This window comes from Amycolatopsis sp. NPDC058278 (genome assembly GCF_042881395.1).
Classification (GTDB): domain Bacteria; phylum Actinomycetota; class Actinomycetes; order Mycobacteriales; family Pseudonocardiaceae; genus Amycolatopsis.
Window position 1 is genome coordinate 57,154 of the sequence record NZ_JBHVXZ010000007.1, and the last position, 55,705, is coordinate 112,858.

The window sequence follows — 55,705 nt, forward strand, 5'->3', positions numbered from 1 at the left end:
CGTCGACGAGCTCTACCGGGCGCTGGATCACGCCCGGATGAGCTCGGACGTCGGCTGCGTCCTGCTCACCGGGAACGGCCCGTCGCCCAAGGACGGCGGGTGGGCGTTCTGCTCCGGTGGTGACCAGCGTATTCGCGGACGCTCCGGGTATCAGTACGCGAGCGGGGAGACCTCCGACACGGTGGACCCCGCACGGGCCGGCCGGCTGCACATCCTCGAGTGCCAGCGGCTGATCCGGTTCATGCCGAAACCGGTGATCGCGGTCGTGCCGGGCTGGGCCGCGGGCGGCGGGCACTCCCTGCACGTGGTGTGCGATCTCACGCTCGCCTCGGCCGAGCACGCGAAGTTCAAGCAGACCGACGCCGACGTCGGCTCGTTCGACGGCGGCTACGGCTCGGCCTACCTGGCGAAGATGGTGGGGCAGAAGTTCGCCAGGGAGATCTTCTTCCTCGGCCGCGAGTACTCCGCCGAGCAGATGCACCACATGGGGGCGGTGAACGCCGTGGTCCCGCACGCCGACCTGGAAAAAGAGGCCTTGACCTGGGCGTGGGAGATCACGCGCAAGTCGCCGACGGCGCAGCGGATGCTGAAGTACGCGTTCAACCTCGCCGACGACGGCCTGGTCGGCCAGCAGCTGTTCGCCGGGGAAACCACCCGGTTGGCCTACATGCAGGACGAGGCCGTCGAAGGCCGTGACGCCTTCCTCCAGAAGCGCGACCCCGACTTCAAGGACGTCCCCTATTACTACTGAGCTGCTCCCGGTCCACCTCGACGGCTCGCCCGAGGCACTCGGCACTCTGAACGGAGCCGTCGCGGACGCGCTGGGCGGCGGCCCGGCGGTCCTGCCGTTCACCGACCCGACTCTGCGCGACGCGATGGCGCCGGCCGAGCCCGCCGAGCCGGGCACCGCCGTGGTCATCGCCACGTCGGGCTCGACGGGCGCCCCCAAGGGCGTGCTGCTCTCGGCCCGCGCGCTGACCGCGTCCGCCGAGGCGACGCACACGCGCCTCGGCGGGCCGGGGCACTGGCTGCTGGCCACCCCGGCGCACTACATCGGCGGCCTCCAGGTGCTGGTCCGGTCGCTGCTGGCCGGGACGACCCCGGTGCTGCTGACCGGCACCGGCTTCCGGCCGGACGACTTCGCGGCCGCGGCGGCCCGGCTGAAGGGCGGCCCGCGGTACACGGCGCTGGTCCCGACCCAGCTGGTCCGGCTGCTCGACGACGGCGGCGCGGGGCTGGCCGCGGCGAAGACGTTCGACGCGATCGTGGTCGGTGCGGCGGCGACCTCGCCGGCCCTGCGGGAACGGGCCGCGGACGCAGGGGTGCGGATCGTGCCCGCGTACGGCATGAGCGAGACGGCCAGCGGCTGCGTCTACGACGGCTTCCCCCTCGACGGCGTCCGCGTCGACCTCTCCGGTGACCGGATCCGGATCGCCGGGGACGTCCTCGCGCACGGCTACCGGCTCCGGCCGGACCTGACGGCCGAGTCGTTCGCGGACGGCTGGTTCACCACGTCCGACCGCGGGGTCCGGCACGCCGACGGCCGCATCGAGGTCCTCGGCCGGGCCGACGACATGATCAACACCGGTGGCGTGAAGGTGTCGGCGAACGCGATCGAGCGGTGTCTCTGCGCCCAGCCCGGGGTGCGGGACGCCTGCGTGGTCGGGGTACCGGACCCGGAGTGGGGCGAGGCCGTGGTGGCCCTGGTCGTCTCGCAGGGTGAGCACGGCGACCTGCGCGCGGCGGTCCGCGCGGAACTGGGCGCGGCGGCGACGCCGAAGCGCATCGAATTCGGCTCCGAGCTGCCGCTGCGCGGGCCGGGGAAGGTCGACCGGGCGGCGGTGCGGACCCGGCTCCGGCCGTAGTCGAGCGGCTGAATGGCGGTACTTCGTTGACACGCACAGGGTGCGCCCGCTTGGCTACTCACCATGACGCGCTGGATTCGCACTGCTCTCGTCGGTACCGCCGTCGCGCTGGGGATCCTCATTCCCGCGGGTACGGCGCTGGCGGACGGTCCCACGGTGGACCCCAACAGCGGGTCGATCGTTTGGCAGCTGCCGACCACAAACTGACTGTGACATCCGGGGCTTCGCCCCGGGCCGGGGGCTCCGCCACCCGGAACCCCCGAAAGACTTCGCGGGTTCCCGCTCGCGGGTGATCACCATGGCGTTGAATGGCGCCATGGCGAGCTTGAGCGAGTGGATCGAAGGGGCCCGGCCGCGGACGCTGCCCAACGCGGTGGCGCCGGTGGTGGCGGGCGTCGGCGCGGCGATCGCGCTGGACGCGTTCTCGTGGTGGCGTTCGGCGCTGGCGCTGCTGGTCTCCCTCTCGCTGATCGTCGGCGTCAACTACGCCAACGACTACTCCGACGGCATCCGCGGCACGGACGAAAACCGCGTCGGCCCGCTCCGGCTGGTCGGCTCCGGCGTCGCCGCCCCGAAGGCCGTGCTCACCGCCGCGCTGATCTCCCTGGGCCTCGCCGGCGTGCTGGGGCTGGTCCTCGTGGCCGTCAGCGGGCACTGGTGGCTGCTGGGGATGGGCGCGCTGTGCATCCTCGGCGCGTGGTTCTACACCGGCGGGAAGAAGCCCTACGGCTACTACGGCTTCGGCGAGATCGCGGTCTTCGTGTTCTTCGGCTTGGCCGGCGTCCTCGGCACGGTGTACGTCCAGGCGGGCCGGGTGAGCTGGCCGGCGCTGGCGTGCGCGGTCGCGGTCGGCTGCTTCTCGACGGCGGTCCTGACGGCCAACAACCTGCGTGACATCCCGACCGACATCGAGGCGGGCAAGCGCACCCTGGCCACCCGCCTGGGCGACAAGGGCACCCGGCGGCTCTACCTGGCGCTGATCACCGTGCCGTACGTGCTCACCCTTGTCCTGGCTGTCGCCGGGTACGGGCTGGTGGCGCTGGCCACGCTGACCATCCCCGCGTTGCTCCCCGCGGTGGGCGCGGTCCACGGCGGCAAGACCGGGCGCGAGCTGATCCCCGCGCTGCGGGACACCGGCTTCACCATGCTGATGTGGGCCGTGGCCACCGCGGTCGGCCTGAACCTCTAGCTCTCCGGGACGAACTTCCCGGTCGTCAGGAACTCCTCGAACAACGCCGTGTGCGGGGCCAGGTCCAAGCCCTGCTGGGCCAGCCACTCGTCGTTGTAGTAGGTGTGCGCGTATCGCTCGCCGCCGTCGCACAGCAGCGTCACGACGCTGCCCGCTTGGCCGTCCTCGACCATCCGGGAAATGAGCCGGAACGCGCCGTAGAGGTTGGTGCCGGTCGAGCCGCCCGCCCAGTGGCCGGTCCGCTCGCGCAGCAGCCGGATCGCCGCCAGCGAGCCCGCGTCGGGGATCTGGAACATCTCGTCGATGACGCCCGGCACGAAGGACGGCTCGCAGCGCGGCCGACCGATGCCCTCGATCCGCGACGGCATGCCGGTGCCGTAGTCCGGTGCCCCGGTCTCCCAGGCGCCGTAGAACGACGAGTTCTCCGGGTCGACGACGCAGACCTTCGTCGTGTGGCGCTTGTAGCGGACGTACCGGCCGAAGGTCGCGCTCGTGCCGCCCGTGCCCGCGCCGACGACGATCCACGCCGGGATCGGGTGGCGTTCCGAGCGCATCTGCGCGAACACCGACTCGGCGATGTTGTTGTTGCCGCGCCAGTCCGTCGCGCGCTCGGCGTAGGTGAACTGGTCGAGGTAGTGCCCGCCGCACTCGGCCGCGAGCCGCTCCGCCTCGGGGTACATCGCCGGGGCCTCGTCGACGAAGTGGCACTCGCCGCCGTAGAACTCGATGAGCGCGACCTTCTCCTTCGACGTGCGCCGCGGCACGACGGTGATGAACCGCAGGCCCAGCATGCGGGCGAAGTAGGCCTCGGACACCGCGGTCGACCCGCTGGAGGCCTCGACGAGCACGGTGTCCGGCCCGATCTGGCCGTTGACCAGCCCGTAGAGGAACAGCGACCGGGCCAGCCGGTGCTTCAGCGAGCCGGTCGGGTGGACCGACTCGTCCTTGAGGTACAGGTCGATGCCCCACTCCGGGGGCAGCGGGAAGACGTGCAGGTGGGTGTCGGCGCTGCGGTTGGCGTCGGCCTCGATGATCCGGACGGCCTCGCGGACCCAGCTGCGGTTGTGCGGGCGGCTCACTCGGGCTGTCCCTCGCCGCGCAGCTGCGCGCGCAGCTCGGCACGGGCGCGGGCTCGCTTTTCGTTGCGCTTCGCCAGCCCGGCGGTCACGCGGGCGTTGAGCGGGCGGAACAGCAGCAGGCCGAGCGGCAGCCCGACGACCAGGCCGATCACCAGGGCGACCAGCAGCGGCACCCCGGTCAGGGACAGCCCCCACGCGATCACCCCGACCAGCACGAACCGCGCCAGCAGGTACAGCGTCAGGTCACGGGGCAGGTGGTCGGCCTTCACGTCGCTCACATCAACGCAGGCTACGCCCCACCTGACCGGTCCTTCTGCAGGCCCGCGTTGTTCGGGCGGCCCTCGAACCGCGTCGAGAGCACCACGGTTGTGTTCGTCCGCCCGACGCCGGGGATGCGGCGCAGCCGGCCCAGCGTGCGTTCCAGCTCGTCGACGGTCGACACGCGCACCTTGACGACGAACGCCTCGTCGCCGGCCACCGCGTAGCAGCTCTCGACCTCGTCGAGCTCGGCGAGCGCGTCGGCGACGTCGTCCTCCGTGGCCGTGTCGGTCGGGTGGATGCTGACGAGGGCGGTGACGCCGAGGCCGACCGAGCTCGGGTCGACGACCGCGTGGTAGCCGGTGATCACGCCGGCCGCCTCCAGCTTGCCCACGCGCTCGTGCACCGATGACGCGGACAGCCCGACGGCTCGTCCGAGATCGGCGTAGGTGGCCCGTCCGTTGATGCGCAACGCTGCGATGATCTTCCGGTCCAACTGATCCACGGGGATCACTCTATGCGGTTGGACAATCCCCCATTGGCACCACGCCCCGCCGCCGGTGGCCACGTCGGGGACGTCTCCGCACGTCAGGTCACCGGACGGTAGTCGCCACGGTGGACAATCTGTCCGTTTTGACCTTTAAGGGCTCTTTACTCGCGGACAACCGTTCGAGTACCCGACGGGTGAAGTGCAACGATTGCCTTGTTGGCTACCCCGGCGCGACGGGCAGAAGGCCCGGACGCCTCCGGTATAGCAGTGAGTTCGTTAAGGAGGCGGAAGATGACCGCGACGATGGGCGGACGCCTGCTCACCCCTGGCGAGGTGGCAGCGCTGTTCCGAGTGGACCCCAAGACGGTGACGCGGTGGGCGACCGCCGGCCGGATCGGCTCGATCCGGACCCCGGGTGGGCACCGGCGGTTCCGGGAGTCCGAGGTGAACGAGCTCCTCGCCGAGCTGACCACCGACGCCAGCGAACCGACGCGCACCGCCTGAACCATCCGGACGCCAGGGCCGTGTCGGGTACGGGAACCACCCCGTCCCGACACGGCCTTCGTGCTTCGGTGACCCGCTTCAGGCCCACCACACGGTCCGAACGGTTAACCTCGGGGGACAGGCAGCCATACGGAAGGATCCGGCATGCTCGCTCTGCTCGCGGCGGTCGGCGCGCTGGTCGTCGCCCTGCTCCTGTGGCGGTCGTTCGCCGGCCAGCGGATCGGGGTGCCCTCGGCTCCACGCCGCGCCCCGCTCGCCCCGGACGACGACCCCGACTTCCTGCGCCAGCTGGCCGAACAGCAGCGCAAACGCCGGGATGAAGACCTTTAGGCAGGCCTTTACCTTCGCCGAACCCGTAACCCGCGTGATCCGGCCCGTCACCGACGTGATTGAAGCCGGAACTCGCGAGTTCCGGCTTCAATCACGCGAGTTCCGGCTCTGATCACGCGGGTTACGGGTCAGCGGTAGCCCTGGGAGAGCGGGGTCGCGAAGCCGTCGGCGACGGTCGCGGCCAGCTCCAGCAGGGCCAGGCGGGTGTCGCCGGAGAGGCGGTCCAGCTCGATTTCGGCGCCCTCTTCCAGGTGCGGGTCGAACGGCACCTTGCAGACCGCCCGGACCTTGGCGCCGAAGTGCGCCGACAGCTTGTCGAGGTCGACCGAGCCGCCCTTGGGCCGGACCGAGTTGATCACCGCCACCGAGCGCTTGACCAGCTCGCCGTAGCCGTGCGCTTCGAGCCAGTCCAGCGTCGCCGAGGCGCTGCGGGCGCCGTCGACCGAGCCGGACGAGACCACGACCAGTGCGTCCGCCACGTCCAGGACGCCCTTCATCGCCGAGTGCATCAGGCCGGTCCCGCAGTCGGTGAGCACGATGTTGTAGAAGTGCTCCAGCAGGTTGACCGTGCGCCGGTAGTCCTCCTCGGAGAACGCCTCGGAGACGGCCGGGTCCTGCTCGCTCGCGAGGATTTCCAGCCGGCTGGCGCCCTGGGACGTGTAGGACCGGACGTCGCTGTAGCGCGTGATGCGAGCCGCGTCGCGCAGGAGGTGGCGGACCGTCGCCGTCGTCTCGAGCGGGAGCTTCTGCGACAGCGTGCCGCGGTCCGGGTTCGCGTCCACGGCCACCACGCGGTCGCCGCGCAGCGAGGCGAACGTCGCCCCGAGCGTCGTCGTCACCGTGGTCTTGCCGACGCCGCCCTTGAGCGACAGCATCGCGATCTTGTAGCAGCCGCGCAGCGGCTGGTTGACGCGGGCGATGAGCTCGCGGCGGCGGGTGTCCGCCGGGCTCTCCCCCGGGTTGACCAGCTTCCCGGTGCCGACGTAGACCGCCTTGCGCCAGCCGGACTGCGGGGGCCGCTTGGTCTGCTTGACCAGGTGCGCGGTCGACAGGTCGTGGCCGTGGCCCGGCTGCGGTTGCGGCGCGGCGTGCCGGCCGCCCTGGGGCTGCGGCAGGCCCGACGGCTGCTGCGGCTGCTGCGGCCCGGGCGGCGGCTGCTGCGGGTACTGGGCGTGGGCCTGGTACGGCTGCGCCGGGTCGCCGTACTGCGGCTGCAGCGGCGGGAGGTTCTGGTCGTAGCCGTAGGGCACCTGGTGCGGCCCCGACACGGCGGGATTGGGCACCTGGTGCGGCCCCGACACCGCCGGGTTGACCGGCGGGGCCACCGCCTGCGTCGGCTGCACGTCGAACGCCCCCGACGTCTCGGGGTGCGGGTGCGAGTCCGTCCGGTCGTCGGCGAACAGGCCCGGCTGTGGCGCGGCAGCGGCCGGTTCAGCCTGTTCGGGGTGGCCTGGAGCCGATTCTTCGCTGGGTCCGGTCACCGGTGAAAACCTCCACGCTCCGCCTGAAACTCCGCCCCCGGTGTCGACGGTAGTCGGCGGACGCGCGGACTGCTCAGCCCACCCCGGCGTAGGAGTGCAGGCCCGCGGTCACGAGGTTCACGAAGAACAGGTTGAAGACGATCGCGGCGAACCCGACGATGTTGATGGCCGCGGCCCGGGCCCCGCGCCAGCCCGCCGTCGCCCGCGAGTGCAGGTAGGCCGCGTAGACCACCCAGGCGATGAAGGCGACGGTCTCCTTGGGGTCCCAGCCCCAGAACCGGCCCCATGCCGACTCGGCCCAGACCGCGCCGCAGAGGACGCCGAAGGTGAACACCGGGAAGGCGAAGATGGTGGTCCGGTAGGCGATCCGGTCGAGGACGTCGGCCGCGGGCAGCTTCGAGGCGAACCGGGCGAACTTGGTTTCATCCTTGTCGAAGGCCGCGCGGAACAGGTACAGCACGCTCGCGACCCCAGGCACCAGGAAGACGCCGGAGCCGATGATGGCCGCCGAGACGTGGATGACCAGCCAGTACGACTGCAGCGCAGGCTGCACCGGCGCGGCGGTCGTGTACAGCAGGGTGCCGTTGATGAACATCAGGATCACGACGGGCAGCAGCAGGAAACCGGTGAGGTGCCGCACCGGGAACTTCCACATCACGATCAGCCAGGTCAGCACCGTGATGAAGGTGACGGCCATGCCGTACTCGTACATGTTGCCCCACGGCGCGCGGTGCACGGCGAGGCCGCGCAGCACGATCGCCGAGAGCTGCAGCAGCGCGCCGAGCACGAGCAGCGACGCGCCCATCCGGCCGATCCGCTCGGGGCGGCCGACCTCACGCTGGGCAGCCGGCACCTCTTCGACCGGTGGCCCGCCGGCGCCGACGAGCTCGCGCGCCCGGAGCTTGGCGCGCTCGGTGGCGAGCCGGCCCTTGGCGCCGAAGCCCTGCTCGATCAGGGTGAACATCAGCGCGACGACGTAGATCGCCGCGGCGGTGGTGTACAGCCAGTCACTGTAGGTCGACAGCGTTTCGTTGATCGGCATGCCTCAGCCCTTCTGCCCACTGATCAGGCGTTCGCTGACCCGGTGGAACTCTTCGCCGTACCCGGCCTGGTCGGTGCGGGCCAGCCCGGCGACCTCGATCACGGTACCCGGGTCGGCGGGAGTTCCCGGCTTCACCCGCACCCACAGCCGACGGCGCTTGACCAGCAGGGACGCGCCCAGGCCGAGGAACATCGCGATGGCGAAGCCGAGCACGAACCCCTGCGTCGGATCGTGCGAAACCTGCAGCGAGACCCACTCGCCGACGCCGTCGAAGCGGACCTTCGTGCCGTCGTCGAGCTTGATCTCCTGGCCGACCTTCAGGTTCTCGCGGGCGACCTTCTTCAGCCTGCCGTCGTCGATGAGCGACTGGTCGACCTCGAACACCGACTGGCCGCGCCCGGCGTCGAGGCCGATGTCGCCGCGCAGGACGTCGACGGCGACGGCCGGGTCGTTCGCCTCGGGAGCCGACGACGTCAGGACGTTGCCGTGCAGGAACGCCGTCGGGGCGAACAGGCCGGTGATGGCCAGCTGCCGGGTCCGCCGCTCTGCCTCGCTGGTCAGGCCGGGCTGGTCGAACTTCGTCGCGCCCTCGGCGAGCATCGTGGTCGGGTCGACCGTGCGCCACTGGGTGTTCTGGGTGCGCTGCGCGCCGTTCGGGAAGGTGACGGTGAACTTCGGCGAGTAGCCGTGGCCGAGCAGGTAGACGCGGTCGCCCGCGGTGCGCAGCGGCGAGTTGACCTCGAGGCCGTACGGGCGCCAGGTGTTCGTGTCGAGGTCCTGGCCGGACTGGTACTCGATGTTCGAGTGGTAGTAGTCGGGCTGGCCGGACTCGGTGTAGCGGGCGGTGAAGTCGTTGACCTTCACGCAGAACGGGTCGAGCCGGGTGCCGTCGACCTTCAGGCCCGCGTTGAAGGAGTCGTAGAGGTTGATGCCGCCGTTGCAGAACGTGCTGCCGTTGGCCTGGACGATGACCTGGCCCTCGTAACCGAAGAGCTTGCCGAGGGCGAAGAAGACGATCAGGCCGAGCATGCTGAAGTGGAAGACGAGGTTGCCGGTCTCGCGCAGGAACCCGCGTTCGGCCGAAATCGTGCGGACGCCGTCGGCTTCCTCGCGCTCGACGCGGCGCCAGCCGGAGAGCTGCTTGTGGACGGCCGCGATCTCGGCGGTGGCATCGGCTTCGCCGCGGCCGAGCCGGTAGTGCGGCATCCGGGCCAGGTTGCGCGGGGTCAGCACCGGCTTGGCGCGCATCGCCCGGACGTACTCGAAGCTCCGCGGCGTCAGGCAGCCGATCAGCGAGATCATCAGCAGCAGGTAGATGGCCGAAAACCAGATGCTGGAGTAGACGTCGTAGAACTCGAGCTTGTCGAGCAGCGTCCCCCACCAGCCGTGGGCGGCGATGTACTCGGCGACCTTGGGCGCGTTGAGCTTCCGCTGCGGCAGGAGCGCGCCCGGCAGGGCGGCCAGGGCGAGCAGGAACAGCAGGACGAGCGCGGTGCGCATGGACGTCAGGCCGCGCCAGGTGTTGCGCAGGAAGGCCAGGACGCGTTTCACCGGCGTGGTGCGCCGGGGGCTCGGCGGGGTCGTCGGCGGGGCCTCGGTCGTCGTCACAGCGGCAGCCTCAGGTCGAGAGCGAGTTCGTTGCGGAGCCAGCCCATCAGGTCGCCCCAGACACCGGTGACCAGCAGGAGGCCGACGATCAGCAGCAGCACGCCGCCGAAGATCTGCACCTGGCGGCCGTGCCGGCGGACCCAGTCGGTGGCGCGCACGGCCCACCGGGCGCCGAGCGCGATGAGCAGGAACGGCAGTCCGAGGCCGAGGCAGTAGACGGCGATCAGCAGGTACCCGCGGGCTTCGGCGCCGCCGGTCGCGCTGGCCAGGGTGGTGACGGCGGACAGCGTCGGGCCGATGCAGGGCGTCCAGCCGAGCCCGAAGATCGCCCCGAGCAGCGGGGCACCCCAGATGCCGCCGCGCGGGACGCGGTGCGAGCGGACCTCGCGCTGCAGGCCGGGGATCCAGCCGAGGAACACCATCGCCATGGCGATGGTCAGCACGCCGCCGAGGCGCTGCAGCAGGTCCTGGTTGAGGGTGAGGGTGGCGGTCAGCCAGACGAGGGTGCCGAACGTGCCGACGAACACGACGGTGAACCCGGCCACGAACAGCAGCGCGGCACCGAGGACGGCCCACCGCCCCTGCTTGCGCTCCTCATCGGCACTGACGGCGGGCGCCTCCGCCCCGACGAGCGCGGCGAGGTAGGCGAGGTACCCCGGCACGAGCGGCACCACGCACGGCGAGGCGAACGAGATCGCCCCGGCCAGCAGCGCGACACCCGCGGCGAGCAGCAGCGGCCCGGAGATCGCCAGCTCGGTCACGGAGTTCACCCCGTTGAGGGTAGGCAGTGAGGTCGCGGTGAGAACGCCGGGGCCGCTTCACAGGACCTCGGTCACAGCAGTTCAGGACCTTGGTCCCGGGGGTTTCGGCGGTTTCGGCCCGCGCGGCCGGTTCCCGGGGCACGGTTCCCTGGGGCACGGTTCAGTCCACAGCACGGCCGGGTTGTGGATGACTCCGCTTTCCGACCGGCGAATTCGGGGTTCTGTCGGCGCCCGCCGATAGACTGGACCAGGGAGGTCCCCCAAGGGAAGGGCGGGCGCCGCGCCCGAGCCGAGCCCCACCGCGGGCGGAAACCCCCGATCAAGCTTCCGCGGTCAGCCGCTGGGCCACCGGGAGCAGGTCCTGGGCCAGCACCTGCCGCAGGAACACCGCCGCCACCCGGTGCTGCTTGTCCAGCACGATCGTCGACGGGATGATGTTGCGCGGGTAGCCGCTCAGCTTGAGCAGCACGCGGCCGTCCGGGTCGTAGATCGACGGGTACGTCAGCTGCCGGTCCCGCACGAAGTCCTGGGCCACCTCGCGCGCCGGGTCGCGGACGTCGATGCCCACCACCTGGACGCCCTGCTTCGCCAGCGACTCCATCTCGGGCGCCTCCGTGCGGCACGGCCCGCACCACTGGCCCCACAGGTTCAGGACGACGACCTTGCCCGCGTAGTCCGCCAGCGACAGCTGCTTGCCCTCGTTCATCAGGTCTTCACCGGCCAGCACCGGGACCGTCTGGCGCTCGGCGGCGTCGTAGGCGATGTCGACCTTGCCGCCTGGGGAGACGAAGCTGAAGCTGCTCCCCTGCACCACCGCGTCCTTGCCCGCGCTGCACCCGGCCAGCGCCAACACCGCGACCACCGCCCAGAAGAGCTTCATGCCCCCGTCACCTTCGGGTCGGTCGCGCCCGCGGGCTCGCTGTAGACGATCTCGCGCAGCTCGTCACCGTCGAAGACCAGGCTGGTCAGCGACGCCAGCGAGCACTGGCGGCGCCGCGGGTCGTGCCACAGGCGCTTGCCCTCGAGGAACCGCCGCAGCGTCCAGATCGGCAGCTGGTGCGACACGCAGAGAGCTTCGTGACCGGCCGCCGCCTCGCGCGCCCGGTGGACCGCACCGAGCATCCGGTGCGCGATCTCGAGGTAGGGCTCGCCCCACGACGGCTTGAACGGGTTGACCAGCTTCGGCCAGTGCTTCGGCTCGCGCAGCGCGCCGTCGCCGACCGCCACGTGCAGGCCCTCGAACTGGTTGCCCGCCTCGATCAGGCCCTCGTCGGTCGCGATGTCGAGCCGGTGCGCGGCGGCGATCGGGGCCGCCGTCTCCTGCGCCCGCTGCAGCGGCGACGCGACGACGTGCACCAGGTCGTGACCGGCGACGGCCTCGGCGACCGTGAGCGCCTGACGCTGCCCGCGCTCGGAGAGCCGGTAGCCCTCGAGACGGCCGTACAGGATCTTCTCGGGGTTGTGCACTTCGCCGTGACGCAGCATGTGGACGACGGTGGTCACTGGACAGCCCCGGCCGCCGCGCGCGCCGCCGCGGGCAAAGCCGCTTCGATCACGGAGAACGCTTCGTCGTCCATGGCCGCGTTGACGAACCACGCCTCGTACGCGCTCGGAGGCGCGTACACGCCTCCGTCGAGCAACGCGTGGAAGAACGGCGGGAAGCGCCACGTCTCGGACGCCTGCGCGCCGGCGTAGTCGCGGACCGGCGTCTCCCCGAAGAACACGCTCACCAGGTTGCCCGCGTACTGGACGTTGTGCGCGACCCCGGCCTCGATGAGGGCGGCGTGGAAGAGGTTGCCGAGGCGCTTCGCGTTGGCGTCGAGAGCCGCGTACACGGCGTGGTCGGCCGCGCGCAGCGTCGCGAGGCCGGCGGCCACCGCGACGGGGTTCCCGGAGAGCGTCCCGGCCTGGTAGACCGGGCCGCCCGGGGCGAGCTTGGCCATCACGTCGGCGCGGCCCCCGAAGGCCGCCGCCGGCAGCCCGCCGGACATCACCTTGCCGAACGTGTAGAGGTCGCCGGCCACGCCTTCGAGGCCGAACCAGCCCGCGTGCGAGACGCGGAACCCGGTCATCACCTCATCCATGATCAGCAGCGCGCCGTGCTCGTGGGCCAGGTCGCGCAGCCCCTCGTTGAAGCCGGGGTCCGGCGCGACCGCGCCCATGTTCCCGGCCGCCGCCTCGGTGATCACCGCGGCGATCTCCCCCGGGTTGTCCACAAAGGATTTCCGGACCGCGTCGAGGTCGTTGTAGGGCAGCACCAGCGTGTCCGCGGCCTGTGCCCCGGTGACACCCGGCGAGGTGGGCAGCCCGAGCGTCGCGACGCCGGAGCCGGCCTGCGCGAGCAGCGCGTCGACGTGACCGTGGTAACAGCCGGCGAACTTCACGATCTTCGACCGGCCGGTGAAGCCCCTGGCCAGCCGGATCGCGCTCATCGTGGCTTCGGTGCCGGAGTTGACCAGGCGGACCTGCTCGACGGGCCCGACGCGGTTGATGATCTCCTCGGCCAGCTCGACCTCGCCGATCGTCGGCGTGCCGAACGAGAGCCCGGACGTCGCCGCCGTGCGCGCCGCCTCGACGACCGCCGGGTGCGCGTGGCCCAGGATCATCGGGCCCCAGGACGACACCAGGTCGACGTAGCGGTTGCCGTCGGCGTCCCACAGGTGCGGGCCCTCGCCGCGGACCATGAACCGCGGGGTGCCGCCGACCGAGTTGAACGCCCGGACGGGCGAATTCACCCCGCCCGGGATGGCCGTCTTCGCGCGTTCGAACCATGCCTTGGACTGCTCGGTTCCAGTGCTCACCCTCCCATCCTCGCAAACCCGCTTAAGATGGCGGGCAGCCGCCCGGGAGGGGAACAGCCGGTGACCGAACGCGCCCCGCACCGCAACCAGTGGCTCATGCTGGCCGGGTTCCTGGGCGTCGTCGCCGTGGTGGCCGTGGTCGGCGGCCTGGCCGCGACGTCGGCGAGGGAGGTCTACGCGCGGCTCGAGCAGCCGGCGTGGGCGCCGCCCGCGACCCTGTTCGGTCCGGTGTGGACGGTGCTGTACATCACCATCGCGGTGGCGGGCTGGCTGTACTGGCGGACGGACGGCGAGACGCGCGGGTTCGCCGCGTACGGCATCGGCCTGCTGTTCAACCTGCTCTGGACCCCGCTGTTCTTCGAGGGCGGCGCGGCCGGGCTCGCCCTGGCCGACATCGTGCTGCTGGACGTCGTCGTGGTGGTGACGATCGTCCTGTTCGGCCGCCGGTCGAAGGCCGCCGCCGCGCTTCTGGTGCCCTACCTCGCGTGGATCCTCTACGCGACGGCGCTCAACACCGCGGTCCTCGTCCTGAACTAGCGCGCGGCCTCCTGGGTGATGGCCTGCGCGGTCACCGTGCCGTCGCTGCCCGCCTGGCCCTGGACGACGACCGTCGCGCCCGGCTTGAGGTCCGACAGCTTGCCCTGCTGGGTCACCCCGACCGTGGTCGAGTCCGATGTGGACACCTTGACGTCGGCGCCCTGCGCGGTCTTGACGTAGACGGTGGTGCCGTCGACGTGGTCGACCGTGCCCGTGGTGCCGCGGCCGCCGCGGAACCCGCCGCCCTGCTGGCCGGTGCCGCCGGGCTGGCCGGTCCCGCCCTGGGCGCGGGCCTGGCTGCCCCCGGCGGTGCCGCCGGGGCGCGTGGGCGTGGCGGAGCCGAACGCCGCGTGCGTCCAGGCGCCGCCGCCGAACGCGATCGCGAACACGACGAGCCCGGCGAGCACCAGCGTCGTGCGGGAAAACGGCTTCGCGGCCCGGCGCATTTCGGCGTTGAGGTCACCGTCGACCGCCGGGCTGGCGACGATCTGCTCCGCGGTCGGCTCGACGGCGGGCAGGATCGCCGTCGGCTCGTCACCCGGGACGGGCGGCGTCTGGGTGGAGGAAGACATGCGGGAACTCCTTATTCGTGACGCAACGCATCGATGGGCCGGAGCTTGGCGGCCCGGTTCGCCGGGAAGCTGCCGAAGAACAGCCCGATCAGGGCGGATACCGCGAAAGCGAGCAGGATCGACGAGGGCACCACGACGGGTTTGATCCCGGAGATGGTGAACCGGCTGCCGATCACCCCGATCGCGACGCCGAGCAGCCCGCCGAACAGGCTGAGCATGGTCGCTTCGGCGAGGAACTGGCCGAGGATGGCCGACCGCGGAGCGCCGATGGCCTTGCGGATGCCGATCTCGCGGATCCGCTCGGTCACCGTGACGAGCATGATGTTGGTGACGCCGATGCCGCCGACGAGCAGCGAGATCGCCGCGACGGCCGCCAGCAGCACGGTGAACGTCTCGGTCGCCGACGTCCGGGTCGCGAGCAGCTGCTCGGAGTTCTGGATCTGGTAATCCGGGGTGCCGCCGAGCCGGATGCCGTGGCGGGCGTTGAGAATCGCGGTGATCTCGGACTGGGCCAGCGAGACGGAGTCGGCGCTGGTGGCCTGGACGGCGATCTGGCTGAGGCTGCCGTAGCCGGCGAGGGAGTTCTGGACCGCCGAAATCGGCGCGATGGCGACGTCGTCGGCGTTCTGCAGGCCGGTGCTGCCCTTGGTCTGCAGGACGCCGATCACGGTGAACTGGATGCTGTTGAGCAGCACGTTCTTGCCGACCGGGTCGGCGGTCCCGAAGATCGACTCCGCGGTCGTCGGGCCGAGCACGACGACCTTCCGCGCGGCCGTGACGTCTTCGGCGGTGAACAGCTGCCCCTGGGCGAGTTCGCGGTTGGTCGTCGTGAAGTACGCCGGTTCGGTGCCGGCGACGCTGGAGATGTCGTAGGACGTCTGCCCGTAGGTCGCCGTCGCCGTCGTGTTGACCACCGGTGACGCGGCCTTGACGTCCGGCGCGCCGACGGGGTCGACGAGCGCGTGGGCGTCCTGCACCGTCAGCGGCCGCGCCGACGCGCCCTGCCCGCCGCCGCGCGCCGGCGAGACGTTGACGACGTTGGTGCCGAGGCCCTGGATGCTGGCGGCGATGGCCGCCGACGCGCCGTTGCCGACCGCGACCAGCAGGATCACCGCGGCGACGCCGATCGTGATGCCGAGGGTCGTCAGCGCCGAGCGCAGCTTGTTCGCGGTGAGCCCGCGCACGGCGAACCGCAGGATTTCGAGGAGGTTCACCGGACCGCTCCGACCGTGCGCGTCACTTCGTCCGACACGATGAGCCCGTCGTCGACGCGGACGACGCGGTGCGCGTGCTCGGCGACCTCGTCCTCGTGGGTGATGACGACGATGGTGCGGCCGAGGGAGTTGAGCCGGTCGAACACGCCGAGGACGTCCTCGGTGCTGCGCCGGTCGAGGTTGCCGGTCGGTTCGTCGGCCAGCAGCATCGCCGGGCCGGTGACCAGCGCCCGCGCCACCGCGACCCGCTGGATCTGCCCGCCGGAGAGCTCGCTCGGGAGGTGCTTGGCCCGGTCGGACAGCCCGACCATGTCGAGCGCCGCGAGCGCCCGGCGGCGGCGCTCGGACCGCTTCAGTCCGCTGTAGACCAACGGAAGCTCCACATTGGACAAAGCCGACGTCCGGGGCACCAGGTTGAAGGACTGGAAGATGAACCCGATCTTCCGGTTGCGCAGCAACGCCAGCTGCCGTTCGTTCAGCTTTCCGACACCGAAGCCGTCCAGGAGGTACCGGCCGGACGTCGGCACGTCCAGGCAGCCCAGCATGTTCAGCAGCGTGGACTTCCCCGAGCCGGACGCGCCCATGATCGCGACGTACTCGCCGGGCCACACCGTGAGGTCGACGCCGCGCAGCGCGTGCACCGCCGTCTCGCCGGCCCCGTAGGTCTTGCGCAGTCCGGAGACCGCGATCACCGGGTTCATCCGCGTCCGCCGAAGCCGCCGCCGGCGCCGGTGCCGCGCTGGCCGCCGCCCGGGAACCCACCGGTCCCGCCGCCGGGGAAGCCGCCGGTGCCCCCGGTGCCGCCCGTCCGGCCGGTTCCGCCGGTCGAACCGGTCGAGGCCGTCCCGGTGAGCACGACGTTCTCGCCCTCGGTGACCCCGGAGGTGATCTGGACCGTCGACTCGCCGCGCAGCCCGACCTGCACCTGGCGGGTGACGTTCTGCCCGTTTTCCTGCACGGTGACGAGGTTGGTGCTGCCGACCGTCTGCACCGCCGCGGCCGGCACGCTCAGCGCGTCGTCCGCCTCGGCGACGGTGATCACGACGCTCGCCGACTGGCCGGGCCGCAGCCCGTCCGGCGGGCTGGTCAGGGCCAGCTGCGCGCCGTAGGAGACGACGCTGCCGCTGGTGGTCGGGGTCAGGTTGACGCTCGACACGGTGGCCTGGACCGGCTTGTCCGGCAGCGCGTTGAGCGTCACGGTGGCCTTCTGCCCCGCCTTGACCTTGCTGACGTCGATCTCCGCGACCGAGGTGTTGACGACCAGGCCGGTCAGGTTCGTGATGGTGATGAACCCCGAGCTGCTGCTACTGCTGCTCGACGCGGCGGAGCTGGAGTTCGACGACGAACCCTGGCCGCCTTGGCCGCTGCCGCTGCTCGACGACTGGCTCGTGGCCGAGGAACCGCTGGTGGACTGCTGCCCGACCGCGCCGTTGACCGCGGTGACCGTGCCGGCGCCGGGCGCGTAGAGCGTCGTGTTGTCGAGCGCCTGCTGCGCGGTCTGGACGTCGAGCTGGGCCTGGTCGAGTTTCGCCTGCGCCGAGGTGACGTTGTTGGCCGCGGTCTGGGCGCTGTTCTGGCTGTTCTGGTTGTTCTGCCCGGTGGCCGGGGTGGTTTCGGCCGTCTCGGCGGTGTCGAGGTTGTTCTGGGCGACGGCGAGGTTCGCCTTCGCGACTTGAAGCTGCTTCGCCGCCTGGGTGCTGTCGACGGTGGCGAGCTTCTGCCCGGCGCTGACGACGTCACCGACCTTGACGTCGATCGAGGTGACCTTGCCGGCCGTCGCGAAGTTCGCCGCGCCGGTGTAGCTGCTGGCGAGGGTCCCGGCGGCGGAGACGGTCTCGGTGACCGTCGCCCGGCGGACCGGGGTGCTGCGCGACTGGGCCTGCGCCGAGCTCGGTTCGGGGCTGAATGCCTGGTATATCCCGAATCCCGCCCCGGCCAGCAGTACTACCAGAGCTCCGTTGATCACCCATGCCTTCGAGGCACGCACGCGCGTCATGCGGCAACCTTGGTGCCGCTGCTTAGCAATGGACTGTTGGTTACCTGTGCGCGAGCTGTGTATCAGGCCTTCGTCTTGGCGCTGCGCGCACGGATGGCGAGCGACAGCTGACGCACCGCGTCGACCAGCAGCAACGCGGCCACGGTCCCGAGCCCGATGGCGGCGGCGAGCAGCCCGCCGAAGTACCGGTGCGACTCGAGCACCGCCCCGTCGTCGGTCCGGGTGACGACGGTGGCGACGCTGCTGTGCCAGCACGAGTAGGCGGCCCAGCCGGCGGCAACAGCGAGCACGACCTCCACGGCGGCGACGAGCGTCCGCCACGGCTTGTGCAGCCGCGCACGCGGGCCGGGTTCTTCCGGCGGCCAGAGCTCGGCCCCGGTGGGCTGCGGAAGGTCGATCACACCGGAGATTTTCTCATGCTTCACGCGGCGTCGCCCGGACGAGCCGGTCCAGCGCGTCCTGAAGGGCCTCGACGTCCTTCGCCCACGCCAGCACCACCGTGCCGTCGGCCAGCTCCACCGGCAGCGAATCGTACTTCCGCGGCACCGACCAGCCGCCGCCCAGCACCCGCGCGCCGACCGGCGTCCCGACGTCGGTGACCGAAACCAGCTGCGCGGCCGGCACCTTCTCCCGGCCCTGCCGCAGCTGCTCGGTCGTCACCTCCAGGGACAGGAACCGGCGGCGCGCGTACACCCACGGCATCGTGATGACGCACAGCGCGAAGCCGACCATCAGCCAGCCCACCACGTGCACCGGGCCGCCGGTGGCGAGCTCCGCCAGCGCGCCGACCAGGGCGAACACCGGGCCCCACCCGATCGCCGCCCAGCTCACGCCGGACTCGGCGTAGAGCCGGTCGCTCACAGCTTCTTGCCGACCTTGGGGAAGTAGCCGCTGACCGAAGGCAGGTACAGCAGCACCAGCGCGATCACGAACAGCAGCACCGCGACCAGCGTCAGGTAGGTGAGCACCGGCGCGAAGGTGAAGATCAGCAGCACCATCACGATCGGCAGCACGGTCAGCACCGTCCGGGCCGAGCGGGTGCCTTCGCGAGCCTTGTACGCGAAGAGCAGGAACAACAGGGTGAACACGGCCGACCCGACGAGGAGGAACCACAGCATCGCCGTGACGCCGTCCGCGATCATCTGCGGGGTGATCTTCGGGTCCTTGGTGCCCTCGACGTACCGGCTGATGACCGCGGACTTGCCCGCCATCAGCTGGACGTACCCGAGGATCAGCACGACACCGCCGGCCAGCCAGAGCCAGAACGACACGGCCACCGGGCGCGGCGGTGCCGCCTTCGGGGCCCGCTCGCCGGGGAGCACCGGGTCGGGCGAGCGGCCGAGTTTGCGCCGTTCGTCGTCGGTCAGACCCGTGAGGTCCTCTTTGTCTTCCACGCGTGGACTCTAACGGGTCAGTGAGGCTTATTCAGCCGTCGGCCGCCACATGCCTTTTTGCCCTCATGACCCGGATGCGGGCGGGGCGTGGCGGCCTGACCAGAATAAGCCTCAGTCCAGCCAGGCAGCGGCCTCCGCGGCCCAGTAGCTCAGGATCAGGTCGGCGCCCGCGCGGCGGATCGACGTCAGCACCTCGAGGACCGTCCGCTCGCGGTCCAGCCAGCCGTTCGCCGCCGCGGCCTCGACCATCGCGTACTCGCCGGAGATGTTGTACGCCGCCACCGGGACCGGGGAGATGTCCGCGGCCGCCTTGATGACGTCCAGGTAGGCCAGCGCGGGCTTGACCATCACCATGTCCGCGCCCTCGGCGAGGTCCAGCTCGATCTCGCGCAGCGCCTCGCGGCCGTTGCCCGGGTCCTGCTGGTAGGTCTTGCGGTCGCCCTTGAGCTGCGAGTCGACGGCCTCCCGGAAGGGGCCGTAGAACGCGCTGGCGTACTTCGCGGAGTACGCGAGGATCGCCGCTTCCTTGTGCCCGACCTCGTCGAGCGCCCGGCGGATGACGCCGATCTGGCCGTCCATCATCCCGGACGGCCCCAGCACGTGCGCCCCGGCTTCGACCTGCGCGATCGCCATCTGGGCGTAGATCCGCAGGGTGGCGTCGTTGTCGACCCCGCCGTCGGCGTCCAGGACGCCGCAGTGACCGTGGTCGGTGAACTCGTCGAGGCAGGTGTCGGCCATCAGCACGGTGGCGTCGCCCAGCTCTTGGCGCAGGTCGCGCAGGGCGACGTTGAGGATGCCCTTTTCGTCGACCGCGCCGGAGCCCTCGGCGTCGCGCGTGGCCGGGATGCCGAACAGCATGAGGCCGCCGACGCCGGCGTTGACCGCGTCGACGGCGGCCTTCCGCAGCGTGTCGCGGGTGTGCTGGACGACGCCGGGCATGCTCGAGATCGGCCGCGGCGCGTCGATCCCTTCGGCGACGAACATCGGGAGGATCAGCTGGCGTGGCCGCAGCGTCGTTTCGCCCACCAGCCTGCGCATGGCCGGGGTGGTGCGAAGCCTGCGGGGACGATGCTCGGGGAACACCCTTACCAAGCTACTCCCGCGGCTTTTGCCGGAGTTCCGCAAGGGTGCGCTTGACGCCGCTCTCGCGGAACCGCTTCGGTGCGGAAGGTGTACGTCGAACGCCTCCCCGTGCCCGCGCTGGCCGGTGTCGTGCGGACGGTCTGGGTCCAGCGGACCGGCGACGCACCGTACGTCCAGCGCCACCTGCCGACCGGCGGCGTCGAGCTCCACTTCCCGGTCGGTGGCCGGCCCCGGCTGCTCGGCCCGCTGACCGCGGCCCGGCTGGAGCTCCTCCCGGCCCGGACCGCCCTCGTCGGCGTGCGGTACCGGCCCGGTGCCGCGCCGCCGCTCCCGGTGCCCCTCGATGACCTGGTCGACCGGCACGTCGACCTGGCGGACCTGTGGGGCAGCCGGGCCGAGCGCCTCGCGGAGGCGTGCGCCGGAAGCCCCGGACGCGCCCTCGCGGTCCTGCAGGCACGGCTGCCGCGCCGGGCGGTGGACCCGCTGGTGACCGAGGCCGTGCGGTTGCTGATGCCTCCAGCGGACGCTGCGGTTCCAGGGCTTCCTGGCGCTGGCCCAGGCGGGCGCCGGCAGCCCGGCCGGGCTCGCCGCCGACGCCGGGTACGCCGACCAGGCCCACCTGAGCCGGGAGTGCCTGCGCCTGACCGGGCTCACCCCGCGGGCGCTGCTCGGCGGAAGCGTCGAGAAGTGCGCCTGCGGCCACGACCACTCGGCGTCCTACCTGCCGTTCCTGCGCGATTCGTTCAAGAACCCGCCGCCGGCCGTCCCTAGCCTGACGCGATGATCCTCGTCACCGGCGGGCTCGGCATGATCGGCGCCCACACCGCCCGCGCGCTCCTCGGCCTCGGCCACGCCCGCCTGGATGCCTCGGCACCGGCGGCCGGCGACCGGACCGGCGGCTGACCGGACGTGACGGCCCACCGGCGCGGCGAAGTCCCCTCGTTCCTGGCCGGCCGGGTCACGGTCGAACAACTCGACGTCACCGACCGCGACGCGTTCCTGGCCCTCGGCGAGCGCCACGCCATCAGCGACATCGTGCACCTGGCGGGCAGCATCCCCGGCGAGAACCCGGTGGACTTCTTCCGCACGGACACGGCGGGTCTGCTCAACGCCCTCGACGCGGCCCGCACCTGGGGTGTCCGCCGGTTCGGGACGATCTGGGGCCCCCTGGTCGACCCGGACTCGCCGATCCCGCGGCTGGTCAACGCGGCATCGCCGCCGCCCGGGTTGCACGCCGGCGACGGCGGGGACGTCTGCTACGCGCCGGACGCGGGCCGGGCGATCGCACTCCTGACCACGGCCTCGAAGCTGAACCACGACACGTACAACGTCTCGAGCGGCCGCCCGTTCACCTACGGCGAGTTCGCGGAGGCCCTGAAGGCGGACCTTCCGCCGGGACGCGCCAACGGCCCGGGCGAGGACCCGTACCTGGACATCTCCCGGCTCACCGGGGACACCGGCTTCAAGCCCCAGTTCGACGTCGCGGCTTCGGTGGCCGACTACCTGAAGTGGCGTACGGACAACGCCCGCTGAAACGAGCGAAGGCCGCCCCGGCGAACCGGGGCGGCCTTCGTCGTGACGAACCTCAGGAGCGGCGGGCCCGCTTCGCCTTCCGCGGCGGCGGCAGCGCACCCTCGGCGCGAAGCCGCGCGGCGTGCTCGGCCAGCGCGTCCACCAGGTGCGGAACGTCCGCCTTCTCCGGCTGGACGTCGACCCGGAGCCCGAACTCCACCGCGGTCTCGGCGGTCTTCGGGCCGATGCACGCGACCAGCGTGCGGGTGTGCGGCTTGCCGGCGATGCCGACCAGGTTCCGCACGGTCGAGGACGAGGTGAAGCAGACCGCGTCGAAACCGCCGGTCTTGATCATCTCGCGGGTCTCGGCGGGCGGCGGGGCGGCCCGGACGGTCCGGTAGGCCGTCACGTCGTCGATCTCCCAGCCGCGCTCGCGCAGGCCCGCCGACAGCGTCTCGGTGGCGATGTCGGCCCGCGGCAGCAGCACCCGGTCGACCGGATCCAGCACGTCGTCGTACGGCGGGAACTCGGCCAGCAGGCCTTCGGACGACTGCTCGCCCGAGGGGATCAGCTCCGGGATGATGCCGAACGAGCGCACCTTCGCCGCGGTCGATTCACCCACACAGGCGATCTTCACGCCGGAGAACGCACGGGCGTCCAGGCCGAACTCCTCGAACTTCTCCCACACCGCGCGCACCGCGTTGGTGGAGGTGAAGACGATCCACTGGTAGCGGCCGTCGACCAGGCCCTTGACCGAACGCTCCATCTGGGCCGGGCTGCGGGGCGGCTCGACCGAGATGGTCGGCACCTCGTGCGACGTCGCGCCGTGGCCGCGCAGGCGCTCGGCCATCTCGCCGGCCTGCTCCTTGGTGCGCGGCACCAGCACCTTCCAGCCGTACAGCGCGCGCGACTCCCACCACGACAGCTTCGAGCGCTGCCCGGCGGCCTGGCCGATCGTGACGATCAGCGGCCCGACGAGCTCGCCGGCGTCGTTGGCGACCTTCTCGAGCGTGGTGTCGAGGGTGCGCTGGGTGTTGATGGTGCCGTTCGCCGTGACCGCGACCGGGGTCGACGCCGGGACGCCGTTGCCGGTCAGCGCCGACGCGGCCTCGGCCAGGTGCGCCGACGTCGCGTGCAGCACCAGCGGGCCGGGCGCGGCGGCCAGGGCCGCCCAGTCGACGTCACCGCGGACGTCGACCTCGGTGTGCGTGCCGCCCAGCGCGACGCCCGCGTACGCCGGGACGGCCGCGGCCGGGGAGACGCCCGGGATGACGTCGAACACGGCGCTCGTGCGCGCGACCGCCTGGACCTCGGCCACCACGGCCGGGGTGGTCAGCGGGTCGCCCGCGACCAGCCGCAGCACCAGCCGGCCGGCCTTGGCCTCGGTGGTCAGGTCCTTGGCGACCTCGGTGGCCTCGCCGACGGCGGGCCGGACCTCGGCGCCCTCGGCGGCCATGGCCAGCACGGACTGCGGCACGTCGGGGTCGGTCACCACGACCTCGGCCTTGGCGAGCAGTTCCTGGGCGCGGACGGTGAGCAGGCCGGCGTCGCCGGGCCCGGAGCCCACGAAGGCTACGCGCCCGGTGGTCTTTCGCGCGGGGGTCATCTGTGCGTTTCTCCTCTTGCGGCGGCCGTGCGGGATCGCCCGGCCACAGGTCTCCTACGTTCGGATGTGTGACGCCCAGGTCACTCGGCGGGACCGGAAAGTGTTCCGGCCCCTAGGTCCAGCAGCTCGGCGGCCAGGTCCTTGCCCAGCTGGGCGGCCTGGTCCTTGTCAGCCAGCGCGGAGGCCCGGACCATGTCCACCGCACCGTTCTCGCCCTCGGCCGCGGCGGTGCCGCGCAGCGAGATCCGTTCCACGACCTTGCCCTTGGCGTCGAGATCTTCGACGATCTCGGCGAGTGCGCCCACCGGCGCACTGCACCCCGCCTCGAGCGCGGCCAGCAGGGCCCGCTCGGCCGTCACCGCGGCCCGCGTGCCCTCATCGTCCAAAGTGGACCGCAGCAGCTGCTCCAGGTCCACGTCGGCGGTCCGGCACTCCACCGCCAGCGCGCCCTGGGCGGGCGCGGGCAGCATCTGGATCGGGTCGAGGGTCTCGGTGATCGCCTCGACCAGTCCGACCCTGGCCAGTCCGGCACGCGCCAGCACCACGGCATCGAGCTCGCCGTCGGTCACCTTGCGCATGCGGGTGTCGATATTGCCGCGGATCGGCACGATTTCCAAACCGAGACCCAGCGCGTGCAGCTGCGCGGTGCGCCGCGCGGCGCCCGTGCCCACCGTCGACCCCGGCGGCAGCTCACCCAGCGTGAGCCCGTCCCGCGCGATCAACGCGTCCCGCGGGTCCTCGCGCGGCGGCACGGCGGCCAGCGTGATGCCGGGTTCCGGCGCGGTCGGCAGGTCCTTGTAGGAGTGGACGATGACGTCGACCTCGTTGCGCAGCAAGGCTTCGCGCAGCGCGGAGGTGAACACGCCGACGCCGATCGTCGCGATCGGCGCCAGCGACTTGTCACCGGGGGTGGTCACCTTGACGATCTCGACCTCGACGCCGGTGGCGCGCAGGGCGTCGGCGACGATCCCGGTCTGGGTGAGCGCGAGCTTCGAACCGCGCGTACCCATTCGAATGACTCTGGTCACTACTACTTCTTCTCTGGTGGGGGCTTCGGGCTCGCCACCGCGGCGGGCGCCTGCGGATCGAGGCAGAACAGTTCGCGCAACGCGTTCGCGTAGTCGGTTTCGGCCGTCTCGGCGGCCAGCTGCTTGACCCGCACCGTCGGCGCGTGCAGGAGCTTGTCGACGACCCGGCGGACCGTGCGGCCGACCTCTTCGCGGACGGCGCCGTCCAGGTCGGGCAGGCGGTTGTCGAGCCGCAGCAGCTCGGCGTCGACGACCTCGGCCGCGCGGCGGCGCAGTGCGGTCACGGTCGGCGTCACCTCGGCGCTGCGCTGCCCGGCGAGGTAGTCGCGCACCTCGTCGAGGACGATCCCGGTGGCCTTGGCGGTCTGACGTTCGGTGGTCGGCGTCCCGGCCTCGCGCATCCGGCGCTGGATGGTGGCCAGGTCGACGACCCGCACGTCCGCCAGCTCACCGACCGCCGGGTCGACGTCGCGGGGCAGGCCCAGGTCGCAGACGACCAGGTGCCGGCCGCCGCGCGGCAGCACCTGCTCCGGGCCGAAGACGGCGTCCTGCGCGCCGGTGCAGCAGATGACGATGTCGGCGTCGCGGACCGCGTCGGTGACCGCGGACAGGGGGATCGCCCGGGCCGGCACGCCCTGCTCGGTGACGTTCGCGGCGAGCCGGCGGGCGCGGGCGTCGGTGCGGTTGGCCACGGTGATCTCGCCGATCCCGGCCTTGCGCAGCTGCGACGCGCTCAGCGCGCCCATCGAGCCGGCGCCGACGATGACGGCGTGCTTGCCGGTGACGTCCCCGGCGGCGGCGAGCGCTTCGGACACGACCGACGCGCCGAGCTGGTCGAGCCCGGTCTCGGTGTGCACGCGCTTGCCGACGCGCAGCGTGGTCTGGATCAGCTCGTGCAGCGTGCGGCCGACGGTGCCGGCCTCGCGCGCGGTGGCGTAGGCGGAGCGGATCTGGCCGAGGATCTGCGTCTCGCCGACGACCATCGAGTCCAGGCCCGAGGTGACGGAGAACAGGTGCTCGACGGCGGCGCCGGCGTAGTGCACGTACAGGCTGTCGTAGAGCTCGGCGGGCGCCATCCCGGCCTGGCGGGCGAGCACTTCGGAGACGTCGTTGAGGCCGCCGTGGAAGGTCTCGACGACCGCGTAGACCTCGATCCGGTTGCAGGTCGAGACGAGCATGACCTCGCTGACGTGCTCAGCCTGCTGCAGCTCGTCGAGGACCTTGCCGATCTCGGGCGCCGGCACCGCGACGCGCTCGAGCGTGCTCAGCTCCGCGCTGCGATGCGAAAGCCCGACCGCCAAAACGCTCATGAGCGCACCACCATTTCCCGTCCGCCGTCCGGACCCGCGCCGTTCCGCCTGCCGTTCCCATTCTCGGACGGCGCAGGCGCACCGGGTAATCCGGAATTGCCCTGACTGCCGGCGGCCGGACCTTCACTGTCCGCACGGCGGGCCACGTGGAACGAGAGTATCTGCAGCTCCACGGCCAAATCCACTTTGCGGACCTCGATGTGAGCAGGAACCTGCAGCACGACGGGAGCGAAGTTGAGGATGCACTGGACACCACCCGCCACCAGCCGGTCACACACCGACTGCGCCGCGGTGGGCGGGGTGGCGATCACGCCGATGGAGACGCCGCGTTCGGCGCAGATCCGGGGGATGTCGTCCATGTGCGAGACCGGGAGACCACCGACCGGCACGCCGATCAGGTCCGGGTCCAGGTCGAACAGCGCTTCGACCGGGAAGCCGCGCCCCGGGAAGCCGCCGTAGTTGGCCAGCGCGTGGCCCAGGTTGCCGATCCCCACCACCGCGACCTTGTGCTGCCGGGTCAGGCCGAGGATGCGCTCGATCTGGCTGACCAGGACGCCGACCTCGTAGCCGACGCCGCGGGTGCCGTAGGAGCCCAGGTAGGAGAGGTCTTTGCGCAGTTTCGCGGAATTGACGCCGGCGGCCTGCGACAGTTCTTCGCTCGAAACGGTCGTCGCGCCCTGCTCGGACATTCCGGACAGCACCCGGAGGTAGACGGCCAGCCGCGCGACGGCGGCCTCGGGGATCGACTTCGCCCGGACGGCCTCGGGGGCATCCCCGTTGCGGCCCGGCTCCCCGGCGGGTACGGCAGGCATTTCGGCGGTGGGAGCGTTGTCGGCGTCGGGGCCGGCCGGACGGCGAGGACGCCGGGGCGCCCGGCCCGGGGAGTCCGCCGCGTCGCGCCTCCCCCGCTGTGTCACCACGCCGTGATCTCCTGCCCGCTGTGCACGTCTGGCGGCCATCGCCATTCGGAACTGTGTCTTGACCCAGGACCCGGAGTTCGGTTCGATACCGGCTCGCTCCGGGCGATGGCCCTACGGTAGACCACTTGTGAACGCACGCACAAAGTCACTGGTCGGAGGCGGTTCCGGCGCGGTTTTCGCGCGGCGGCGATCACGACACGGCGTCAGAATCCTTGTCCGGCAGGCACTTCCGGGTCCGGCGCGGACCGGCGGTGATCGAATGCCGCCCGGCGGCACCGCTCGCCGGGCGCGGCGAACGGCCCACCGGACGCGGTGAGCGGCTCCGCCGGACCGATCGCGGCGGCGGAGCTCCGCCGGCCGTCAGTGCGCGTCGAGGGTGACCGAGTGCCAGCCGGTGGCGCCGTCCGGCACCGGGTCCGCGCGGTTCTCCGTCTGCGTGTAGCCGTCCTGATCGGTGGCCCGGACGGACGCCTGGTGCGTGCCCTTCGGCACGTCGAGCTCGATCCACCACATCCGCCAGGTGTCCTTGCTCACCTCCGCCGCCAGCGTCGCCGGCTGCCACGGGCCCTGGTCCAGCCGGACCTCGACCTTCGCGATGCCGGTGTGCTGCGCCCACGCCGTGCCGGCCAGCCGGACCTTGCCCGCCGTGACACCGGCGAACCCGCTCGGCGCATCGATCCGCGATTCGGTCTTGATCGGCGCCTGCTCGGCCCACCCGCGGCTCAGCCAGTACGCCTGCCGGGCATCCCACCGGGTGAATTCGAGTGACTCGACCCACTTCGTCGCCGACACGTAGCCGTACAGGCCGGGGATGACGATCCGCGCCGGGAAGCCGTGCTCGACCGGCAGGGGCTCGCCGTTCATCCCGATCGCCAGCATCGCGCCGCGGGCCGGGTCGAGCGCGACGTTCGCCGGGGTGCCGCAGGTCCAGCCGTCGACGCTGGTGGCGAACATCTGCTGCGCGGCCGCCTGCACGCCCGCCTCCCCGAGCAGGTCGGCGAGGTCCACGCCGATCCAGGTCGCGTTCGAGATCAGCGGCCCGCCGACCTCGTTGGACACGCACGTCAGCGTCACCCGGCGTTCGACCAGCGGCCGGTTGCGGATGTCGGCGTAGGAGAAGGTCACCTCGCGGTCGACCATCCCGTGGATGCGCAGGCTCCAGTCCTCGGTGCGCAGCTGCGGCACGACCAGCGCGGTGTCGATGCGGTAGAAGTCCGCGTTCGGCGTGAGGAACGGCGGCGAGCCGAGCTTCGCGAAGTCGGCGTCCGCGGGCAGCGGCGGCGCGGTGCGCGCGGGGACCAGCGGCCCGACGGCGGCCCGCGAGTCCTCGGCGTTCGAGCTCGTCCCGGTGACCTGGCCGGCGACCGCCGCGATCCCCGATCCCGCGGCGACGCCGACCCCGGCGCGCAGGAACTTGCGGCGGTCGAACCCCCGCTCGTCGACGACGTCGACCGGCAGCGCGATCCGGTGCAGGAAGGTGAACACCGCGAGCCCGGCGACCAGGGCGGCGACCGGCGCGAGCAGCGAAACCTGCCCGAGGTCGCTGCGCACGTACACGGCCGCGACGCCGGCGGCGCCGAGGACGACGACGAGCACCTGCCCGGCCCGCGGCGTCCGGCGCGAAAGCTGCCCGGCGAGCAGCGCGAACAGGACCAGCACGACCGCGAGCCCGAGCTTGAGCACCGGCTTGTCCCAGGTGCCCAGCGTCCGCTCGGCCCACTTCACGATGGCGGTCGGGCTGTGGTCGATGACGTAGTTGGCCACCGCGATGAACGGCGACGCCGTGTACCCGACGAAGCCCGCGACCAGGTGGCCGACGCCGAGGGCGGCGGCCAGCGCGAGGAGGCCGATCAGCGTCGCGACCGGCAGCGAAAGCCGGCGCGGCGCCTCGGGGGGCGCGTCCTGCAGAGTGCTCACGTCTCCATCTTCGGAGCGCGCGGCCGCCGCGGCGGCCCGATATGGCTTACGGACGTGTTACGGCTGTCCACCGGGATCAGGTGAGCGCGCGCCGGAGCCGGTCCTCTTCGACGCGCCAGTACCCGTGCTCGGCGCCGTCGACCAGGATCACCGGGACGCGGTCGCCGTACTCCGCGCGCCACTCCGGGTCGGTGTCGACGTCCTCGGCCTTCCAGGCGACGCCGAGCTCGCCGCAGATCCGGGCGACGTCCGCCTCCGCGACCTCGCAGAGGTGGCAACCGGCCCGGCCCATCACCGTCACTTCGTGCGCCATGCCGTCCTTCCTACCGCACCTACCGCAACCGCAGGCGGCGCAGCTTCCCGGTGGCCGAGTGCGGCAGCGACTCGGCGAATTCGACCAGGTGCGGCACCTTGTACCCGGCCAGGTGGGCCGCGCAGTGGTCGGTGACCTGCTGTTCGGACAGCGCCGCCCCGGCCGCCGGCACGACGACCGCCTTGACCGCTTCGCCGCTGCGCTCGTCGACGACGCCGACGACCGCGGCCTCGGCCACCTCCGGCAGCTGCCCGATGACCTCCTCCACCTCGCGCGGGAAGACGTTGAAGCCGTTGACGATGATCAGGTCGTTGGCCCGGTCGACCAGGTGCAGGTCACCGTCGGTGTCGAGGTAGCCGACGTCGCCGGTGCGGAACCAGCCCTCGTCGTCCGGGCCGTGCCCGCCGTCGGGCCAGTACCCGGAGAAGAGGTTGGCGCCGCGGACCGACACCAGCCCGGTCTCGCCGTCGGCTTCGAAGACGTCGTCGACGTCGTCCGGGTCGAGCGGCACGGCCTGGTCGGTGCCGTCGCTGTCCACCAGCCGCAGCTCGATCCCGGGCAGCGGCCGCCCGACCGAGCCCGGCTTGGGGTAGCCGGTGACCAGCGTCGACGTCACCACCGGCGCGCATTCGGTGAGGCCGTAACCCTCGTAGACGTCGAGGCCGGTGGCCTCGCGGATGGCGGTCAGCACCTTCGGGTGCAGCGGCGCGGCGCCCGACGTCATCCGCCGCACGGTGGCCAGGCCACGGCGGAGCTCGTCGGCGCCGAGCGCGGCGAACTCGCCGTACATCGTCGGCACGCCGGTGATCGACGTGACGCGGTGCCCGGCGCAGTCGTCCAGCGTCCGCTGGGCTTCGAAGCGCTCCGAGAGGACCGCGGTCGCGCCGACGGCGGTCGCCTGCAGCAGGCCGGGCCCGAGGCCGTAGACGTGGAAGAGCGGGATGGTGATCAGCACGCGGTCGTCGTGTTCGAGGACGCCCTCGACCGTGCTGATCTGCTCGAGGTTCGCCAGCAGCGCGCGGTGCGACAGCATCACCCCGCGCGGCGGCCCGGTGGTGCCGGACGTGTACGAAACGACCGCGATGTCCTCCCCGGACCGGCCGGCGTCGGCGAACTCGCCTCCTCCGTCCGGGTCACCCACGGGCGTGAGACCGCTCACGCCGTCCGGGAGGTCCTCGTCCGCGTCGCGCTGGACGACGACCTTCGCGCCGCTGTGCTCGAGCAGCTTCGCGAGCTCGGGCCCGGGCACCTGCGGCGACAGCGGCACGACGACCGCCCCGGCCCGCAGCGCGCCGAAGAAGGCGACCACGAAGTCCACCGACGTGGGCAGCCGCAGCCCGACCCGGTCCCCCGGCTCGACACCCGCGTCCGCCAGCCGGCGGGCCTGGGCCTGGGCGGCCGCCTCGGCCTGGCGGTAGGTCAGGCCGCGTCCGGTGCCGGTTTCGAGCACGGCCGGGTGCTCCGGCCAGGTGGCCGCGGCCCGTGTGAGCAGCCCGCCGACCCCCGGCTGCGTCCCCTCTGGAGCACTCACCCGCGACCCACCTCTCCTCGCCCGGCGCGAACCGTTGCAAGTCTGTCATCTGAAGCGACGTCATGGGTGCTGACCGCCGGCGTCGCGTCTGCGCAACCCCGGAACCACTACCTACTTAGCGGTAACTACACGTATGCTGCACTGCGTCGCGCCGGTGTTGTTGATCACCGTCGCGACCGGAGAGAGGGAGTCGCCGTGAGGAACTTGCCTGCCCACGAGGTCGTGGGGCATGCGAGCCGGCCGGTCCCCGCTCGTCCGGATTCCGGGGGTACCGAGGCCCGCTGGGTCGAAGCCACCGCCGGAGGTGCCGCCCGATGACCGTCCCGACCGCCGTCAGCCGCGGGCCCGTCTTCATGTTCGCCGAGCGCGTCTTCGGACGTACGTCGGCCGTGCCGCTGAGCAGGCAGGCGGCCGACGACGAGCGCGCCGAGGCGGCGAAGGCCGAAGCCTGGGACCTGGTGCGGGCCGCGCAGGACGGCGACTCGTCCGCCTTCGGCCGGCTCTACGACCGGTACGTCGACGTCGTCTACCGGTACGTGCTGTTCCGGCTCGGTGACCGCGACCTCGCCGAGGACGTCACCAGCGAGACGTTCCTGCGCGCGCTGCGCCGCATCACGTCGGTCAGCTACCAGGGCCGTGACGTCGGCGCCTGGTTCGTCACCATCGCCCGCAACCTCGTGCTCGACCACGTGAAGTCGAGCCGGTTCAAGCTCGAAGTGGTCACCGACGAGGTGACCGAGCCCGGTTCGGCGCCCTTCAGCGTCGGCGCGACCGCCCAGGTGGGCCCCGAGCAGGAGGCGATCAGCCGCGCCACCCGGGCCGAGCTGCTGCGCTGCGTCGCGGAACTGGGCGAAGACCAGCGGGAATGCATCGTCCTGCGGTTCTTGCAGGGCCTGTCCGTGGCCGAGACGGCCGAGATCATGAACCGCAACGAAGGGGCGATCAAGGCGCTCCAGCACCGCGCCGTACGCCGATTGGCACAACTCCTGCCCACCGGATTGCGCTGAACCCGCGAACTTTTCCGTACTTCGGCCGAAACCGGTAACCCTGGCGGCTTCTGGATCGTTACCCCACGCAGACCGGTGTCAGGACCGGCCGAAGCCCGGGATGGAGAGCAGGACCGTGAGGTTTGCGCGTGAGCGAGCCGAGAGCGAGCGGTTCGCGCGCGCCCTGGAGCCCTCGCCGGTACGCCGCGACGGCGAGTTCGCCGACGAACTCGCGCTCGTCGGCGCGCTGCGCGAGCTCGGCGCGGCCGGGGCCCCGGACCTGGAAACCCGGCAGCGGATCCGCGCGGAGATCGCCGGCCGACTGGAGACGGCGGCGGCCACCACCCCACGTCGGAGGTGGCGGCCGCGGACCGCCGACCTGGTGGCCGCCGCGCTTTTCCTCTTCCTCGTCCTCTCGGGGCTGACGCTGGTGCTCTCGCGCACCGCGCTGCCCGGCGACCCGCTCTACAGCGTGAAGCGCGCCGGCGAGTCGACCGCGCTGGGCCTGACGTTCGGTGACCAGGAGAAGGCGCGCAAGCACCTCGAATTCGCCACCAACCGGATCACCGAACTCGGCGAGCTGGCCGCCGAAGGCGCGGGCGAAGCGGACTACCGGACCGCGTACGACGACTTCGCCGCCGACCTGCAGGCCGGCGTCGCCCAGATGTCCGCCGCGGCGACCAGCGACGGCGGCGGCACGCAGGCGCTGTCCGACGTCCGGCTGTGGGCGCGCAACCAGGCGGCGAGGCTGGGCGCGCAGCCGCTCCCGGCCGACGCGGCGCCGGTGTTCGGCGACGTCCGGGATCTGCTGGGCAAGGTCCAGGAGCGCACCAGCGGCCTGGTGGCCCGGATGAACTGCTACCAGATCACCACCGGCACGGCCGACGAGCTGGGCCCGCTCCCGGCGACCGGCGAGTGCACGCAGCGGCCCCTCCCGTCCGCCGGCAGCCAGCCGACGTCGGCCCCGGTCGCGCCCTCGTCGCAGGAAAGCACGTCACCGACCGCGACGGGCACGCAGCTGCCGCCGTCGGACGCCGCGGCGACCCCGGGCATCCCCGCGCCGACCGGCGGGGTGACGCCGCCCCCGGTGTTCGGCCAGCCGTCGGCGACCTCCCGGCCGCCGGTGACGACCACCACCACGCCCCCGCCGCCGCTGGTGTCGATCCCGCCTTTGCTACCGGGCCTGCCGCCGATCGTGATCGGCTGAGGTCCGGCCCACACCTGCGACGGCGCGGTGGGCGGCTCGCTACGCTGTGCGAAGGACCCGGACGTTCGCAGGGACGTGGCCAGACGTGGGCAGACGTGGAGGCGGTGTGCGTGTCAGCTTGGCGTGGCAGGGATAAGAGTCAGGAGCTGGAACGGCTCGCCGCGCTCGCGGGCGAGGCGTCGGCCGAGGCTGCCCACGCCCGTGTGGTCTCCGAAGCCGCCGAGCCCCCCGCCCCGCCGGCCCCGCCGGACCTGACCGCGGCCGCGTTCTTCGACGTCGACAACACGATGATGATGGGCGCGTCGATCTTCTACTTCGCCCGCGGGCTCGCGGCGCGCAAGTTCTTCACGTCGTCGGACCTGGCCGGGTTCGTCTGGGGCCAGATCAAGTTCCGGCTCGGCGGCCGCGAGAACAAAGAGGACATCAAGACCCACCGCGAGCGCGCACTGTCCTTTGTGGCCGGGCGCACGGTGGCGGAGCTGACGTCGATCAGCGAAGAGATCTACGACGAGCTGATGGCGGACAAGATCTGGTCCGGCACGCGCGCGCTGGCCCAGATGCACCTGGACGCGGGCCAGCGCGTCTGGCTGGTGACGGCCACCCCGATCGAGCTGGCGGCGATCATCTCCCGCCGCCTGGGTCTCACCGGCGCGCTGGGCACGGTCGCGGAGACCCGCGACGGTGTGTACACGGGCCGCCTGGTCGGCGACCTGCTGCACGGCCGCGCGAAGGCGCACGCGGTGCGGGCCCTGGCCTCCCGCGAGGGGCTGAACCTCAAGCGCTGCACGGCTTACTCGGACTCGGCGAACGACATCCCGATGCTGTCGGTGGTGGGCACCGCGGTGGCGGTCAACCCGGACGGCGGCCTGCGGGACGTGGCCCGGGCCCGCGGCTGGGAGATCCGCGACTTCCGGACCGGCCGGAAGGCGGCGAAGATCGGCGTGCCTTCGGTGCTCGGGGCCGGGGCGCTGGCCGGTGCCGTGGCGGCGGGCATGGCCTACCGCCGCCGCTGACTCCGGTACAGCCTGCTGTACCGGCCTTCCGGGTGTCCGCGGGAGTGACCCACCCGCCGCTGACTGGTGTGCTTCGTCCACCGGAAACAGCGGCCTTCCCGAAGGGACAGTGTGGTGGCGACCCGTGTGGACATCGAAGAGGAACGAACCGGCGGCGGCTGGCGGGACGGCATCCGCCGCCGTCCGCTGACGTGGTTCTTCGTCCTGGCCAACCTGCTGAGCTGGGTCGCGTGGACGCCGTACATCCTGTCGGAGAACGGGCTGGGGGTCCTGCACTTCCGCTTCCCGGAGGTGCTCGGCACCGCGCAGTTCGCCGGTGTCCTGCCCGGCGCCTACCTCGGTCCGATCGGTGCCGCGTTCTTCGTCACCGCGGTCGCCGACGGGCGCACCGGGCTCCGCCGCTGGACCGGGCGGCTGTTCAAGTGGCGGGTCAGCTGGCTCTGGTACGTCGGGGTGGTGCTCAGCGTGCCGGTGTCGCTGACGATCGCCACGGTGGCGTTGTCGGAGCGGAACCCCGTGGTGCCGGCGGTGGCGACGCTGGTGGCTTACGTGCCGGGCCTGATCCTGCAGCTGCTCACGACGGGCCTGGCCGAGGAGCCGGGCTGGCGGGATTTCGCCCTCCCCCGGCTCCAGCAGCGCTACGGGCCGCTGGGTGGCACGCTGATCCTGGGCCCGCTGTGGGGTGTGTGGCACCTGCCCCTGTTCTTCACCGAGTGGGGCGGCTGGCCGGACGTCACCTGGCTGACGCCGCTGGAGTTCATCGCCACCTGCGTCACGTTCAGCATCATCATGACGTGGGTGTTCAACCGCACCGGCCAGAGCCTGCCGCTGGCGATGCTGCTGCACACGAGCGTGAACAACTTCTTCTCGCTGGCGTGGTCGGAGATGTTCCCCGGCCTGTCGATCCACGACACGACGGACGCGTTCCTGCTGGCCTCGACCGCGGTGGCGCTCGTGCTGCTCGTCGCGACCCGGTGCCGCCTCGGCTACCGGCCGACCGCGCCGGTGCCCCTGAGGTAGTGCAGCACCGCCGTCACCCGGCGGTCGGCCCGGTCGGCCGGCGCGAGGTCGAGTTTCGCGAAGATGCTGCGGATGTGCTTGTGCACGGCGCCGTCGGTGACGACGAGCCGTTCGGCGATCGCGCTGTTGCCCAGGCCTTCGGCCATCAGCGCCAGCACTTCGCGCTCTCGCGCGCTGAGCCGCTCGAGCCGGTTGTCCGGGCGGCTGCGCGTCAGCAGCTGGGCGACGACCTCCGGATCGATGGCCGTGCCGCCGTCCACGATCCGGTGCAGGGCGTCGAGGAACTCCTCGACCCGGCCGACGCGCTCCTTGAGCAGGTAGCCGAGCCGGGCGCCGCCGTCGGTGAACAGCTCGGTGGCGAACGCCTGCTCCACGTAGGCGGAGAGCACGAGCACAGCGAGCCCAGGCTGCCGGCGGCGGGCCTCGACGGCCGCCGTGATCCCCTCGTCGGTGTGCGTCGGCGGCATCCGGACGTCCACAATGGCCAGATCCGGCGCGTGTTCGTCCACCGCGGCCAGGAAGTCGTCGGCGTTGGCCACGGCGGCCCGCACGTCGACCCCCTCGGCACGCAGCAGCATCGCGACGCCCTCGCGCAGCAGCAGGTCGTCCTCGGCGATCACGATCCGCACGGCAGGCTCACCACCAGGGTCGTCGGGCCGCCGGCCGGGCTGGCCAGCGCGAACGTCCCGTCGTGGGCTTCGACGCGGCGCCGGATGCCGGTGAGCCCGGAGCCGGTTTCCTCGTCCGCCCCGCCGCGGCCGTCGTCGGTGATCTCCACGCGCACCCGGTCGCGGTCGTGGCGGAGCCGGACCGTGGCCGCCTTCGCCCCGCTGTGCTTGGCGACGTTGGTGAGCGCCTCGGCGACCACGAAGTAGGCGGTCACCTCGACCGAGACCGCGGACCTGCCGGGCAGGTCGGCATCGATCCGGCAGGTCACCGGGCAGTCGGCGGCCAGCGCGCTGAGCGCGTCCGGGAGGCTGCGTTCGGTCAGCACCGGCGGCAAGATGCTGCGCACGACCCCGCGCAGTTCGGCGAGCGCCTGCTCGCCGGCGTCCTGGGCCCGCCCGAGGATCTCTTCGGCGGCGGCGGGATCCCGCGCCAGCGCCCGCTTCGCCGCACCCAGCAGCACGTTCACCGCGACGAGCCGGTTCTGCGTGCCGTCGTGCAAAGACCGTTCGATCCGGCGCAGTTCGACGGCGTGGGCGTCCAGCGCGGCCGCGCGCGTGGCGGTGAGCTCGGCGACGCGCAACGCGAGGTCGGTCCCGCGGTCCGGCGCCAGCAGCCGCAGGCCCGGCCACGCCTGGCACCGGGCCAGCAGCGGCATGACCAGCACCGAGACGACCAGCGTCGCGAGGCCGAACAGGCAGACCAGAACGGCGTCGCCCCAGTCCGTCGCCGTGAAGAACCCCTGAGCCGGAGTGGCGTCGCCCGGCGAGACGAACCACCACCACGCCGGGAACGACGCGTCGTGCATGACGTCGACGGCCAGGGTGAGGGCGGTCAGGCTGAGGAGCAACCCCAGGGTGCCGTGGCAGACGAGCCAGCCCAGTTCGCGCCGGAAGGAGGGCTGGGCGAGGGCGGCACGCAGCTTCCGCGGCACCGGTGGCGGGCGGAGGACCTCCAGCCGCGTCCGCTCCCGATCGGCGACGGTGCGCACCAAGCGCAGAGCAGTGGGCACCAGCAGGATGCCGACTCCGGCCACGCACAGCGCCGCTGTGCCGAGCAGCCACAGCGAGGCGGCGACCGCCAGCACGGCGGTGCCCATGCCCACGACGAGCCGCTCCAACGCGTCCAGCGCGGCACGAGCGCGGACGACCGGGTGCCACGGACGGGCGTCCTCGGTGGACATCCCGGAGAGGATAGAGCACCGGGCCGGGGGTGGTTCAGCCGCGGAAGACCGACTTCCGCTGCGAAAGCCGCCGGTACAGCGTCTGCTGGATGGACTCCCGCACCTGGTCGGTCAGCTGGAACACCAGCATCGGGTCGTCGACGGCGTCCGGGCCGTAGGAATCCGTGGCGATCGGCTCGCCGAACTCGATGCTCCACTTGGTCGGCAGCGGGACCGCGCCCAGCAGGCCCAGCATCGGGAAGAACGGCGTCACCGGGAAGTACGGCAGCCCCAGCATGCGGGCCAGCACCTTGATGTCACCGAGCTTCGGGTAGATCTCCTCGGCACCGATCACCGACACCGGGATGATCGGCACGCCGGCGCGCAGCGCGGCCGACACGAACCCGCCGCGGCCGAAGCGCTGCAGCTTGTAGCGCGAAGCGAACGGCTTGCCGACGCCCTTGAAGCCCTCCGGCCACACCCCGACCAGCTCGCCCTTGCGCAGCAGGCGCTCGGCGTCCGCGTGGCAGGCCAGCGTCTGGCCGGACTTGCGGGCGAACGACCCCACCAGCGGCACCTGGAACACCAGGTCCGCACCGAGGCCGCGCAGGTGCCGGCCACCGGTCTCGTCGTGGACCGCCACCGCCGTCATCAGGGAGTCGAGCGGGATCGTGCCCGAGTGATTGGACACCAGCAGCGCGCCACCGGCCGCCGGGAGGTTCTCGACACCGTGGGTGTCGACGCGGAACCACTTCTTGTACAGCGCGCGCAGCGGCGGCAGGAACACCGCCTCGGTGAGCTCGGCGTCGAAGCCGAACTCGTCGACCGTGTAGTCACCGGTCAGCCGATCGCGGATGAAGCCGAGTGCGGAACGGGCCGCGTCCGACAGTGACTCTTCGAACGAGGGCTCGTCCGGTGCCGTCCGCTCGACGCCACCGGGGAAGGCGACGACCGGCGCGTCCGCCCTGGCTGCTTCCTCTTCGCGCAGGTCCCGCTCCGCCGTCACCGCCTCGGGCTTCTCCCGGCCCGGTCCGTGCAGGGGGATGACCTGCGCCTCGGCACCGCCCACCGTTCCCGCCTCGCTTCCGAAGTCGTCCCAGTCGTGCAGCCTGGTCACCGGCTCGCCTGCCCCGTCGCGGCGGCGACGAGCACCTTGCCGGCCAGTCCGGCCAGCTTGCCGCCGTCGAGCACCGGGCGGAGCCCGCGTCCCACGATGTAGTCGTCGAACGCCTCACGCGTGGTCCACCGCGGGGTGTAGCCGAACTCCTGCTTCAGCTTGGCGATGTCGACGACCCGGCCGAAGTTCAGCAGCCGGACCTGGTCGGCGGAGAAGTCCACGACGCGAGCGCCGCGCAGGACCTTGCCGACCGACGGCACCACGCTCCGCGGCATCGGCAGCTCGACCCGGCCGGCTCGCCGGATCGCCTGCGAGAGGGTGAGTACCCCCTCCGCACCGACGTTGAACACGCCGGGTTTGTCGGTCAAGGTCGCCCGTTCCAGCACGGACAACGCGTCGGACGAGTGCAGCAGCTGGATGCGCGCGTCGTAGCCGAAGACCGTCGGCACCACCGGCAGCGCGAAGTAGCGCGCGAGGACGGTGTCGGTCTCGGGGCCGATGATGTTGGCGAAGCGGAACAGCGTCGTGGTGATGTCCGGGCGGCGGCGCACCAGGCCGCGCACGTACCCCTCCATTTCGACGGCGTCCTTCGCGTACCCGCTGGTCGAGGTGGGGATGAGCTCGGAGTCCTCGGTGAACACCGCCTGCGAGCGGGCGCCGGCGCCGTAGACGGCCGCCGTCGACTTGACCACCAGTTTCCGGACCAGCGGGGACCGCTGGCAGGCGGCGAGCAGCCGCATGGTGCCGATGACGTTGACTTCCTTGATCGCCGTGCGGCGGCCCGGCCCGGCCGGGTGCACGGTGCAGGACGCGTGCACCACCGTGTCGACCTCGGCCGTGCTGATCACCTTGGCGATCAGCGGGTTCCTGATGTCCGCGCGGACGAACTCCGCGTGGCCCATGCGCTGCAGGACCGCCTTGTCCGGCGGGACCGTGTCGACACCGATGACCCGTTCGAAGTCGGGGTTGTTGCCCAGCCGGGCGAGCAGTTTCCCGCCCAGTTCTCCGGCGACCCCGGTGACGAGCACGATGTTCGACGGCATGCGACTCCCTGCGGCGTAGGGCAAGTGGGGGGTGGACGGTCACCCGAGGCGCGCGAACCTGCACTCACTGGAAGCATCGCGCGGACGCCGTTGAGATGTTACCGCTCTTCAGTGGTAGCTCAGGGGTGTCTCACGTGCTATTAACACCGGTTTCCCCGGAAAGCGACGAACGCCTCACTCGAACGGGCGGACGTGCCCACCACATGGACGTGGCCCGTCCAGAGACTGGACGGGCCACGCTCACGCTCAGCAGGTCTTACTTGCCGGCCTTGCGACGCTGCACTCGCGTGCGGCGAAGCAGCTTGCGGTGCTTCTTCTTCGACATGCGCTTGCGGCGCTTCTTGATCACAGAGCCCATGGGCGCTCCTTAGGTCGACGTCGGTCACGCTGCCCGGCGCAGCGTCCAACGGGTGGAGCGCACAGGCACGAGCGGTTTTCCAGGTTACCCGTCTCCCCGGGCAGGCCAGTCAGCGGGCCGGTCGGCGGGCACGTCGTAGCGCTGCGCGACGCTGGCCACGGCGTGCCCGTCAGCCGGTTCAGCCCACGTCGTAGTAGGCACCCTGGAGGTACTCGTGCACTGCTTTTTCCGGCACCCGGAAGGACTTCCCGACCCTGACGGCGGGCAGCTCACCCGAGTGCACGAGACGGTAGACGGTCATCTTGGAGACCCGCATCAGCGTGGCCACTTCGGCGACCGTCAAGAACTGGACCTGCCCGACGGCGGGCAAATCCTCCTTTTTGTTCGGCGACATGTTTACCGCGTCCTTCGACACGTGTCGCGCCACGAGGCTTCCCCACCTGTGGTATCGACACGCACGTGCTCTATCGAGAGTAGCGGGACTGGTGGGACTAATGCGACGCCTGTCACCGAGATGGGCTCCTACCAGCGCTAACGCACAAGCACCCGCGCGTGCAAGACCCCGGCGATCGCCCTTTCCGGGGAAATCAGTCCTCGTCGTGGGCCTTGCCGAGCTCCACGGAGCGGTCCTTCGCGGCCTCGATGGCGGCCAGCAGCGCGGCGCGGACGCCGTGCTTCTCGAGCTCGCGGATGGCGTTGATGGTCGTCCCGGCCGGCGACGTCACGGCCTCGCGCAGCAGCACGGGGTGCTCGTCGGATTCGGCGAGCATCTTCGCCGCGCCGACGGCCGACTGGATGATCAGCTGCCCGGCGAGCGCCCGCGGCAGGCCCAGCAGGATCCCGGCGTCGATCATGGCTTCGACCAGGTAGAAGAAGTAGGCGGGCCCGGACCCGGACAGCGCGGTGACGGCGTCCTGCTGGCCTTCCGGCACCTCGACGACCTGCCCGACGTGCGAGAGCAGGTCCCGCACCACGGCGAGGTGCTCGGCGGTGGCGTACCGCCCGGCGGAGATGGCGCTCATGGCCTCGTTGACGAGCATCGGCGTGTTCGGCATGACCCGCACGACGGGAACGCCCTCGGCGAGCCGCCGTTCGTAGAGCGAGGTGGGCAGCCCGGCGCAGAGCGAGACGACGAGCGAAGACGGCCCGAGCAGCGGCGCGAGTTCATCGAGAACGGGCTCGATGTCCTGCGGCTTGACGGCGACCACCAGGACGTCGGCCCGCTTGGCGGCTTCTTCGACCTCGACGCCCCGGATGCCGTAGCGGCTGGTCAGTTCTTCGACGCGCGCCGGGTACCGCTCGGTGAAGAGGAGGTCGCCTGCTTCGTGGCCGCCGTGCAGCAGCCCCGACAGCAACGCCTCACCGATCTTGCCCGCACCCAGCACCGCGATGACCGTCATGGACCCAAGCGTGCCAAACCGGCCGGGGGCGCCGAGTGCCGGGGCGAGGTCGCGGAGCGGGGCAGGCGGCGGGGCGCACCGGGCCGCTCGGACGGCCAAGCGCGCCCGCACCAGGACCGGCGCCCGGCTCACTACCGGAGCATGGCGAAGCCGCTCAGCGGGCAACCGGGCCGGCGGGCACCCCCACCGTGCCCACCAGAACCGCCGCAACCAGGGCTCAGCCGCCCGGTGCCGGGGCCAAGCCCAGCTGCCGGGCCTGGCACACCAGCCGCCCCTGGGCGTCCACCACCGTCGCGTCCGAGTCGAACCACGACTCGTGCACCGACCTCGACTCCACCACCACCCGCAGCCAGCCCGGGGCCGGGCGCGTGCGCAGCAGGGCCGTCAACTGGACCGTCGGTGCCCAGCCGATGCGGCCGAGGTTCATCACCACCGGCGGGTTCACGTCGGAGGCCAGCAGCGAAAAGTACGGGTCGACCAGGCTGTGCCGCGGCCGGACCCACAGCCGCATCCGGGGCGGCTCGCCCGTGCGGCCCGTCAGGTAGCCGGCGGTCGCCGGATCCAGCCGGACCTCGCACCCCTTGGCCAGGTTGAACGGCCCTTCGGTGCTCTCCGCCATCGCCAGCGCCCCGGGCGGTGGCTCGGCAGGCATCGACGGCACGTCGGTCCACTCCGGGCGGCGCATCGGGAGCCGTCCGGTCGTCACCCTGGCCTCGACGCAGCTGCGGCCGCGCTGCTCCAGCCGGACCTCGACCACCGTCGCGCGGCGGCCGACCTTGCGGATGTCCGTGCGCAGCAGCACCGGGCCGAGCGCGGGCGCGTGCAGGAACTCCGCGCTGACGACCAGCGGCTCCGCGTGCGGCTCACCGCGCTCGTGCAGGGCGGCGATCGCCGCCCGGGCCAGCAGGGCGAGCAGGAAACCCCCGTGCGGATGGGAACCGATGGCCCATTCCGCACGCAGCACCGCGGTGAAGGTGCCGTCCCCCAGCGACCGCGCCGCACTCGCCGTGTCGAAGGACACGGCGGTGCCGTCCAATCCGCTCACGAACGGTCCGTGCCATTTCGGGAATGGGGGCAGGTGACGAGCAACGAGAGCGACGGTTTCACGGTCCGAACTTTACGGGTTGTACCGGCGGAAATGCACTCGGGAGCAGCTACGCCGGCGCGGTTATTGCCCGAGGTGGAACCGCGCGAACAACAACGCCTCGGCCAGATCGCGGACGCGCTGGGCCGCGGTGACGGCGTGCCGGGTGTTGATCTCCAGCACGATCTGCCCGGCGAAACCGTTGCTGACCAGCTTCTCGAGCAGTTCGGCGCAGGGCTGGCCGCCGCGCCCGGGTACCAGGTGTTCGTCCTTCGGGACGCCGGTGCCGTCGGCCAGGTGGACGTGCGAGAGACCGTCACCCATCCGCTGGGCCAGCGCCAGCGCGTCCATCTCGGCTGCCGCTGTGTGGGACAGGTCGAGCGTGTAGTGCCGGAACCCGACGTCCGTCGGATCGATCGACGGCCGGAACGCGGACACGCGCGAATTCCTCGAACCACCCGGCGGCCGGACCTTGAACATGTTTTCCACGGCGATTTCGACGCCGCTCGACTCCTCCAGTTCGGCGACCAGATCGCCGAACGCATCGCCGTACCGGCGTTGCCAGCGGAACGGCGGGTGCACCACCACCGTGCGCGCGCCGAGCTCGAGGGCGGCGTCGACCGACATCCGCAATCGCACGACCGGATCCGGCGACCAGATCCGCTGGGTGATCAGCAGTGACGGCGAGTGCACCGACAGCACGGGCACGCCGGTGCGCCGCGACCAGCGCCGCAGCGCGGTGACGTCCTGGCTGACCGGGTCGGCCCAGACCATCACCTCGACGCCGTCGTAGCCGAGTTCGGCGGCCAGCTCGAAGGCCGTCCCCGCCTTGAGGGGCCACACGGACGCCGTGCTGAGTCCGACGGGGACCGGCTGCTCGTCTGTCACGCGCGCCATCCTGCCTCGCCCGCGGTGGGTGGGCGGCGCCGCCGGGCCGCTAACGGGACGCGGATCACCGCGTCCCGGGCACCTCAGCGGCCGACGAGCAGCAACGCCGCCGGCGACACCGTCACCACCAGGCCCACCAGCACCGCCAGCACCGTGGTCTGCAGGTCTTCCGCGCGGCGGATCTTCCGCACGATCCAGACCAGCGCGACGACCACCAGCAGGGCGGCGATCAGCGCGGCGGCCGGGATGTTCACCCACAGCCAGTTGAAGCCGAGCCAGACGGCGGCCCCGCCGACGACGCCCATCGCCAGCTGGCCGGCCAGGGCCAGCCACTGCTTGCCGGGCGAAGCCGCGGGTTCCGGCTCCGCGACCGGCTCGGGCGCGTCGTCGTACTCGTCGTCTTCGTAGCCTTCGCCCTGCTCGTAGGCGTAGTCGTCCTGCTCGAAGTCCGGGCCGTCCGCGGGGTAGCCGTCGTCGGCCAACTCGCGCTCGTAGGGCGCGAGGTCCTCCGGGATCGGTGCCCTCGAGGCCCGGTCACCGGGCGCGAACGGCATCGGCGGCGGGTACGCGCCGGTCGGCGGACCCTCGTCGTAGGCGGCCTGGTAGCCGCTGTTCTCCGGGGCGAAGCCGTCGGGCTCGAAGTCGTCCTCGGGGTAGCCGTCGTCCGGGGCGTCGGTGGGCACCACCGGCATGACGCCGATCTCGGTGTCCTCCATCTGCTCCTTCTGCCGCCGCTTGCGCCAGTTCGCCAGGCCCGCGGGCGAGGACGGCATGGGCGGCTCGGGCTTCTTGCCCTTCTTCGGCGCCGGCGGGGCGGGCGGCTCCTCGTCGGGGACCGCCGAGAACTGCTCGGTGTGGTCCTCGCGCTTCGGCTCCGGGCGGCGCGCCGGGGCGCGGCGCGGGCGGCCGGGTGCCGCGGGCGGCGTCGCGAACGTTCCGCTGGCCATCGGGGGGCCCGGCGGGATGTCGATGTCGGCGTCCGGGGTGCCGTTGAGGCCGTCGAGCCGGGCCGACAGCGGGCCGCCGGGGGGCGGGGGCGTCGGCAGCTGCTGCGACGGCTGGGGCGGCACCGGGAGCTGCTGGGACGGCGGCGGCGGGCCGGGGCGGCGGCGGACCGGCGGGACGGCCCGGGTCTCCTCGGCCGACGGCGGGGTCGGCAGCTGCTGCGACGGCTGCGGCGGCACCGGGAGCTGCTGGGACGGCGGCGGGGGCTGGCGGCGCGGCGCGGCACGCGGCGGCACCGGCAGCTGGGCCGACTCCGGCGGCCGCGGCTTCACGGGCTCCGGCGCGGCCGGGCGCGAAAACTGGCCCGATTCCTGCGGCGGCCGGGCGAACTGGCCGGACTCCTGCGGGACCGGGCGGGCGTACTGGCCGGACTCGGCACCGCCGGGGGCGGGCCGCGCCGGGGGCGGCGGCACCGGCCGGGGCAGCGGCTGGGAGTCCTGCGGCACCGCGCGGGGCGCGGGCGGCGGCGGGGACGGCGGCTCGGCGCGACGCCGTCCGGCGGGGCGCGCGGGGGGTGCCGGCGGGGGCGGCGTGCCCTCGGACGCCACCCGGTCGATGATCGCCTGCGGGCCGGTGTCGCTCACGCCCGGCCGCCGGTGCGAACCGGTGGCGCCGGGCGGGGCTTCGGGGGTGGCGGGTTCGTCGTCGTCATCGACGGCGCGCCGACGGCGACGGCGTCCGCCGTCGACCTGGGCACCGTGCTGGGCGAGCAGCTCAGCCACGGTCTTCTGCGGCTGGTCGCCTCCGGTCTGGTCCGTCATACCTGGTGATCCCCTGCGCGCACCGAGTTACTGTCGGCACCTCGCGGAGTGGTACCCGACGGCCCACCGGCGGCGCCGCGCGCGCTGTACACCGACCTGTGCATGTCCGTCACCTCTCCACCGTGCCCGTTATCCGTCCGGGAAGTCCAGCCGCGTGCTTTCACCGGTCCTCCTGTGCGCCGAAGCGCCCCACGAGGGCGGCTCCAGTCTCATCCGCGCCGTTCGAATGGTCCAGCCGCCGCAGGATGACACCCTCTCGCAGAGCCCACGGGCAGATCTCGAGTTCCGGCACACCGAGCGCCCGCATCGTCGCCTGCGCGACGAGCGCACCCGCCACGAGCTGGTGCGATCGGCTCGAGCTGACGCCCTCGAGCTGCGCGAGATCGGCCGAGGGCATCCGCGAAACGAAGGCCAGGAGCTGGCGCAATGCGGTGTCGGTGAGCGTACGTCGGACGCGCGGTCCCGCCGCCGAGGGGGCGGCGCCGGTCAGCCGGGCGAGGGAGCGGAACGTCTTCGACGTCGCCACGACCCGATCGGGTTCACCCCATTTGGTGACCTTGCGCGCGAGGTCGGCGAGCTGGTCGTCCAGCCACGCGGACGTCGCGACGAGTTCCGAGCGCGTCGGCGGGTCGTGCTTGAAGCGGGTGCGCGTGGTGCGGCCGGCGCCCAGGGGCAGCGATTCGGCCAGCACCGGCTCCTCGTCGCGGCCCATCGCGACCTCGAGCGAGCCGCCGCCGATGTCGAGCACCAGCAGCTGCCCGGCCGACCAGCCGTACCAGCGGCGGACGGCGAGGAACGTGAGCCTCGCTTCGTCGGTACCCGAAAGGACCTGCAGGTCGACGCCGGTCTTGTCGGTCACGCGGGCCAGCACCTTGGCGGAGTTCTTCGCTTCGCGGACCGCGGAGGTGGCGAACGCCATCAGCTCTTCGCAGCCGAGCCGCGCGGCGGACTCCTTCGCGGATTCGACCGCGGTCACCAGCTCGTCGGCACCGGCCTTGGAGAGCTCGCCGCCGGGGGTGATCTGCTCGGCCAGCCGGAGCACGGTCTTCTCGGAATGCATCGGCGTCGGGTGGGCGCCCCGATGGGCATCGACCACGAGCAGGTGGACGGTGTTGGAACCGACGTCGAGTACCCCTAGGCGCACGGGGGTCCAGGGTACCGGGCCCAGCGGCAGGTCTCGAACATGTAACCAACAACACTCGGTGCGGTACCGCCCCGGCGCGCCTCCGCGGCGGCCGAAACCGGGCGATACCGCACCGGAATGCCGTTTACGTCTCGAACTTGTAGCCCAAGCCGCGAACCGTGACGAGGTGCCGCGGCGAGCCCGGGTCGGGTTCGATCTTCGAGCGGAGCCGCTTCACGTGGACGTCGAGCGTCTTCGTGTCGCCGACGTAGTCCGCGCCCCACACCCGGTCGATCAGCTGCCCGCGCGTCAGCACGCGGCCGACGTTGCGGAGCAGGTACTCGAGCAGATCGAACTCCTTGAGCGGGAGCGACACGTCGGCGCCGTCGACAGTCACGACGTGCCGCTCGACGTCCATCCGGACCGGGCCGGCCGAGAGCACCAGCGGGGCCAGCTCGCCCTCCGAGCCGGGCTCGCCGCCGCGGCGCAGGACCGCGCGGACCCGGGCGATCAGCTCGCGGGCCGAGTACGGCTTGGTGACGTAGTCGTCCGCGCCCAGCTCCAGGCCCACAACCTTGTCGATCTCGCTGTCGCGCGCGGTCACCATGATGACCGGCACGGCGGAGCGCTGGCGCAGCTGCTTGCAGACGTCGGTGCCGCTCATCCCGGGCAGCATCAGGTCGAGCAGCACGATGTCGGCGCCGTTGCGGTCGAACTCCTCCAGCGCGGCCTGCCCGGTGCCGGCCACGGCGGCGGTGAACCCTTCCTTGCGCAGCAGGAAGGCGAGGGGGTCGGCGAACGACTCCTCGTCCTCGACGATGAGAACCCTGGTCACAGGTTTCCTCCATGATCTGGGCTGTCCTGCCCGGTAACCACGAGCCTGGGGGTGCGCTCGGGGGTCTTCTCCTGCCGCGGTGCCGGCGAGGTCTTGGCCGCCCGCGCCGGCTCGGTGGCCGGTTCGGGGCGGACGTGCGCGGGGATGCGCAGGGTGAACGTCGAGCCGGTGCCCGGACGGCTCCACAGCCCCACCGAGCCGCCGTGGTTGGCCGCCACGTGCTTGACGATCGCCAGGCCGAGGCCGGTGCCGCCGGTGGCGCGCGAGCGGGCCTTGTCGGCGCGGTAGAAGCGCTCGAACACGCGCTGCTGCTCGTCCTCGGCGATACCGATACCGCGGTCGGTGACGGCGATCTCGACCATCCCGTCGGCGAGCCGCCGGGAGATCGACACCGGGCTGCCGGCCGGCGAGTACGCGACAGCGTTCTCCAACAGGTTCGACAGCGCGGTGACCAGCAGCGTGCGGTCGCCCTCGACGAGCAGGCCGCTGGGGTGGTCGGTGGTGATGCCGATGTCCGCGGACTCGGCCGAGAGCGTGGTCCGGCCGAGCGCCTCGCGGACGACGGCGTCGACCTCGACGACGTTGAGGTCGGGCAGCCGCTCCGCGCCCTGCAGCCGCGACAGCGCGATCAGCTCGGTGACGAGCTGGCCGAGCCGGGTGGACTCGCGCAGGATCTTGCCGCCGAAGCGGCGGACCTCGGCGACGTCCTCGGCGGCGTCGAGCACCGCCTCGGTGAGCAGCGCGATCGCGCCGACCGGGGTCTTGAGCTCGTGGCTGACGTTGGCGACGAAGTCGCGGCGCACGGCCTCCAGCCGGATGGCTTCGGAGTGGTCGATCGCCTCGACGACGGTGAAGCCGTCGCCCAGCGGCCGGACCTGGCCGAGCACCGCCTCCGGCTGGCGGCCACGCGCTTCGAGCGGCGAAAGGTCGATTTCCAGCGGTTCTTCGGTTTCGACGACCTGCTCGGCGGCCTTGCGGGCCCGCGGGTCGGCCTGGTTGACCTTCACCAGCCCCAGCTCGTACGCGCGTGGGTTGTGCAGCACCATGTCGCCGAACCGGTTGAGCACGACGACACCGTTGTTGGACGACCGGACCAGCCGCTCGAGGAGTTCCGCGACGGTCGGGCCCGGCGGCCGGACCTCTTCCCGGCGGGTGCGCACCCGCGCCAGGATGTAGCCGGCCACCGCACCGGCCACCAGTGCGCCGATGGCCAGTGCGAGTGAAACAGGCGTGGTCACGGGCCGATCGTAAGCTGAGAAGTGGCCCTTCGGCCTAGCGTTGTCCGCCTTGTCGTGAGCACCGCGACACCTGCGGAGGACATGTTCGCCGGGGCTTCAGGCGGCGTTCACCCGATCGATTCCCCGGCGAGACATTCCGGGCGAATTCACCCGAGGGCCGCCAGGTCTTCGGCGGTGAGCTCCAGCGTCGCCGCGGCGACGTTCTGCTCGAGGTGCGCGACGTCGCCGGTGCCGGGGATGGCGAGCACGTGCGGTCCTTGGTGGAGGGTCCACGCGAGCCGCACCTGCGCCGGGGTGGCGTCGTGGCGGCGCGCGACCTCGGCCACCCGCGCGTCCTCCCCCGTCCCGCTGGCGACGGCGAAGAAGGGCACGAAGGCGATCCCCCGCTCGGCGCACATCCGGACGAGTTCGTCGTCCTCGCGACGGGCGGTCAGGCCGTACTGGTTCTGGACGCAGACGACGGGCGCGATCGCGAGGGCCTCGGTGAGGTGCTCCGGGCCGACGTTGGAGATGCCCAGCTCGCGGATCAGCCCGGCTTCGCGCAGTTCGGCGAGCGCGCCGAAACCGTCGGCGAGCGAGCCGGTGCCGCGGTCGAGGGCCTGGCCGATCCGGTAGTTGACGACGTCGAGGTGGTCGAGGCCCAGCTCGCGCAGGTTCTCTTCGACCTGGGCGCGCAGCTGCTCCGGGCGGGCCGTGTGGAAGGTGCCCTCGAAGTCGCGGCCCGGCCCGACCTTGGTGGTGATGACCAGGTCGTCGTACGGCGAGAGCGCGCTGTTGATGAGTTCGTTCGCCGAGCGCGGGCCGGCGAAGTAGAACGCGGCGGTGTCGATGTGGTTCACGCCGAGCTCGACGGCGCGGCGCAGCACGGACAGGGACGTCTCGCGGGCGCGGATGCCGCCGTCCGAAGTGGACACCAGGCGCATGGCGCCGAACCCGAGGCGGTTGACTTCGAAGGAGCCGAGCTTCCAGGTGCCCGCCGCGGCGGCGGGGAGCGTGTTCGTGGTCATGGCACCAGCCTTCCGGCGCAGCCCGCGTGACCTCCGGGTTTGGCAGCTTGCTGCCACACTGGAACACGTGGAGAAGGTGACTGACGTCGTCATGGTGCGCGGCGAAGCGGAGCTGTTCGAGCGGACGGCCCACCTCTTCGAGCTCGCGACCGAGGTTTCGTGCGCGGCCCGCGACCTGCACACGTGGTCGGTGGCGCACCCGAGCGCGCCCGAACGCGAGCAGTCGGTGCGCGGGATGACCCTGCGCAAGATCTACCTGCCGGGCGTGCTGTTCGACCCCGCGCTGGCCGGCCACCTGCGGCAGATCGCCGCGCACGGCGCCCGGATCCGGATCACCGAACGCGAGATCAACGAGACGATCCTGCTCGACCGGCGCTTCGCGATCGTGGCCGGCGACCACGTCGGCGGTGTCCGCGGCTACACGGTGATCAGCAACCCGGACCTGGTCCAGGGCATCCAGTCGCTGTTCGAAGCGGCTTGGGACGCCGCGACCGACCTCGAGTCCTACCAGGCGCGGTTCACCGAGCTGGGCGCGCGGGAGATCCTGGAGCAGCTGGCGTCGGGCTGCAAGGACGAGACGGCGGCCCGGGTCCTCGGCGTCAGCCTGCGCACCTACCGGCGCCGGGTGGCGGAGCTGATGGAGCTGCTGGGCGCGTCGTCGCGGTTCCAGGCCGGGGCCCGGGCCCGCGAAGCCGGGCTCCTGTGAGGCGGGCGCTGCCGGCGCTGCTCCTGCTGACGTCCGCGTGCACGGTGACCGGCACGGCGGTGCCGGTCGGCGGCAACCTGGCGCTGGTCGACGCCCGGCGGACGGGCGCCGCCCTCGACGCGGTGAAGACGGCCGCCGAGGCGGTGTTCAGCTACGACTCGGCGAGCCCGGGCGCCTTCGACCAGGCCGTCGCGGCGAACGTCACCGGCCCGGCGAAGGACCAGCTGACGCGGTTGTTCGACCAGATCCGGAAGAGCCCGCAGCCGGTGCACCTGGTCACGCGGGTGCGGCAGGCGGCCGCGCTCGAGTTCACCGGCGACAAGGTCCGGGACCTGGCCGTGCTGCAGCAGGACAGTGCTGCAGCAGAACGGGGCGCCACCAAGGGCCTGGCCACGGTCGCGTTCACCGCGGTCCGGGAAGGCGGGCGCTGGCGGCTCTCCGACATCGCGGTGAATCCGGCGCAACCGGCGCCGGCACCGCAGCCGGACGACGGCAGCACGGGTGGGACGCGCGACTCCGCGCTGGCGGGCGCCCGCGCGGCGGCCGGCGCGCTGTTCACGACCGACAGCACCGATCCGGAAGGCAGCTACGCGCGAGCCGAAGCGGTGACAGCCGGGCCGCTGGCGGACGACTACCGCGCGAAGAAGGCGTCCTACGTCGAGGCGATCCGCCGGAGCGGCACGAAGGTCGCGCTCGGCCCGGACCCGATGGCCGGGGTCGTCGCGCTCACCGGCGGGCGGGCGATCGTGTTGTTCTTCACGACGCTGCAGGTCACCGACCCGGCGGGAAAGGCGACCAGCCGCCCCTTCACGACCGAACTGGACGTCGTCCGGGAAGGGGCAGGCTGGAAGGTGACCGGTGTCCGGCCGGTCACCGCGGCCTAGCTCAGCGGCCCTGGTTCGCCACCGCGGCGGCGGCTTCCTTGGCGGCGTCGGGGTCGAGGTACTCGCCGCCCGGCTTCACCGGCCGCAGGTCCTCGGTGAGGTCGTAGCGCAGCGGGATGCCCGTCGGGATGTTCAACCCCGCGATGTCGGCGTCGGAGATGCCGTCGAGGTGCTTGACCAGCGCGCGCAGCGAGTTGCCGTGCGCGGCCACCAGCACCGTCTTGCCCGCGCGCAGGTCCGGCACGATCTCGGACTCCCAGTACGGCAGCAGCCGCTCCACGACGTCCTTCAGGCACTCGGTCAGCGGGGCCTGGTCGCCGAGGCCGGCGTAGCGGGCGTCGCCCGCCTGGCTCCACTTGTCCTTCGGGTCGATCGCCGGCGGCGGGGTGTCGTACGAGCGGCGCCAGAGCATGAACTGCTCCTCGCCGAACTCGTTCAGGGTCTGCTTCTTGTCCTTGCCCTGCAGGGCGCCGTAGTGGCGCTCGTTGAGGCGCCAGTCGCGCTTCACCGGGATCCAGTGCCGGTCGGCGGCGTCCAGCGCGATGTTCGCGGTGGAGATCGCGCGGCGCAGCAGCGAGGTGTGCACCACGTCCGGGAGCAGCCCGGCGTCGGCCAGCAGCCGGCCGCCCTGGCGGGCTTCGCTCTCGCCCTGTTCCGAAAGCGGTACGTCCACCCAGCCGGTGAACAGGTTTTCCGCGTTCCACGTGCTCTGCCCGTGCCGCAGCAGCACCAACGTCCCAATCTCGGCCATAGCCCACAGCCTGCCAGAACGCACCACGCAGCCGACTGGTGACCTCCGCCGCAGCGGCTGTCCTACCCAGAGTGTGTTACTCGGAAGTAACACCTCACTCTTCGACAAGTCCGCCCGCCAACAACGCGCAAAATTCCGGCGGCGGACTGCACACTGTTATCGACATTGTGAAAATTCACTCGAACGGGCTAGCCAGTAGCCTTGTGATTACCCGGCGGGATCTGACAGGTTGGCTACGTCCCGAGCGGCCGGATTCCACGCACTCCCCGGCCGGATTCGGGCATTGACCGCGGCTCGTCTCCCCCCTGCCGAGCCGCGGCCCGCCGGCCCCGTTGGCACCCCCCTCGCCACCGGGTCCTGATCGGCGGGAACTTCAGCGGGGCGGCTCGAGATCGCGACTCCCCCTCCCTCGAGCCGTCCCGCCTGTTCCGCTCAGGTCTCGCTCGGAGCCGGCGCCGGTTCCGGCGCGGGCGTCCGGCGACGGCGGTGGAGCCACCAGCCGAGCCAGCCCAGTGGCACCAGGAACAGCAGGAACGGCGCGAGCGCGCCCAGCACGGTCAGCAGGCCGCCGCCGAAGATGAGGAACGCGTGCCAGCCGCCGGCCAGCCCGCCGAGGAAGCCGCTGTGGTCCTCACCCGGCGGCGGAGGTGCGGCGACGTTGCGGATGGTCATCGCCACGGTCGCCATCGCGACGCTGCCCGCCAGCGAATTCCGCTGCTGCTCGAGTGATTCGAGCGCCGCCTCGCGGCTCGTCAGCTCGCTTTCGACCGAAGCGATCTCGGACACCGAAGTGGCCTTCGCCAGCAAGGCGCGGATCCGCTCCACCGACGCCCGCTGCGTCGCCAGCCGCGCGTCGACGTCGACGACCTGCTCGGTCACGTCCTGGGTGGTCAGCTCCCGCTTCACCAGGTTGCCGAGGTGCACGAGCTGGTCGAGCACGCCGTCGAGCCGGTCGGCGGGTACCGCGAGGTTGAGTGTCGCCAGCTCTTCACCGGTGCTCTCCTGCCCGGTGTAGCCGCCGGCGCCCTGCGCGATCCCGCGGGCCTGCGCGACGACGTCGACCACTTTGGGGGCGGTCAGTTCCAGCCGGGCGCTGCGCGAAAGCTTGCGTTCGGTGGCGCCCGGCTGCGGCGGGGTCACCTTCTCCTGCCCGGATTTACCGGTGCCCTGCTGCGGCGCGGCCGGTACCGGCCCGGAGCCGGCACTGTCCGCCATGGACGATTTCCCGTCCTGGCCCGCCGAGCAGCCCGCCAGCACGAACGCCACGCCCACGACCGCGAGCCCGGCTCTCCATCGAGTCCGCATCCTGCGTCTCCCTCCAGTTCGACTGGCGAGGAGACGGATGTCCGGATCAGGACCGTTGCACGGCCCGGGTCACGACTCGGTCAAGCCCGGTTCGTGCGGCTTCTCCGGCGCGACGAGGTGCTTGAACGCCTGGAGGTTGGCCAGGGATTCCCCCCGGGAGACGCGCCAGTCCCACTCGCGCTTGATCGACGTCGCGAAGCCGATCTCGAGCAGCGTGTTGAAGTCGCCGTCGGCCGCTTCCAGCACCTGGCCGAGCACCTTGTCGAGCTCGTCGGCGCTCATCGTCTCCTTGCCGAACCGGCCGACCAGGTAGATGTCCCCGAGATTGTCCACTGTGTAATGGACGCCGTAGAGCTTCGCGTTGCGCTGCAACAGGAAGCGGTAAACGTCCTCATGGGACTCATCGGGACGGCGGCAGACGAAGGCCTCCACCGAAAACGCGTGGTCGCCGTCGACCAGCCACGCGTTCGTCTGCAGCTTCTTCGTCCCCGGCAGCGTGACGAAGTACTTGCCCGGCCCGCGTTTGTCGTACTTCAGCTCGGCAGAGTCCAAAGTAGACTGGATCAGCTCGTCCAGGCTCACACCGCCACCTCCGCGCGCAGGTCCAGCGCGCGAGAGAAGGCGCTGGTGGCCTGAGCATAGATGTCCAGGAGCGCGTCCGTCGTCCGGCGCCAGGAGAACCGGCGCGCGTGCACGACGGCGTTGGCGGCGAGTTCGGCGCGCCGGTCCGGGCGGAGCGCGACCGCGGCCAGCGCGTCCGCCCACTCGTCGGCGCCGTGCCCGGGCACCAGCAGCCCGGAGACGCCGTGCGGCACCGCCACCGGCAGCCCGCCGACCTCGGCGGCGACCACCGGTGTCCCGCACGCCTGCGCCTCGAGGGCGACCAGGCCGAACGACTCGTTGTAGCTGGGCACCGCGACGACGTCGGCGGCGCGGAAGACGCGGGCGAGGCGCTCGCCGGGCTGCGGCGGCAGGAACCGGACCTGGCCCTCGATGCCGAGCGAACCGGCCAGCTCGCGCAGGGCCTGCGGCTGCTCGAGCCCGGTGCCCGACGGCCCGCCGACGATCAGCACGACCAGCCGCGGAGCCAGCTCGGGGCGGCGGCGCAGCATCGCGGCCGCGGCGTGCAGCAGCACGTCCGGCGCCTTGAGCGGCTGGATCCGGCCGGCGAAGGCGAGCACGACGTCGTCGTCGGCCAGGCCCAGCTCCGCGCGGGCCGCGGACTGGGAGCCCGGCGTGAAGCGTTCGAGGTCGACGCCCGGCGGCACGGCGTGCACCGCGTCCGGCTCGGCGTCGTAGAGGTCGATGAGCTGACGCGCCTCGACCGCGGTGTTGGCGACCAGCCGGTCGGCCTCGGCAACCACCTGCTCCTCGCCGATCACGCGGACGCGCGGTTCCGGCTTGTCGCCCTCGGCGAGCGCGGCGTTCTTGACCTTCGCCAGCGTGTGCGCGGTGTGCACCAGCGGCACGGACCAGCGGTCACGGGCGAGCCAGCCGACCTGGCCCGAGAGCCAGTAGTGCGAGTGGATGAGGTCGTAGTGGCCGGGTTCGTGGAAGGCCTCGGTCCGCAGCACGCCGGAGGTGAACGCGCACAGCTGGGCGGGCAGCTCGTCGCGGGCCAGCGGCTCGAACGGGCCGGCCTGCACGTGCCGCACGGTCACCCCGGGCGCCAGCTCGGCCACCGGCGGCTGGCCGGAGGCGGTCGCGCGGGTGAACACCTCGACCTCGACGCCGCGGCGGGCCATTTCAGTGGCGGTCTGGCTGACGTAGACGTTCATCCCGCCGGCGTCGCCGGTTCCGGGCTGCTCGAGCGGCGAGGTGTGCACGGACAGCACCGCGATCCGGCGCGGCACAGCGCGGAACCTCCGGATGTTGCTGGTCACCTGGGTCACGTCTCCTGCGTACGTCAGCATTCCTCGGCGAACTGCCGGAGCACCGCGTCGAACTCGGCCGCGGACTCGGCGAAGGGCGCATGCCCCCCGTCAAGGAACCAACGCCCGGTGGCACCCGGAATCTTCCCGATGGCGTGCTCCGCCGCCGCGGAGTCGATCACACGGTCGTGCGAGCCGTGCACGACCAGGGTGGGTTTGTCGATCCCGGCCAGCACGTCTTCGCTGCCGACGTCCCGGCGGAAGAGCGCCGAGCGAACCGAAGGCGGCACGCTGAGCGAAGCGCCGAGCAGGGCCTGGACCTGCGCGCCGGGCACCGGCCCGGTGACCATCTCGCGGTTGAACGCGGTGAGCGCCGGGATCGCGATGTCCGGATCGTCCGAAAGCATCGCCCGCATGTGCTCGCGCATCAGCGCGCCGACGCGGCCACCGGGCCGGTCGCGGCCGATCTCGGTGATGGCGCCGACGAGCACGAGCCCGCGCAGGCGTGCGGTGCCGTGCACCCGGATGTGGTCGGTCAACACCAGGCCGCCGTAGGACCAGGCGACGACGATCGCGTCCGGGCCGGCGAAGTCGAGCACCGCGGCGAGGTCGTCCGCCCAGACCTGCGGGTTGTCGTACCCGGAGGCCGGGACGTCGGAAGCGCCGTGTCCCCGCAGGTCCATGGCGACCAGGCGGAACCGTTCGGTCAGGGCCGGGTCGGCGAGTTGCGCGGCCCAGCACCCGCCCGACTGCGCCCAGCCGTGCACGAACACGATCGGCCTGCTGTTTTCGGCGCCCTCGACCCGCAGGCCGAGCCGGACTCCGCCGTGCCCGACGACTTCGGTGCGCACGGGCTACTTCGCACCCAGCCCTTGCCAGGCCGCCCAGCTGTAGTTCCAGTCCTTGACGTCCGAGTTCATCGGCGGGGACAGCTTCGAGCCGGTGATCTCGACCGGGTCGCCGATCATCGCCGAGTCGAAGTAGTCCTTGGCGTCGGCTTCGAGGAGGTTGACGCAACCGTGGGAGTTGTTGGTCTTCCCGATGTTGGCCGCGTTGTCCTGGTTCTCGTGGATGAACTCGCCGTGGTTGGAGAACCGGCAGGCCCACTTCTTGTTGACGTTGGTGTAGCCGTAGCGGGCGTTGTCGAAGATCGCCGACGGCTCCTTGCTCATCACGATGTAGGTGCCGTTCGGGGTGTTGCGGTCGACCTCGCCGTCCAGCCCGTTCGCGCACGGGTAGCTCTTGACCTGGGCGCCGCCGCGGTAGACGTGCATCTGATGGTCCGGCGTGTTGATCTTGACGACCTGGTTGCGGCCGATCTTGAACTTCGTGGTGACGTCGGCCTTGCCGTACGCGCCGCCGCCCAGGTCGACCCCGTAGAGCTTCGCCTCGACGTTCACGGTGACGTTCTGCGGCCAGTACTCCTTCGGCCGGTAGTCGACCTGGCTGTCGGACAGCCAGCCCCACGCGCCCTCGACGTCCTTGTCCGTCTTCACGGACAGGGCCTTCTCCACCGCCTTGCGGTCCTTGACCGGCGACGCGAACTTGACGCTGATCGGCATGGCCACGCCGACGGTCTGGTTGTCGGCCGGGTTGAGCGTGGCGCGGACCTGCTTGGCCGGGGCGATCGTGGCGAAGCTGCCCTTGAACTCGACCGGCTTGCCGTCGGAGCCGGTGGCCTTGGCGGCGTAGGTGTAGGTCTTGCCGTAGCCGAGCGGCTCGGAGCTGGTCCAGGTGAGGCCGTCGGGCGAGAGGTCGCCCTTGACCTCCTTGCCGCCGTCGGCGCTGAGCTTGCACTCGGTGAGCTTGCCGTCGGCGACCTTGAGCACGGCGGGCTTGAGCACCGGGACGTCCTTGGCGTCGGCGGCGGGCTCGGCCGTGATCTTCGCCACTGGCTGCGCGCCACCGCCCTCGCCGTCGCTGTTGGCGCCGGT

Annotated in this window: 61 protein-coding genes (2 of these 61 running past the window's edge); 16 read left to right on the forward strand and 45 right to left on the reverse strand. The window is 72.0% G+C overall.

Annotated elements, in window-relative coordinates:
• The 4 genes from ACFVYA_RS05270 to ACFVYA_RS05285 all read left to right on the forward strand — a co-directional run.
• Positions 1-751 carry the 3' portion of a 1,4-dihydroxy-2-naphthoyl-CoA synthase gene (locus ACFVYA_RS05270; RefSeq protein WP_387042656.1) on the forward strand. Its footprint begins 173 nt before the window's first position, so only the last 751 of its 924 coding nucleotides appear in the window; the start codon falls outside the window, past its left edge; the stop codon is at positions 749-751.
• A 1-nt stretch (position 752) separates the two neighbouring features.
• On the forward strand, positions 753-1,865 hold the full coding sequence (menE, locus tag ACFVYA_RS05275; protein WP_387042846.1) for an o-succinylbenzoate--CoA ligase: 1,113 nt from the start codon (positions 753-755) through the stop codon (positions 1,863-1,865).
• Between the two features lie 63 nt (positions 1,866-1,928).
• Positions 1,929-2,072 (forward strand): hypothetical protein, encoded by a 144-nt coding sequence (locus ACFVYA_RS05280; RefSeq protein ID WP_387042659.1) that lies wholly within the window; start codon positions 1,929-1,931, stop codon positions 2,070-2,072.
• A 109-nt stretch (positions 2,073-2,181) separates the two neighbouring features.
• Positions 2,182-3,054: a 1,4-dihydroxy-2-naphthoate polyprenyltransferase gene (locus ACFVYA_RS05285; RefSeq protein WP_387042662.1), complete on the forward strand. Its 873-nt coding sequence runs from the start codon at positions 2,182-2,184 to the stop codon at positions 3,052-3,054.
• Here ACFVYA_RS05285 and ACFVYA_RS05290 read toward each other — a convergent pair.
• Genes ACFVYA_RS05290 through ACFVYA_RS05300 form a run of 3 tightly spaced genes read right to left on the reverse strand, consistent with a single transcriptional unit; the run spans position 3,051 to position 4,896 of the window.
• On the reverse strand, positions 3,051-4,133 hold the full coding sequence (locus ACFVYA_RS05290; protein WP_387042665.1) for a PLP-dependent cysteine synthase family protein: 1,083 nt from the start codon (positions 4,131-4,133) through the stop codon (positions 3,051-3,053). The genes ACFVYA_RS05285 and ACFVYA_RS05290 overlap by 4 nt on opposite strands.
• A complete protein-coding gene (locus ACFVYA_RS05295; RefSeq protein WP_103337318.1) occupies positions 4,130-4,411 on the reverse strand; it encodes a DUF4229 domain-containing protein in 282 nt (93 codons plus the stop codon). Before ACFVYA_RS05295 ends, ACFVYA_RS05290 begins: the two co-directional genes overlap by 4 nt.
• An 11-nt stretch (positions 4,412-4,422) precedes the next feature.
• Positions 4,423-4,896 carry an Lrp/AsnC family transcriptional regulator gene (locus ACFVYA_RS05300; protein ID WP_167454931.1) on the reverse strand — a complete coding sequence of 158 codons (474 nt, stop codon included), beginning with the start codon at positions 4,894-4,896 and terminating at the stop codon, positions 4,423-4,425.
• Positions 4,897-5,172: 276 nt separating this feature from the next.
• Between ACFVYA_RS05300 and ACFVYA_RS05305 the strand changes: the two genes are divergently transcribed.
• Positions 5,173-5,385 carry a BldC family transcriptional regulator gene (locus ACFVYA_RS05305; protein WP_103337316.1) on the forward strand — a complete coding sequence of 71 codons (213 nt, stop codon included), beginning with the start codon at positions 5,173-5,175 and terminating at the stop codon, positions 5,383-5,385.
• Positions 5,386-5,529: 144 nt separating this feature from the next.
• A complete protein-coding gene (locus ACFVYA_RS05310; RefSeq protein ID WP_043783873.1) occupies positions 5,530-5,715 on the forward strand; it encodes a hypothetical protein in 186 nt (61 codons plus the stop codon).
• 128 nt (positions 5,716-5,843) lie between these two features.
• Here ACFVYA_RS05310 and ACFVYA_RS05315 read toward each other — a convergent pair whose 3' ends face one another.
• From ACFVYA_RS05315 to hemL, 7 genes are all read right to left on the reverse strand, one after another.
• Positions 5,844-7,196, reverse strand: a complete 1,353-nt coding sequence (locus ACFVYA_RS05315; RefSeq protein WP_285987945.1) for a MinD/ParA family protein — start codon at positions 7,194-7,196, stop codon at positions 5,844-5,846.
• 73 nt (positions 7,197-7,269) lie between these two features.
• Positions 7,270-8,238 (reverse strand): c-type cytochrome biogenesis protein CcsB, encoded by a 969-nt coding sequence (ccsB, locus tag ACFVYA_RS05320; RefSeq protein ID WP_387042669.1) that lies wholly within the window; start codon positions 8,236-8,238, stop codon positions 7,270-7,272.
• A 3-nt stretch (positions 8,239-8,241) separates the two neighbouring features.
• A complete protein-coding gene (locus ACFVYA_RS05325) occupies positions 8,242-9,846 on the reverse strand; it encodes a cytochrome c biogenesis protein ResB (RefSeq protein WP_387042672.1) in 1,605 nt (534 codons plus the stop codon).
• Positions 9,843-10,616 (reverse strand): cytochrome c biogenesis CcdA family protein, encoded by a 774-nt coding sequence (locus ACFVYA_RS05330; protein WP_387042675.1) that lies wholly within the window; start codon positions 10,614-10,616, stop codon positions 9,843-9,845. Before ACFVYA_RS05330 ends, ACFVYA_RS05325 begins: the two co-directional genes overlap by 4 nt.
• 310 nt (positions 10,617-10,926) lie before the next feature.
• Positions 10,927-11,487, reverse strand: coding sequence for a TlpA disulfide reductase family protein (locus ACFVYA_RS05335; protein WP_285987941.1), 561 nt, complete (start codon positions 11,485-11,487; stop codon positions 10,927-10,929).
• Positions 11,484-12,110: a histidine phosphatase family protein gene (locus tag ACFVYA_RS05340; protein ID WP_285987940.1), complete on the reverse strand. Its 627-nt coding sequence runs from the start codon at positions 12,108-12,110 to the stop codon at positions 11,484-11,486. The genes ACFVYA_RS05335 and ACFVYA_RS05340 overlap by 4 nt, the downstream gene beginning before the upstream one ends.
• Positions 12,107-13,408: a glutamate-1-semialdehyde 2,1-aminomutase gene (gene hemL, locus ACFVYA_RS05345; RefSeq protein WP_387042679.1), complete on the reverse strand. Its 1,302-nt coding sequence runs from the start codon at positions 13,406-13,408 to the stop codon at positions 12,107-12,109. Before hemL ends, ACFVYA_RS05340 begins: the two co-directional genes overlap by 4 nt.
• Positions 13,409-13,468: 60 nt before the next feature.
• Between hemL and ACFVYA_RS05350 the strand changes: the two genes are divergently transcribed.
• Complete coding sequence (locus ACFVYA_RS05350; RefSeq protein WP_285987938.1) at positions 13,469-13,945, forward strand: TspO/MBR family protein; 477 nt, start codon at positions 13,469-13,471, stop codon at positions 13,943-13,945.
• On the opposite strand, the gene ACFVYA_RS05355 is transcribed toward ACFVYA_RS05350, so the two are convergent.
• From ACFVYA_RS05355 to hemB, 8 genes are all read right to left on the reverse strand, one after another.
• A complete protein-coding gene (locus ACFVYA_RS05355) occupies positions 13,942-14,517 on the reverse strand; it encodes a hypothetical protein (protein WP_285987937.1) in 576 nt (191 codons plus the stop codon). The two genes, ACFVYA_RS05350 and ACFVYA_RS05355, sit on opposite strands and share 4 nt — an antisense overlap.
• A gap of 11 nt (positions 14,518-14,528) precedes the next feature.
• Complete coding sequence (locus ACFVYA_RS05360) at positions 14,529-15,731, reverse strand: ABC transporter permease (protein WP_387042684.1); 1,203 nt, start codon at positions 15,729-15,731, stop codon at positions 14,529-14,531.
• The gene (locus ACFVYA_RS05365; protein WP_387042687.1) at positions 15,728-16,432 is read right to left on the reverse strand and encodes an ABC transporter ATP-binding protein; all 705 of its coding nucleotides are present in this window, start codon (positions 16,430-16,432) and stop codon (positions 15,728-15,730) included. The genes ACFVYA_RS05360 and ACFVYA_RS05365 overlap by 4 nt, the downstream gene beginning before the upstream one ends.
• Positions 16,429-17,727, reverse strand: coding sequence for an efflux RND transporter periplasmic adaptor subunit (locus ACFVYA_RS05370; protein WP_387042690.1), 1,299 nt, complete (start codon positions 17,725-17,727; stop codon positions 16,429-16,431). Before ACFVYA_RS05370 ends, ACFVYA_RS05365 begins: the two co-directional genes overlap by 4 nt.
• 62 nt (positions 17,728-17,789) lie before the next feature.
• The gene (locus tag ACFVYA_RS05375) at positions 17,790-18,128 is read right to left on the reverse strand and encodes a hypothetical protein (protein ID WP_285987933.1); all 339 of its coding nucleotides are present in this window, start codon (positions 18,126-18,128) and stop codon (positions 17,790-17,792) included.
• Between the two features lie 13 nt (positions 18,129-18,141).
• Positions 18,142-18,588, reverse strand: coding sequence for a hypothetical protein (locus tag ACFVYA_RS05380; RefSeq protein ID WP_387042693.1), 447 nt, complete (start codon positions 18,586-18,588; stop codon positions 18,142-18,144).
• On the reverse strand, positions 18,585-19,121 hold the full coding sequence (locus ACFVYA_RS05385) for a hypothetical protein (protein WP_285987931.1): 537 nt from the start codon (positions 19,119-19,121) through the stop codon (positions 18,585-18,587). The genes ACFVYA_RS05380 and ACFVYA_RS05385 overlap by 4 nt, the downstream gene beginning before the upstream one ends.
• 111 nt (positions 19,122-19,232) lie before the next feature.
• Positions 19,233-20,204, reverse strand: a complete 972-nt coding sequence (hemB, locus tag ACFVYA_RS05390; protein WP_285987930.1) for a porphobilinogen synthase — start codon at positions 20,202-20,204, stop codon at positions 19,233-19,235.
• A 129-nt stretch (positions 20,205-20,333) separates the two neighbouring features.
• Between hemB and ACFVYA_RS05395 the strand changes: the two genes are divergently transcribed.
• The 3 genes from ACFVYA_RS05395 to ACFVYA_RS05405 are packed head-to-tail and all read left to right on the forward strand — an operon-like array spanning position 20,334 to position 21,737.
• Positions 20,334-20,975, forward strand: coding sequence for a DUF6597 domain-containing transcriptional factor (locus tag ACFVYA_RS05395; protein WP_387042849.1), 642 nt, complete (start codon positions 20,334-20,336; stop codon positions 20,973-20,975).
• Between the two features lie 9 nt (positions 20,976-20,984).
• Positions 20,985-21,107 carry an NAD-dependent epimerase/dehydratase family protein gene (locus ACFVYA_RS05400; protein WP_387042696.1) on the forward strand — a complete coding sequence of 41 codons (123 nt, stop codon included), beginning with the start codon at positions 20,985-20,987 and terminating at the stop codon, positions 21,105-21,107.
• A 6-nt stretch (positions 21,108-21,113) separates the two neighbouring features.
• Positions 21,114-21,737, forward strand: coding sequence for an NAD-dependent epimerase/dehydratase family protein (locus ACFVYA_RS05405; protein WP_387042699.1), 624 nt, complete (start codon positions 21,114-21,116; stop codon positions 21,735-21,737).
• Positions 21,738-21,789: 52 nt separating this feature from the next.
• Here ACFVYA_RS05405 and ACFVYA_RS05410 read toward each other — a convergent pair whose 3' ends face one another.
• From ACFVYA_RS05410 to ACFVYA_RS05440, 7 genes are all read right to left on the reverse strand, one after another.
• Positions 21,790-23,322 carry a bifunctional uroporphyrinogen-III C-methyltransferase/uroporphyrinogen-III synthase gene (locus tag ACFVYA_RS05410; protein WP_285987927.1) on the reverse strand — a complete coding sequence of 511 codons (1,533 nt, stop codon included), beginning with the start codon at positions 23,320-23,322 and terminating at the stop codon, positions 21,790-21,792.
• A gap of 80 nt (positions 23,323-23,402) precedes the next feature.
• Positions 23,403-24,332: a hydroxymethylbilane synthase gene (hemC, locus tag ACFVYA_RS05415; protein ID WP_387042702.1), complete on the reverse strand. Its 930-nt coding sequence runs from the start codon at positions 24,330-24,332 to the stop codon at positions 23,403-23,405.
• A 20-nt stretch (positions 24,333-24,352) separates the two neighbouring features.
• Positions 24,353-25,660 (reverse strand): glutamyl-tRNA reductase, encoded by a 1,308-nt coding sequence (locus tag ACFVYA_RS05420; protein WP_285987925.1) that lies wholly within the window; start codon positions 25,658-25,660, stop codon positions 24,353-24,355.
• Positions 25,657-26,580 carry a redox-sensing transcriptional repressor Rex gene (locus ACFVYA_RS05425; protein WP_285987924.1) on the reverse strand — a complete coding sequence of 308 codons (924 nt, stop codon included), beginning with the start codon at positions 26,578-26,580 and terminating at the stop codon, positions 25,657-25,659. The genes ACFVYA_RS05420 and ACFVYA_RS05425 overlap by 4 nt, the downstream gene beginning before the upstream one ends.
• 360 nt (positions 26,581-26,940) lie before the next feature.
• Entirely contained in the window at positions 26,941-28,497 is a 1,557-nt protein-coding gene (locus tag ACFVYA_RS05430) for a molybdopterin-dependent oxidoreductase (RefSeq protein WP_387042705.1), read from the reverse strand.
• A 76-nt stretch (positions 28,498-28,573) separates the two neighbouring features.
• Complete coding sequence (locus ACFVYA_RS05435; protein WP_285987922.1) at positions 28,574-28,810, reverse strand: glutaredoxin family protein; 237 nt, start codon at positions 28,808-28,810, stop codon at positions 28,574-28,576.
• 19 nt (positions 28,811-28,829) lie between these two features.
• Positions 28,830-30,341, reverse strand: coding sequence for an AMP-binding protein (locus ACFVYA_RS05440; protein ID WP_387042708.1), 1,512 nt, complete (start codon positions 30,339-30,341; stop codon positions 28,830-28,832).
• 314 nt (positions 30,342-30,655) lie between these two features.
• On the opposite strand from ACFVYA_RS05440, the gene ACFVYA_RS05445 reads away from it, so the two are divergent.
• The 4 genes from ACFVYA_RS05445 (at position 30,656) to ACFVYA_RS05460 (ending at position 34,567) form a co-directional block, all read left to right on the forward strand.
• A complete protein-coding gene (locus tag ACFVYA_RS05445) occupies positions 30,656-31,348 on the forward strand; it encodes a sigma-70 family RNA polymerase sigma factor (RefSeq protein WP_285987920.1) in 693 nt (230 codons plus the stop codon).
• Between the two features lie 115 nt (positions 31,349-31,463).
• Positions 31,464-32,534, forward strand: a complete 1,071-nt coding sequence (locus tag ACFVYA_RS05450; protein WP_387042710.1) for a DUF5667 domain-containing protein — start codon at positions 31,464-31,466, stop codon at positions 32,532-32,534.
• A gap of 110 nt (positions 32,535-32,644) precedes the next feature.
• Positions 32,645-33,547, forward strand: coding sequence for an HAD family phosphatase (locus ACFVYA_RS05455; RefSeq protein WP_235190930.1), 903 nt, complete (start codon positions 32,645-32,647; stop codon positions 33,545-33,547).
• A 114-nt stretch (positions 33,548-33,661) separates the two neighbouring features.
• On the forward strand, positions 33,662-34,567 hold the full coding sequence (locus ACFVYA_RS05460; RefSeq protein WP_387042713.1) for a CPBP family intramembrane glutamic endopeptidase: 906 nt from the start codon (positions 33,662-33,664) through the stop codon (positions 34,565-34,567).
• On the opposite strand, the gene ACFVYA_RS05465 is transcribed toward ACFVYA_RS05460, so the two are convergent.
• From ACFVYA_RS05465 to ACFVYA_RS05530, 14 genes are all read right to left on the reverse strand, one after another.
• Positions 34,534-35,196 (reverse strand): response regulator, encoded by a 663-nt coding sequence (locus ACFVYA_RS05465; RefSeq protein ID WP_387042716.1) that lies wholly within the window; start codon positions 35,194-35,196, stop codon positions 34,534-34,536. The two genes, ACFVYA_RS05460 and ACFVYA_RS05465, sit on opposite strands and share 34 nt — an antisense overlap.
• Complete coding sequence (locus ACFVYA_RS05470; protein ID WP_387042719.1) at positions 35,184-36,416, reverse strand: sensor histidine kinase; 1,233 nt, start codon at positions 36,414-36,416, stop codon at positions 35,184-35,186. The genes ACFVYA_RS05465 and ACFVYA_RS05470 overlap by 13 nt, the downstream gene beginning before the upstream one ends.
• 34 nt (positions 36,417-36,450) lie before the next feature.
• Complete coding sequence (locus ACFVYA_RS05475; RefSeq protein ID WP_387042722.1) at positions 36,451-37,512, reverse strand: lysophospholipid acyltransferase family protein; 1,062 nt, start codon at positions 37,510-37,512, stop codon at positions 36,451-36,453.
• On the reverse strand, positions 37,509-38,555 hold the full coding sequence (locus ACFVYA_RS05480) for an NAD-dependent epimerase/dehydratase family protein (RefSeq protein WP_387042724.1): 1,047 nt from the start codon (positions 38,553-38,555) through the stop codon (positions 37,509-37,511). Before ACFVYA_RS05480 ends, ACFVYA_RS05475 begins: the two co-directional genes overlap by 4 nt.
• A gap of 256 nt (positions 38,556-38,811) precedes the next feature.
• A complete protein-coding gene (locus ACFVYA_RS05485) occupies positions 38,812-38,913 on the reverse strand; it encodes a 30S ribosomal protein bS22 (RefSeq protein WP_007030867.1) in 102 nt (33 codons plus the stop codon).
• Positions 38,914-39,091: 178 nt separating this feature from the next.
• Positions 39,092-39,307, reverse strand: a complete 216-nt coding sequence (locus ACFVYA_RS05490; protein WP_013222402.1) for a helix-turn-helix domain-containing protein — start codon at positions 39,305-39,307, stop codon at positions 39,092-39,094.
• A 193-nt stretch (positions 39,308-39,500) separates the two neighbouring features.
• On the reverse strand, positions 39,501-40,313 hold the full coding sequence (gene proC, locus ACFVYA_RS05495) for a pyrroline-5-carboxylate reductase (RefSeq protein WP_285987912.1): 813 nt from the start codon (positions 40,311-40,313) through the stop codon (positions 39,501-39,503).
• 217 nt (positions 40,314-40,530) lie between these two features.
• Entirely contained in the window at positions 40,531-41,349 is an 819-nt protein-coding gene (locus tag ACFVYA_RS05500; RefSeq protein WP_387042852.1) for a thioesterase family protein, read from the reverse strand.
• A gap of 132 nt (positions 41,350-41,481) precedes the next feature.
• Positions 41,482-42,294, reverse strand: coding sequence for a sugar phosphate isomerase/epimerase family protein (locus ACFVYA_RS05505; RefSeq protein ID WP_387042729.1), 813 nt, complete (start codon positions 42,292-42,294; stop codon positions 41,482-41,484).
• Between the two features lie 74 nt (positions 42,295-42,368).
• A complete protein-coding gene (locus ACFVYA_RS05510) occupies positions 42,369-44,051 on the reverse strand; it encodes a hypothetical protein (protein ID WP_387042732.1) in 1,683 nt (560 codons plus the stop codon).
• Positions 44,052-44,211: 160 nt separating this feature from the next.
• Positions 44,212-45,195 (reverse strand): Ppx/GppA phosphatase family protein, encoded by a 984-nt coding sequence (locus ACFVYA_RS05515; protein ID WP_285987909.1) that lies wholly within the window; start codon positions 45,193-45,195, stop codon positions 44,212-44,214.
• Positions 45,196-45,319: 124 nt separating this feature from the next.
• Positions 45,320-46,009 (reverse strand): response regulator transcription factor, encoded by a 690-nt coding sequence (locus ACFVYA_RS05520; RefSeq protein ID WP_013222396.1) that lies wholly within the window; start codon positions 46,007-46,009, stop codon positions 45,320-45,322.
• Entirely contained in the window at positions 46,006-47,247 is a 1,242-nt protein-coding gene (locus ACFVYA_RS05525; RefSeq protein WP_387042735.1) for a sensor histidine kinase, read from the reverse strand. Before ACFVYA_RS05525 ends, ACFVYA_RS05520 begins: the two co-directional genes overlap by 4 nt.
• A 146-nt stretch (positions 47,248-47,393) precedes the next feature.
• On the reverse strand, positions 47,394-48,254 hold the full coding sequence (locus tag ACFVYA_RS05530; RefSeq protein ID WP_387042738.1) for an oxidoreductase: 861 nt from the start codon (positions 48,252-48,254) through the stop codon (positions 47,394-47,396).
• Between the two features lie 67 nt (positions 48,255-48,321).
• Here ACFVYA_RS05530 and ACFVYA_RS05535 point away from each other — a divergent pair, with 67 nt between their 5' ends.
• Together ACFVYA_RS05535 and ACFVYA_RS05540 are read left to right on the forward strand one after the other, a co-directional pair.
• Positions 48,322-48,960, forward strand: a complete 639-nt coding sequence (locus ACFVYA_RS05535; RefSeq protein ID WP_387042741.1) for a DNA-binding response regulator — start codon at positions 48,322-48,324, stop codon at positions 48,958-48,960.
• Complete coding sequence (locus ACFVYA_RS05540; protein ID WP_387042743.1) at positions 48,957-49,844, forward strand: hypothetical protein; 888 nt, start codon at positions 48,957-48,959, stop codon at positions 49,842-49,844. Before ACFVYA_RS05535 ends, ACFVYA_RS05540 begins: the two co-directional genes overlap by 4 nt.
• Position 49,845: 1 nt before the next feature.
• On the opposite strand, the gene ACFVYA_RS05545 is transcribed toward ACFVYA_RS05540, so the two are convergent.
• From ACFVYA_RS05545 to ACFVYA_RS05570, 6 genes are all read right to left on the reverse strand, one after another.
• Positions 49,846-50,595, reverse strand: a complete 750-nt coding sequence (locus ACFVYA_RS05545) for a phosphoglyceromutase (RefSeq protein ID WP_285987904.1) — start codon at positions 50,593-50,595, stop codon at positions 49,846-49,848.
• 432 nt (positions 50,596-51,027) lie between these two features.
• On the reverse strand, positions 51,028-51,900 hold the full coding sequence (locus ACFVYA_RS05550; protein ID WP_285987903.1) for a DUF4349 domain-containing protein: 873 nt from the start codon (positions 51,898-51,900) through the stop codon (positions 51,028-51,030).
• 69 nt (positions 51,901-51,969) lie between these two features.
• Positions 51,970-52,482, reverse strand: a complete 513-nt coding sequence (locus tag ACFVYA_RS05555) for a YbjN domain-containing protein (RefSeq protein WP_103337278.1) — start codon at positions 52,480-52,482, stop codon at positions 51,970-51,972.
• Positions 52,479-53,783 (reverse strand): D-inositol-3-phosphate glycosyltransferase, encoded by a 1,305-nt coding sequence (gene mshA / locus ACFVYA_RS05560; protein ID WP_387042853.1) that lies wholly within the window; start codon positions 53,781-53,783, stop codon positions 52,479-52,481. Before mshA ends, ACFVYA_RS05555 begins: the two co-directional genes overlap by 4 nt.
• Positions 53,784-53,806: 23 nt before the next feature.
• Positions 53,807-54,622 (reverse strand): alpha/beta fold hydrolase, encoded by an 816-nt coding sequence (locus ACFVYA_RS05565; protein ID WP_387042747.1) that lies wholly within the window; start codon positions 54,620-54,622, stop codon positions 53,807-53,809.
• A 3-nt stretch (positions 54,623-54,625) separates the two neighbouring features.
• A protein-coding gene (locus ACFVYA_RS05570; RefSeq protein WP_285987900.1) for an Ig-like domain-containing protein crosses the window boundary here: on the reverse strand, positions 54,626-55,705 show its 3' portion. The gene runs 99 nt beyond the window's last position; 1,080 of the gene's 1,179 nt are visible here — the last part of the coding sequence; the start codon falls outside the window, past its right edge — the gene reads right to left on this strand; its stop codon occupies positions 54,626-54,628.

Coding starts and splice junctions, on each gene's coding strand:
- ACFVYA_RS05285 (WP_387042662.1), top strand. CDS start 2,182: ATGGCGAGCTTGAGCGAGTGGATCGAAGGGGCCCGGCCGCGGACGCTG.
- hemC (WP_387042702.1), bottom strand. CDS start 24,332: ATGGGTACGCGCGGTTCGAAGCTCGCGCTCACCCAGACCGGGATCGTC.
- ACFVYA_RS05305 (WP_103337316.1), top strand. CDS start 5,173: ATGACCGCGACGATGGGCGGACGCCTGCTCACCCCTGGCGAGGTGGCA.
- ACFVYA_RS05310 (WP_043783873.1), top strand. CDS start 5,530: ATGCTCGCTCTGCTCGCGGCGGTCGGCGCGCTGGTCGTCGCCCTGCTC.
- ACFVYA_RS05470 (WP_387042719.1), bottom strand. CDS start 36,416: ATGTCCACCGAGGACGCCCGTCCGTGGCACCCGGTCGTCCGCGCTCGT.
- proC (WP_285987912.1), bottom strand. CDS start 40,313: ATGACGGTCATCGCGGTGCTGGGTGCGGGCAAGATCGGTGAGGCGTTG.
- ACFVYA_RS05550 (WP_285987903.1), bottom strand. CDS start 51,900: ATGCGGACTCGATGGAGAGCCGGGCTCGCGGTCGTGGGCGTGGCGTTC.
- ACFVYA_RS05480 (WP_387042724.1), bottom strand. CDS start 38,555: ATGCCGTCGAACATCGTGCTCGTCACCGGGGTCGCCGGAGAACTGGGC.
- ACFVYA_RS05410 (WP_285987927.1), bottom strand. CDS start 23,322: ATGACCCCCGCGCGAAAGACCACCGGGCGCGTAGCCTTCGTGGGCTCC.
- ACFVYA_RS05435 (WP_285987922.1), bottom strand. CDS start 28,810: ATGGCGCACGAAGTGACGGTGATGGGCCGGGCCGGTTGCCACCTCTGC.
- ACFVYA_RS05510 (WP_387042732.1), bottom strand. CDS start 44,051: ATGACGGACCAGACCGGAGGCGACCAGCCGCAGAAGACCGTGGCTGAG.
- ACFVYA_RS05365 (WP_387042687.1), bottom strand. CDS start 16,432: ATGAACCCGGTGATCGCGGTCTCCGGACTGCGCAAGACCTACGGGGCC.
- ACFVYA_RS05545 (WP_285987904.1), bottom strand. CDS start 50,595: ATGGCCGAGATTGGGACGTTGGTGCTGCTGCGGCACGGGCAGAGCACG.
- ccsB (WP_387042669.1), bottom strand. CDS start 8,238: ATGCCGATCAACGAAACGCTGTCGACCTACAGTGACTGGCTGTACACC.
- ACFVYA_RS05355 (WP_285987937.1), bottom strand. CDS start 14,517: ATGTCTTCCTCCACCCAGACGCCGCCCGTCCCGGGTGACGAGCCGACG.
- ACFVYA_RS05490 (WP_013222402.1), bottom strand. CDS start 39,307: ATGTCGCCGAACAAAAAGGAGGATTTGCCCGCCGTCGGGCAGGTCCAG.
- ACFVYA_RS05280 (WP_387042659.1), top strand. CDS start 1,929: ATGACGCGCTGGATTCGCACTGCTCTCGTCGGTACCGCCGTCGCGCTG.
- ACFVYA_RS05420 (WP_285987925.1), bottom strand. CDS start 25,660: ATGAGCGTTTTGGCGGTCGGGCTTTCGCATCGCAGCGCGGAGCTGAGC.
- ACFVYA_RS05335 (WP_285987941.1), bottom strand. CDS start 11,487: ATGAAGCTCTTCTGGGCGGTGGTCGCGGTGTTGGCGCTGGCCGGGTGC.
- ACFVYA_RS05400 (WP_387042696.1), top strand. CDS start 20,985: ATGATCCTCGTCACCGGCGGGCTCGGCATGATCGGCGCCCACACCGCC.
- ACFVYA_RS05530 (WP_387042738.1), bottom strand. CDS start 48,254: ATGACCACGAACACGCTCCCCGCCGCCGCGGCGGGCACCTGGAAGCTC.
- ACFVYA_RS05505 (WP_387042729.1), bottom strand. CDS start 42,294: ATGGCGCGCGTGACAGACGAGCAGCCGGTCCCCGTCGGACTCAGCACG.
- ACFVYA_RS05370 (WP_387042690.1), bottom strand. CDS start 17,727: ATGACGCGCGTGCGTGCCTCGAAGGCATGGGTGATCAACGGAGCTCTG.
- ACFVYA_RS05445 (WP_285987920.1), top strand. CDS start 30,656: ATGACCGTCCCGACCGCCGTCAGCCGCGGGCCCGTCTTCATGTTCGCC.
- ACFVYA_RS05485 (WP_007030867.1), bottom strand. CDS start 38,913: ATGGGCTCTGTGATCAAGAAGCGCCGCAAGCGCATGTCGAAGAAGAAG.